Source organism: Streptomyces sp. NPDC059002, assembly GCF_042740435.1.
In the GTDB taxonomy this organism is placed as follows: Bacteria; Actinomycetota; Actinomycetes; order Streptomycetales; family Streptomycetaceae; genus Streptomyces.
In genome coordinates this window covers 1-57,122 of record NZ_JBHYJI010000035.1, presented here as the reverse complement: position 1 = coordinate 57,122, position 57,122 = coordinate 1, and the positions used below count along the sequence as shown (strand labels likewise).

Annotated in this window: 47 protein-coding genes and 2 pseudogenes (1 of these 49 running past the window's edge); 31 read left to right on the top strand and 18 right to left on the bottom strand. The window is 71.8% G+C overall.

All coding sequences use genetic code 11. The features are described from left to right. The 11 genes from ACFWZ2_RS27625 to ACFWZ2_RS27575 form a co-directional block, all read left to right on the top strand. On the top strand, nt 1-524 hold the 3' portion of the coding sequence (locus tag ACFWZ2_RS27625; protein ID WP_384550127.1) for a Rossmann-like and DUF2520 domain-containing protein. 415 nt of this gene lie to the left of the window's left edge; 524 of the gene's 939 nt are visible here — the last part of the coding sequence; its start codon lies beyond the left edge, outside the window; the stop codon is at nt 522-524. Continuing rightward, entirely contained in the window at nt 521-1,525 is a 1,005-nt protein-coding gene (gene panC, locus ACFWZ2_RS27620; protein WP_384550125.1) for a pantoate--beta-alanine ligase, read from the top strand. The genes ACFWZ2_RS27625 and panC overlap by 4 nt, the downstream gene beginning before the upstream one ends. A gap of 19 nt (nt 1,526-1,544) precedes the next feature. Then, on the top strand, nt 1,545-3,260 hold the full coding sequence (locus ACFWZ2_RS27615; protein ID WP_384550124.1) for an L-aspartate oxidase: 1,716 nt from the start codon (nt 1,545-1,547) through the stop codon (nt 3,258-3,260). A gap of 2 nt (nt 3,261-3,262) precedes the next feature. Then, on the top strand, nt 3,263-4,252 hold the full coding sequence (gene nadC, locus ACFWZ2_RS27610; RefSeq protein ID WP_384550122.1) for a carboxylating nicotinate-nucleotide diphosphorylase: 990 nt from the start codon (nt 3,263-3,265) through the stop codon (nt 4,250-4,252). Further along, entirely contained in the window at nt 4,252-5,058 is an 807-nt protein-coding gene (locus tag ACFWZ2_RS27605; RefSeq protein ID WP_384550121.1) for a type III pantothenate kinase, read from the top strand. Before nadC ends, ACFWZ2_RS27605 begins: the two co-directional genes overlap by 1 nt. A 453-nt stretch (nt 5,059-5,511) precedes the next feature. Beyond that, complete coding sequence (locus ACFWZ2_RS27600; protein WP_384550119.1) at nt 5,512-6,891, top strand: hypothetical protein; 1,380 nt, start codon at nt 5,512-5,514, stop codon at nt 6,889-6,891. A 93-nt stretch (nt 6,892-6,984) separates the two neighbouring features. After that, nucleotides 6,985-7,590 carry a hypothetical protein gene (locus ACFWZ2_RS27595; protein ID WP_384550197.1) on the top strand — a complete coding sequence of 202 codons (606 nt, stop codon included), beginning with the start codon at nt 6,985-6,987 and terminating at the stop codon, nt 7,588-7,590. Between the two features lie 13 nt (nt 7,591-7,603). Continuing rightward, entirely contained in the window at nt 7,604-7,783 is a 180-nt protein-coding gene (locus ACFWZ2_RS27590) for a hypothetical protein (RefSeq protein ID WP_384550117.1), read from the top strand. 205 nt (nt 7,784-7,988) lie between these two features. After that, nucleotides 7,989-8,375: a BlaI/MecI/CopY family transcriptional regulator gene (locus tag ACFWZ2_RS27585; protein WP_384550195.1), complete on the top strand. Its 387-nt coding sequence runs from the start codon at nt 7,989-7,991 to the stop codon at nt 8,373-8,375. Nucleotides 8,376-8,384: 9 nt separating this feature from the next. Then, on the top strand, nt 8,385-8,927 hold the full coding sequence (locus ACFWZ2_RS27580; RefSeq protein WP_384550115.1) for an amino-acid N-acetyltransferase: 543 nt from the start codon (nt 8,385-8,387) through the stop codon (nt 8,925-8,927). Between the two features lie 225 nt (nt 8,928-9,152). Further along, a complete protein-coding gene (locus ACFWZ2_RS27575) occupies nt 9,153-9,491 on the top strand; it encodes an Lsr2 family protein (RefSeq protein ID WP_098243998.1) in 339 nt (112 codons plus the stop codon). Here ACFWZ2_RS27575 and ACFWZ2_RS27570 read toward each other — a convergent pair. Next, complete coding sequence (locus tag ACFWZ2_RS27570; protein WP_384550114.1) at nt 9,470-10,060, bottom strand: SCO3374 family protein; 591 nt, start codon at nt 10,058-10,060, stop codon at nt 9,470-9,472. The two genes, ACFWZ2_RS27575 and ACFWZ2_RS27570, sit on opposite strands and share 22 nt — an antisense overlap. A 441-nt stretch (nt 10,061-10,501) precedes the next feature. On the opposite strand from ACFWZ2_RS27570, the gene ACFWZ2_RS27565 reads away from it, so the two are divergent. Continuing rightward, nucleotides 10,502-13,030 carry an ATP-dependent Clp protease ATP-binding subunit gene (locus tag ACFWZ2_RS27565; RefSeq protein WP_384550112.1) on the top strand — a complete coding sequence of 843 codons (2,529 nt, stop codon included), beginning with the start codon at nt 10,502-10,504 and terminating at the stop codon, nt 13,028-13,030. Nucleotides 13,031-13,145: 115 nt separating this feature from the next. Here the strand turns inward: ACFWZ2_RS27565 and ACFWZ2_RS27560 are convergent, their stop codons facing one another. The 3 genes from ACFWZ2_RS27560 to ACFWZ2_RS27550 all read right to left on the bottom strand — a co-directional run bounded on the left by ACFWZ2_RS27560 (nt 13,146) and on the right by ACFWZ2_RS27550 (nt 21,552). Further along, complete coding sequence (locus ACFWZ2_RS27560) at nt 13,146-15,704, bottom strand: NACHT domain-containing protein (RefSeq protein WP_384550193.1); 2,559 nt, start codon at nt 15,702-15,704, stop codon at nt 13,146-13,148. Between the two features lie 54 nt (nt 15,705-15,758). Next, nucleotides 15,759-18,317, bottom strand: a complete 2,559-nt coding sequence (locus ACFWZ2_RS27555) for an NACHT domain-containing protein (RefSeq protein ID WP_384550110.1) — start codon at nt 18,315-18,317, stop codon at nt 15,759-15,761. 151 nt (nt 18,318-18,468) lie between these two features. Then, complete coding sequence (locus ACFWZ2_RS27550) at nt 18,469-21,552, bottom strand: NACHT domain-containing protein (protein ID WP_384550108.1); 3,084 nt, start codon at nt 21,550-21,552, stop codon at nt 18,469-18,471. 433 nt (nt 21,553-21,985) lie between these two features. On the opposite strand from ACFWZ2_RS27550, the gene ACFWZ2_RS27545 reads away from it, so the two are divergent. Further along, nucleotides 21,986-22,675 (top strand): M23 family metallopeptidase, encoded by a 690-nt coding sequence (locus ACFWZ2_RS27545; protein WP_384550107.1) that lies wholly within the window; start codon nt 21,986-21,988, stop codon nt 22,673-22,675. Nucleotides 22,676-22,705: 30 nt separating this feature from the next. Here the strand turns inward: ACFWZ2_RS27545 and ACFWZ2_RS27540 are convergent, their stop codons facing one another. Then, the gene (locus ACFWZ2_RS27540) at nt 22,706-23,287 is read right to left on the bottom strand and encodes a TetR/AcrR family transcriptional regulator (protein ID WP_384550106.1); all 582 of its coding nucleotides are present in this window, start codon (nt 23,285-23,287) and stop codon (nt 22,706-22,708) included. 150 nt (nt 23,288-23,437) lie between these two features. On the opposite strand from ACFWZ2_RS27540, the gene ACFWZ2_RS27535 reads away from it, so the two are divergent. The 3 genes and pseudogenes from ACFWZ2_RS27535 (at nt 23,438) to ACFWZ2_RS27525 (ending at nt 26,114) form a co-directional block, all read left to right on the top strand. Beyond that, entirely contained in the window at nt 23,438-25,063 is a 1,626-nt protein-coding gene (locus ACFWZ2_RS27535; protein WP_384550105.1) for an MDR family MFS transporter, read from the top strand. Between the two features lie 111 nt (nt 25,064-25,174). Then, nucleotides 25,175-25,618, top strand: a pseudogene (locus ACFWZ2_RS27530) (helix-turn-helix transcriptional regulator); the annotation flags it as partial. A gap of 49 nt (nt 25,619-25,667) precedes the next feature. Continuing rightward, on the top strand, nt 25,668-26,114 hold the full coding sequence (locus ACFWZ2_RS27525; protein WP_384550103.1) for a VOC family protein: 447 nt from the start codon (nt 25,668-25,670) through the stop codon (nt 26,112-26,114). Between the two features lie 59 nt (nt 26,115-26,173). Here ACFWZ2_RS27525 and cseC read toward each other — a convergent pair whose 3' ends face one another. The 5 genes from cseC to ACFWZ2_RS27500 all read right to left on the bottom strand — a co-directional run bounded on the left by cseC (nt 26,174) and on the right by ACFWZ2_RS27500 (nt 30,763). Continuing rightward, nucleotides 26,174-27,538 carry a two-component system sensor histidine kinase CseC gene (gene cseC / locus ACFWZ2_RS27520; protein ID WP_384550101.1) on the bottom strand — a complete coding sequence of 455 codons (1,365 nt, stop codon included), beginning with the start codon at nt 27,536-27,538 and terminating at the stop codon, nt 26,174-26,176. A gap of 59 nt (nt 27,539-27,597) precedes the next feature. Next, nucleotides 27,598-28,311 carry a two-component system response regulator CseB gene (gene cseB, locus ACFWZ2_RS27515; RefSeq protein WP_384550099.1) on the bottom strand — a complete coding sequence of 238 codons (714 nt, stop codon included), beginning with the start codon at nt 28,309-28,311 and terminating at the stop codon, nt 27,598-27,600. Between the two features lie 76 nt (nt 28,312-28,387). Next, nucleotides 28,388-29,026, bottom strand: coding sequence for a hypothetical protein (locus tag ACFWZ2_RS27510; protein WP_384550097.1), 639 nt, complete (start codon nt 29,024-29,026; stop codon nt 28,388-28,390). Beyond that, nucleotides 29,014-29,571, bottom strand: a complete 558-nt coding sequence (locus ACFWZ2_RS27505; RefSeq protein WP_384550095.1) for a SigE family RNA polymerase sigma factor — start codon at nt 29,569-29,571, stop codon at nt 29,014-29,016. Before ACFWZ2_RS27505 ends, ACFWZ2_RS27510 begins: the two co-directional genes overlap by 13 nt. A gap of 232 nt (nt 29,572-29,803) precedes the next feature. Further along, on the bottom strand, nt 29,804-30,763 hold the full coding sequence (locus ACFWZ2_RS27500) for an A/G-specific adenine glycosylase (RefSeq protein WP_384550093.1): 960 nt from the start codon (nt 30,761-30,763) through the stop codon (nt 29,804-29,806). A 132-nt stretch (nt 30,764-30,895) separates the two neighbouring features. Here ACFWZ2_RS27500 and ACFWZ2_RS27495 point away from each other — a divergent pair, with 132 nt between their 5' ends. Together ACFWZ2_RS27495 and ACFWZ2_RS27490 are read left to right on the top strand one after the other, a co-directional pair. Beyond that, nucleotides 30,896-32,494, top strand: a complete 1,599-nt coding sequence (locus ACFWZ2_RS27495) for a sensor histidine kinase (RefSeq protein WP_384550091.1) — start codon at nt 30,896-30,898, stop codon at nt 32,492-32,494. A 5-nt stretch (nt 32,495-32,499) separates the two neighbouring features. Continuing rightward, entirely contained in the window at nt 32,500-33,159 is a 660-nt protein-coding gene (locus ACFWZ2_RS27490; RefSeq protein ID WP_384550191.1) for a response regulator, read from the top strand. A gap of 256 nt (nt 33,160-33,415) precedes the next feature. Here ACFWZ2_RS27490 and ACFWZ2_RS27485 read toward each other — a convergent pair. Continuing rightward, nucleotides 33,416-34,018: pseudogene (locus ACFWZ2_RS27485) on the bottom strand (phosphatase PAP2 family protein); the annotation flags it as partial. Between the two features lie 206 nt (nt 34,019-34,224). Here ACFWZ2_RS27485 and ACFWZ2_RS27480 point away from each other — a divergent pair. Further along, on the top strand, nt 34,225-35,028 hold the full coding sequence (locus ACFWZ2_RS27480) for a hypothetical protein (protein WP_384550089.1): 804 nt from the start codon (nt 34,225-34,227) through the stop codon (nt 35,026-35,028). A 48-nt stretch (nt 35,029-35,076) separates the two neighbouring features. On the opposite strand, the gene disA is transcribed toward ACFWZ2_RS27480, so the two are convergent. Both disA and radA read right to left on the bottom strand, forming a co-directional pair. Next, entirely contained in the window at nt 35,077-36,201 is a 1,125-nt protein-coding gene (gene disA, locus ACFWZ2_RS27475; protein ID WP_384550087.1) for a DNA integrity scanning diadenylate cyclase DisA, read from the bottom strand. 100 nt (nt 36,202-36,301) lie between these two features. Then, entirely contained in the window at nt 36,302-37,720 is a 1,419-nt protein-coding gene (gene radA / locus ACFWZ2_RS27470; RefSeq protein ID WP_384550086.1) for a DNA repair protein RadA, read from the bottom strand. Between the two features lie 187 nt (nt 37,721-37,907). On the opposite strand from radA, the gene ACFWZ2_RS27465 reads away from it, so the two are divergent. Continuing rightward, nucleotides 37,908-39,656, top strand: a complete 1,749-nt coding sequence (locus ACFWZ2_RS27465) for a hypothetical protein (protein ID WP_384550084.1) — start codon at nt 37,908-37,910, stop codon at nt 39,654-39,656. Between the two features lie 84 nt (nt 39,657-39,740). On the opposite strand, the gene ACFWZ2_RS27460 is transcribed toward ACFWZ2_RS27465, so the two are convergent. After that, on the bottom strand, nt 39,741-40,658 hold the full coding sequence (locus ACFWZ2_RS27460) for a hypothetical protein (RefSeq protein WP_384550083.1): 918 nt from the start codon (nt 40,656-40,658) through the stop codon (nt 39,741-39,743). Nucleotides 40,659-40,729: 71 nt separating this feature from the next. Here ACFWZ2_RS27460 and ACFWZ2_RS27455 point away from each other — a divergent pair, with 71 nt between their 5' ends. From ACFWZ2_RS27455 to ACFWZ2_RS27435, 5 genes are all read left to right on the top strand, one after another. Then, nucleotides 40,730-41,662 (top strand): Ppx/GppA family phosphatase, encoded by a 933-nt coding sequence (locus ACFWZ2_RS27455; RefSeq protein WP_384550082.1) that lies wholly within the window; start codon nt 40,730-40,732, stop codon nt 41,660-41,662. Nucleotides 41,663-41,720: 58 nt separating this feature from the next. Next, nucleotides 41,721-42,545, top strand: coding sequence for a sugar phosphate isomerase/epimerase family protein (locus tag ACFWZ2_RS27450; RefSeq protein ID WP_384550080.1), 825 nt, complete (start codon nt 41,721-41,723; stop codon nt 42,543-42,545). Continuing rightward, the gene (locus ACFWZ2_RS27445; RefSeq protein WP_384550079.1) at nt 42,542-43,174 is read left to right on the top strand and encodes a TetR family transcriptional regulator; all 633 of its coding nucleotides are present in this window, start codon (nt 42,542-42,544) and stop codon (nt 43,172-43,174) included. The genes ACFWZ2_RS27450 and ACFWZ2_RS27445 overlap by 4 nt, the downstream gene beginning before the upstream one ends. 160 nt (nt 43,175-43,334) lie before the next feature. Then, nucleotides 43,335-45,188, top strand: a complete 1,854-nt coding sequence (gene ilvD / locus ACFWZ2_RS27440) for a dihydroxy-acid dehydratase (protein WP_384550077.1) — start codon at nt 43,335-43,337, stop codon at nt 45,186-45,188. Between the two features lie 124 nt (nt 45,189-45,312). After that, nucleotides 45,313-45,612 carry an SH3 domain-containing protein gene (locus tag ACFWZ2_RS27435; protein WP_384550189.1) on the top strand — a complete coding sequence of 100 codons (300 nt, stop codon included), beginning with the start codon at nt 45,313-45,315 and terminating at the stop codon, nt 45,610-45,612. Between the two features lie 23 nt (nt 45,613-45,635). Here the strand turns inward: ACFWZ2_RS27435 and ACFWZ2_RS27430 are convergent, their stop codons facing one another. After that, nucleotides 45,636-47,888: a PQQ-binding-like beta-propeller repeat protein gene (locus ACFWZ2_RS27430; RefSeq protein ID WP_384550076.1), complete on the bottom strand. Its 2,253-nt coding sequence runs from the start codon at nt 47,886-47,888 to the stop codon at nt 45,636-45,638. Between the two features lie 156 nt (nt 47,889-48,044). On the opposite strand from ACFWZ2_RS27430, the gene ACFWZ2_RS27425 reads away from it, so the two are divergent. After that, a complete protein-coding gene (locus ACFWZ2_RS27425; RefSeq protein ID WP_384550074.1) occupies nt 48,045-48,566 on the top strand; it encodes an EamA/RhaT family transporter in 522 nt (173 codons plus the stop codon). Between the two features lie 93 nt (nt 48,567-48,659). Then, entirely contained in the window at nt 48,660-49,442 is a 783-nt protein-coding gene (locus tag ACFWZ2_RS27420) for a class I SAM-dependent methyltransferase (RefSeq protein ID WP_384550072.1), read from the top strand. Here the strand turns inward: ACFWZ2_RS27420 and ACFWZ2_RS27415 are convergent. After that, nucleotides 49,397-51,016, bottom strand: coding sequence for a SulP family inorganic anion transporter (locus tag ACFWZ2_RS27415; protein ID WP_384550070.1), 1,620 nt, complete (start codon nt 51,014-51,016; stop codon nt 49,397-49,399). The genes ACFWZ2_RS27420 and ACFWZ2_RS27415 overlap by 46 nt on opposite strands. Before the next feature lie 329 nt (nt 51,017-51,345). Between ACFWZ2_RS27415 and ACFWZ2_RS27410 the strand changes: the two genes are divergently transcribed. The 3 genes from ACFWZ2_RS27410 to proC all read left to right on the top strand — a co-directional run bounded on the left by ACFWZ2_RS27410 (nt 51,346) and on the right by proC (nt 53,755). After that, nucleotides 51,346-52,080 carry an ABC transporter ATP-binding protein gene (locus ACFWZ2_RS27410; protein ID WP_384550187.1) on the top strand — a complete coding sequence of 245 codons (735 nt, stop codon included), beginning with the start codon at nt 51,346-51,348 and terminating at the stop codon, nt 52,078-52,080. A 12-nt stretch (nt 52,081-52,092) separates the two neighbouring features. Then, nucleotides 52,093-52,830 carry an ABC transporter permease gene (locus tag ACFWZ2_RS27405; protein WP_384550068.1) on the top strand — a complete coding sequence of 246 codons (738 nt, stop codon included), beginning with the start codon at nt 52,093-52,095 and terminating at the stop codon, nt 52,828-52,830. 100 nt (nt 52,831-52,930) lie between these two features. Then, on the top strand, nt 52,931-53,755 hold the full coding sequence (proC, locus tag ACFWZ2_RS27400; RefSeq protein ID WP_384550066.1) for a pyrroline-5-carboxylate reductase: 825 nt from the start codon (nt 52,931-52,933) through the stop codon (nt 53,753-53,755). 13 nt (nt 53,756-53,768) lie between these two features. Here proC and ACFWZ2_RS27395 read toward each other — a convergent pair whose 3' ends face one another. After that, nucleotides 53,769-54,356, bottom strand: coding sequence for a cysteine hydrolase family protein (locus tag ACFWZ2_RS27395; protein ID WP_384550064.1), 588 nt, complete (start codon nt 54,354-54,356; stop codon nt 53,769-53,771). A 143-nt stretch (nt 54,357-54,499) separates the two neighbouring features. Between ACFWZ2_RS27395 and ACFWZ2_RS27390 the strand changes: the two genes are divergently transcribed. Beyond that, nucleotides 54,500-55,471 carry a GlxA family transcriptional regulator gene (locus tag ACFWZ2_RS27390; RefSeq protein WP_384550185.1) on the top strand — a complete coding sequence of 324 codons (972 nt, stop codon included), beginning with the start codon at nt 54,500-54,502 and terminating at the stop codon, nt 55,469-55,471. Here the strand turns inward: ACFWZ2_RS27390 and trpS are convergent. Beyond that, entirely contained in the window at nt 55,426-56,436 is a 1,011-nt protein-coding gene (gene trpS / locus ACFWZ2_RS27385) for a tryptophan--tRNA ligase (RefSeq protein ID WP_384550063.1), read from the bottom strand. The two genes, ACFWZ2_RS27390 and trpS, sit on opposite strands and share 46 nt — an antisense overlap. Nucleotides 56,437-57,122 lie beyond the last annotated feature (686 nt).

Sequence of the window (57,122 nt, the reverse complement as noted above, 5' to 3'; positions counted from 1 at the left end):
CCCCCGTGGACGTACAGCGCCTGGCCGGGTGTTCCTTCGGAGTGACCGCCCCCGAGGAGCTGCGGCTCGCCGCTGAGGCCCTGGTCATCGAGATGGGCGGCGAGCCCGAGTGGATCGCCGAGGAGAACCGCCCGCTCTACCACGCGGCCCTCGCGCTCGGCGCGAACCACCTGGTCACGCTGGTCGCCGAGTCCATGGAGCTGCTCCGTGACGCGGGCGTCGAGGCCCCCGACCGGATGCTCGGCCCGCTGCTCGGCGCCGCCCTCGACAACGCCCTGCGCTCCGGCGACGCGGCGCTCACCGGACCCGTCGCGCGCGGTGACGCGGGCACGGTCGCCGCCCATGTCGCCGAGCTGCGCAAGCACGCGCCGCAGACCGTCGCCGGGTATCTCGCGATGGCCAGGGCCACCGCCGACCGCGCCCTCGCGCACGGCCTGCTCAAGCCGGAGCTCGCCGAGGACCTCCTCGGAGTGCTCGCCAACGGAGCGGGCGGCATCACCGGCGCCGAAGGAGGAAGCCGATGACCACCACCCTCCTGAACACCGCCGAATCCCTGCGCACGCGCGCGCGTGCGGGCCGCCGGGCCGTCGTGATGACCATGGGCGCCCTGCACGACGGGCACGCCTCGCTGATCCGCGCCGCCCGCCGCATCGCGGGGGACGAGGGCGAGGTCGTCGTCACGGTCTTCGTGAACCCCCTCCAGTTCGGCGCGGGCGAGGACCTGGACCGCTATCCGCGCACCCTCGAAGCCGACATCAAGATCGCCGAACAGGCGGGCGCGGACGCCGTGTTCGCCCCCTCCGTGGACGAGGTCTACCCGGGCGGCGAGCCCCAGGTCCGCGTCGGCGCGGGCCCCATGGGCACGGTCCTCGAAGGGGCCACCCGCCCCGGCCACTTCGACGGCATGCTCACCGTCGTCGCCAAGCTGCTGCACCTCACCCGGCCCGACGTGGCGCTGTTCGGGCAGAAGGACGCCCAGCAGCTCGCCCTGATCCGCCGCATGGTGCGCGACCTGAACTTCGACGTGGAGATCGTCGGCGTGCCCACCGTCCGCGAGAGCGACGGCCTCGCGCTCTCCAGCCGCAACCGCTACCTCGCGCCGGACGAGCGCCGCACCGCCCTCGCCCTCTCCCAAGCCCTCTTCGCGGGCCGCGACCGGCATGCCGCGCAGGAGGCCCTGCGCGCGCGTGCCGCCACCGCCCCCGCCACACGCGCGCGTGCCGTCGCCCTGAGCGCCATCGGCGAGTCCCGCGCGGCCGCCGACGCCCACGCGGTCGCCCAGTCCGGTCCGCCCTCCGCGCCCGGCGGCCCCGCGGCCGTCCTCGCAGCTGCCCGGCAGGTCCTCGACGAGGCCGCCCGCCTGCGGCCCCCGCTGGAGCTGGACTATGTGGCGCTGGTCGACCCGGCCGACTTCACCGACGTACGCCCCGGCCACAGCGGCGAGGCCGTCCTCGCGGTGGCCGCCAAGGTCGGCGCCACACGCCTGATCGACAACATCCCGCTGACCTTCGGAGCCACCGTATGAGTGCGAACGGAGCCACCGCATGAGTGCCACCGGAATACGGCTGCACGCCCCCGCCCCCGGCTGGTCCCTGGACGCCGACATCGTGGTCGTCGGCTCCGGAGTGGCCGGGCTCACCGCGGCCCTGCGCAGTTCGGCCGCCGGTCTGAAGACGGTCGTGGTGACCAAGGCCCGCCTGGACGACGGCTCCACGCGCTGGGCCCAGGGCGGCGTCGCCGCGGCGCTCGGCGAGGGCGACACCCCTGAACAGCACCTGGACGACACGCTCGTGGCGGGCGCGGGCCTGTGCGACGAGGCGGCCGTGCGCACCCTCGTCACCGAGGGCCCCGACGCCGTGCGCCGCCTCATCGAGACCGGCGCCCTCTTCGACACCGACGCCGAAGGCGTCATCGAGCTGGGCCGCGAGGGCGGCCACCACCGCCGCCGCATCGTGCACGCGGGCGGCGACGCGACCGGCGCCGAGATCTCCCGCGCCCTGGTCGAGGCCGTCCGCTCGCGCGGCATACCGACCGTCGAGAACGCCCTGGTCCTTGACCTGCTGACCGACGCCGAAGGCCGCACCGCCGGAGTCTCCCTGCACGTCATGGGCGAGGGCCAGCACGACGGAGTGGGCGCCGTGCACGCCCCCGCGGTGGTCCTCGCCACCGGAGGCATGGGCCAGGTCTTCTCCGCGACCACCAACCCGTCCGTCTCCACGGGCGACGGCGTCGCGCTCGCCCTGCGCGCGGGCGCCGAGGTCTCCGACCTCGAATTCGTGCAGTTCCACCCCACGGTGCTCTTCCTCGGCGCGGACGCGGAGGGCCAGCAGCCGCTGGTCTCCGAGGCCGTCCGCGGCGAGGGCGCGCATCTCGTGGACGCCGACGGCGTGCGCTTCATGCTCGGCCAGCACGAGCTCGCCGAGCTCGCGCCCCGGGACATCGTCGCCAAGGGCATCACGCGCCGCATGCTGGAACAGGGCGCCGAGAACATGTACTTGGACGCCCGGCACTTCGGCGCCGACATCTGGGAGCACCGCTTCCCGACGATCCTCGCCGCCTGCCGCGCGCACGGCATCGACCCGCTCACCGAGCCCATCCCGATCGCCCCCGCCGCGCACTACGCCTCCGGAGGCGTCCGCACCGACCTGCACGGCCGCACCACGGTGCCGGGCCTGTACGCGTGCGGAGAGGTCGCCTGCACCGGCGTGCACGGCGCCAACCGCCTTGCCTCCAACTCCCTTCTGGAGGGCCTGGTCTACGCCGAGCGCATCGTCGCCGACATCGTGGCGCGGCACGCGGAGAACGCCCTCCACGCGCGCGTGCCGGCCCCCGTCGCGCAGCCGGAGACGCCCACGCACCCCCTGCTGCCGCCCGAGGCCCGCTTCGCCATCCAGCGCATCATGACCGAGGGTGCCGGAGTGCTGCGCTCCGCCGCCTCCCTCACCGAGGCGGCGGCCCGGCTCGCCCGCATCCACGCCGAGGCCGCGGGCGCGCTCGCCGAGGACGGCAAGACCGCGGAGCCCGGCGTCGACACCTGGGAGACCACCAACCTCCTCTGTGTCGCCCGCGTCCTGGTCGCCGCCGCACAGCGCCGCGAGGAGACCCGCGGCTGCCACTGGCGCGAGGACCACGCCGACCGCGACGACGCGGCCTGGCGGCGCCACATCGTCGTACGCCTGAATCCGGACAGGACGCTGGCGGCACACACGACAGCGACCCCCGACTTCCCTCCGACCCGTCCCAGTCCCCAGGAGCAGTGACCGTGAGCACCCCCGACGACCTCCCCCTCGCCCCGACCGGCGGCGGCTGCGGCGACGCCTGCGGCTGCGGCGGCGACGACGCGTTCGACCCCATGGAGTGCGGCCTCGACCCCACGCTCGCCCAGCTCCTCACCGAGGCGGGCCTCGACCCCGTGCAGGTCGAGGACATCGCGCACATGGCCATCGCGGAGGACCTGGACGGCGGCGTGGACGTCACCACGGTGGCCACCATCCCCGAGGACGCCGTCGCCACCGCCGACTTCGCCGCGCGCGAGGCGGGCACTGTCGCGGGCCTGCGCGTCGCCGAAGCCGTCCTCTCCGTGGTGTGCGAGGACGAGTTCGAGGTCGAGCGGCACGTCGAGGACGGCGACCGCGTCGAGGCGGGCACCGTGCTGCTCAGCGTCACCACCCGCACCCGCGACCTGCTCACCGCCGAGCGCAGCGCGCTCAACATCCTGTGCCGCCTCTCCGGCATCGCGACCGCCACGCGCGCGTGGGCGGACGTTCTGGACGGCACGAAGACGAAGGTCCGCGACACCCGCAAGACGACGCCCGGGTACCGCTCCCTGGAGAAGTACGCGGTGCGCATGGGCGGCGGCGTGAACCACCGCATGTCGCTCTCCGACGCGGCCCTGGTCAAGGACAACCACGTGGTCGCGGCGGGCGGCGTGGAGCAGGCCTTCAAGGCCGTACGCGAGCGGTTCCCCGGTCTGGCCGTCGAGGTCGAGGTCGACACCCTGCACCAGCTGCGCGAAGTCGTGGACGCGGGCGCCGACTTGATCCTCCTGGACAACTTCACGCCGGGCGAGACCGAGGAGGCCGTCGCCATCGTGGCCGGCCGCGCCTTCCTGGAGTCCTCGGGCCGCCTCACGCGGGAGAACGCGCGCGCGTACGCCGAGACGGGCGTCGACTACCTCGCGGTGGGCGCGCTCACCCACTCGTCGCCGATCCTGGACATCGGCCTCGACCTGCGGGAAGCGGTGCGGGACTGATGCTGCTCACCATCGACGTAGGCAATACGCACACGGTCCTCGGCCTCTTCGACGGCGAGGACATCGTCGAGCACTGGCGCATCTCCACCGACGCCCGGCGCACCGCCGACGAACTCGCCGTGCTCCTCAACGGGTTGATGGGCATGCACCCGCTGCTCGGCGAGGAGCTGGGCGACGGCATCGACGGCATCGCGATCTGCTCCACGGTCCCCTCGGTCCTGCACGAGCTGCGCGAGGTCACCAGGCGCTACTACGGAGACGTGCCCGCCGTACTCGTCGAGCCGGGCATCAAGACCGGCGTCCCGATCCTCATGGACAACCCCAAGGAGGTCGGCGCCGACCGCATCATCAACGCGGTCGCGGCGGTCGAGCTCTACGGAGGCCCGGCGATCGTCGTCGACTTCGGCACGGCGACGACCTTCGACGCGGTCTCCGCGCGCGGGGAGTACGCCGGTGGCGTCATCGCCCCCGGCATCGAGATCTCCGTCGAGGCCCTCGGCGTGCGCGGCGCCCAGCTCCGCAAGATCGAGCTGGCCCGGCCGCGCAGCGTCATCGGCAAGAACACCGTGGAGGCCATGCAGGCGGGCATCCTGTACGGCTTCGCGGGCCAGGTCGACGGCGTCGTGAACCGCATGGCGCGCGAACTGGTGGGCGCGGGCGGCGACCCCGACGACGTGACGGTGATCGCCACGGGCGGCCTCGCCCCCATGGTGCTCGGCGAGGCCTCGGTCATCGACGAGCACGAGCCGTGGCTGACGCTGATCGGGCTCCGCCTCGTCTACGAGCGGAACGTGTCCCGCAGCTGACGGGACCGCCCTCCGAAGGTTCACCACCCCGAAGGGCCACCACCCCGAAGGCCGCACCGAAGGGCAAACCCGCCCCGAAGGGCACGCGGCCCGGCGGCGTGAACCAGTCGCCGCGGTGTGCGCGCAAGTCGAACGGCCTTGCGCGCACAACCCTCGGCCCTCTACAAGAGTCTGCGCAGGGACGGGACTTGAGTGGGTTCGGACGGGCTGGGGCGAATGACGCGTAAGGGACGACTGTGGGCTGCCGTGGCGGTCATGGCGCTGGCGATACCGGCGACCGCCCCGACAGCGACCGCCCGGGCCACCACCCAACCCGCCGCCCAGGCACCCGCTCAGGCACCCGCCCAAGCCGCCGCACACACTCCCGCCCAGTCGCCCTCCCAGGCCCCGGAAGACCCCTCAGATCCCCCTGAGAACCCCACCCAGGTCTGGTCCAGGATCATGGTCGCCCCCATGTCCCTGCCGCGCTCGGGCAGTGCCGTCCCCGTCGACCCCATGATCGAGTTCTACGACGGCGCCAAGTCCCTTCCCGGCCCCCGGAATGTGCGGCTCGTCATCGACACGAGCGGTCTGAAGGGCGTCGCCACCGTCAAGGTCACGGATGACCGCTGCACGGCCGAAGGCCCGGTCGTCACCTGCACATTCGCGAAGTACCTGAGGGCCCCCGACAAGCCGCTCTCGATCACCGCCGTCGACGGCGCGGCGCCGGGGACGGCCGGAACCATCCGCTTCGAAGTGACCGGCGACCGCCTCACCGGCGCCACGACCACGACCCGTGTCGCCGTCGGCGCACCCCAGCTCGAAGTCGCCCAACTCCCGGACAAGGAGGGCCTGAAGACCGGCCAGGACATCGAGATCCCGGTCGTCCTGCGCAACACCGGCGACCGCGCGACCGAGCGGATATCCGTCCGGGTCACGGGCGACGCGGGCGTGCGGCTCGCGGGCCGGTACAGCAACTGCCGTTACCAGCCCGGCGATTACGGTGCGTACGACTCGGTGGCCAACTGCTCCTTCGACCGTCCCGTCGCCCCCGGCGAGACCGTGGCCTTCGCGTCGCCGCTGCCGGGATCGCTCGCCGACGACGCGTTCCACGCCTGGGTCACCTACTCCGTGGAGGCCGTCCCCGAGAACCAGGACACGGCCGTCGGAGGCCCGGCGGGCAGCGGCCCCGAGCTGGCCCTCGTCCCGGCGCCCGGACGGGGCGGCGACTTCGCGGCCCAGCACCAGGTGCGGTTCGTGGCGCAGAACTCGGCGGACATCCGCGCGGTCGGCGCCACCCTGAAGCCCGGCAAGAAGGGCACGGTCCGAGAACTCGCCTTCGGCCTGCGCAACGAGGGCCCCGCCCTGGTGGCCCGCCCCCTGCGTGAACCTGCCGTCTACGTAGAGGTGACTCTCCCCAAGGGCGTCGTGGCGAGCTCCGTACGGACCGACGAGGAGCCGGACGAGAAGGCGGGCGGCGACTGCTTCACCTACGAGGACGGGCAGCGCAAACCCTTCGAGTCGGGCCACCGGCGCTATCTGTGCCCCGACGCGGGATGGGAGTCCCCCAAGGACGGCGGCCAGTCCTTCCTCTTCGAGGTCCGGTACGCGAAGGACGTCTCCGGAGTCAGCGGTTCGGTCCGCGTGCGCTCCGGAGACGGCGGTTTCGACCTCAACGACCCGGATCCGTCCAATGACGAGGCATCGATCGTCATCGGCAAGGGAGCCACCGACCGCGAGGGCCGCATGGCGGAGGCGGGCGCGGGCGTCCTGCCGTGGATCGCGGCCGCGGCCGCCGCGCTGCTCGGCGTCGGAGCGGTCGTCTTCGCCCTGGTCCGCCGCCGCGCGGAGTGACCGCCGCCGCGCCATGAATTGGCGTTAAACGGATTTTGTCCGTTTCGTGCGTATCGTCGACCCATGCCCACGCCCTATGGATCCCGCGGCGGCATGGCCTTCAGTGCGGAGGAACTGCGTGTGCTCCGCCGCGCTCTGGCCCTCGCCCTGCACCCCAGCCCCGTCAGCGACGAGGACGTCCAGGACTGTCTTCGCCTCGCCGAATCGGTCGACGAGGCCGTACGCGAGGGAGCCAGGCTCCGCGCGTTCCTGGTGGCCGACCTCGCCCGCTACCGGACCGCCCTGCCCGGCACCGCGTCCGGCTATCTCGCACTCCTCGACGACGCGCTCGGCGCCGGGTACCAGCCGGGCGCCGACGATCTTGCGGCGCTCCGCGCGCTGCGCGGCAACACCACGGCGGCCGCCCTGCTCGACCGCTGCCGGATCCTCGCCGAAGAGGCAGTGCGGGCCAGACTCGCGGGCCGCGCCGTCCCGGTCCACGGCCGCGCCCAGGTGCCCGCCTCGCGCACCCGGCTGCTCGCCCTGCCCGGCGGCCTCGACGCGGCGGGCGATCCGGCCGAGCCCGAGCCCGCGGCGCCGCCCGAGCGCCCGGCCGCCCCGGAACAGCCCCGCCCGGTCCCCACTCCGGCCGAGGTCTTCCCGCCCAAGCGCCGCCCCGAGACACCCGCGGACCCGCCGCATCAGCTCGTCGCGGGCTAGCTACCCTGGGGGCATGGACTACGTTTCCGCGCTCGTGCCCCCCGTAGTGATGGCCGTGTTCTTCGTCGGTCTCATCGTGACGATCGTGAAGACCCAGGGCGGCGCCAACAAGGCCAAGGAGGACGCGGCCGTGGACGCCGCCGTCGCCCGCGCCGAATCCGTCCGGCAGTCCCCCGAGGCCGGCGGCGCCTGACCCGCATCCCGCACTTCCGGCGCCCGTTCCACCCGGTGTGACCTGCGGAGGTCACCCGGCGTGCGCGGGCGCTCACCATGGCGTACGACTCAAGCGTTTTCGAGTCGTACGCCCTTTTTGGTGCAGAAATTAGGGGTACGCCACGTCCCTCACGCATCACGCCAATAGTGACGTCTCCCACTATTGTTCAGCTGTGCCTCGTCCATTGGGAGAACTCGAAGACTCAGTCATGACGCGGGTGTGGAAGTGGAACCGCCCCGTGACCGTTCGAGAAGTCCTGGAAGACCTTCAGCAGGAACGGTCCATCGCGTACACGACCGTGATGACCGTTTTGGACAATCTCCATCAGAAGGGTTGGGTGCGTCGCGAAGCGGAAGGTCGCGCCTATCGATATGAGGCGGTGTCCACTCGTGCCGCCTACGCTGCCGCACTGATGAACGAAGCGTGGTCGCAGAGTGACAACCCGGCAGCGGCACTCGTCGCCTTCTTCGGCATGATGTCGCCGGAACAGCGGGAAGCCCTGAGTGATGCCATGCGTATCGTCCAAGGCCCGGAGAACCCCGGCTCCGCGGAGCGCGGCGCAGAGCGATAGCGTCCGGTCATGGCAGCAGACGTACCCGAACTCAGCGAACTCAGCGCAAAAGCGGTCTCCGTCCGCAGGGCGCGAACCGCCGATGTCCCGGCCGTCCGCCGGCTCCTCGACTCGTACGTCGGCGAGCGCATCCTCCTGGACAAAGCGACGGTGACGCTTTACGAGGACATCCAGGAGTTCTGGGTGGCGGAACGCGACGACAACGCCGAGCTGGTCGGCTGCGGTGCTCTGCACGTGATGTGGGAAGACCTCGCGGAAGTGCGCACGCTTGCGGTGAACCCGGAGGTCAAGGGGGCCGGGGTGGGGCATCAGTTGCTCGAGAAGTTGCTGCAGACCGCCCGCTGGCTCGGTGTCAGGAAGGTTTTCTGTCTCACCTTCGAAGTCCACTTCTTCGCGAAGCACGGCTTCGTGGAGATCGGCGAGACTCCGGTCGACGGAGATGTCTACAGCGAGCTCCTGCGTTCCTATGACGAGGGCGTCGCGGAGTTCCTCGGCCTCGAACGAGTGAAACCGAACACCTTGGGCAACAGTCGGATGCTTCTGCATCTGTGATCGCCACTGTGGTATTCCGGACGGCCTCCTGCCCCGGTGGCCTATGTCCGAAACGCGTATGTTTCCAGGGTTCTCGGGGGACCGGTCTCTCCCAGGGGTTTGTGTTTTTCCAGCAAAAGCGGTTTGCTTTCCGACGTACTGCAGTACTGCATATAACAGGGGCCGGTGAATCGGCGGCAGACGTCGTGCGGGACGGCCTCGTAGTTATCGATGAAAGGAAATCCGGTGGCACAGAAGGTTCAGGTCCTTCTTGTCGATGACCTCGACGGTGGCGAGGCGGACGAGACCGTGACGTTTGCGTTGGACGGCAAGTCCTACGAGATCGACCTCACCACCGCCAACGCGGACAAGCTCCGTGGCGCCCTTGAGGACTTCGTCAAGGCCGGCCGGCGTACTGGTGGCCGTGGTTCCGGCGGTCGTGGCAAGGCTCGTGCCGCTGCCGCGAGCGGCGGTCAGGACACCGCCGCAATCCGCGCCTGGGCAAAGGAGAACGGTTTCGAGGTCAATGACCGCGGCCGCGTTCCCGCGTCCATTCGTGAGGCCTACGAGAAGGCCAACGGCTGACGGCTGCGACGCCGCAACCGGACCCGGTGGCACTGCGTTGCCGCCGTGTCCACAAGTCGTACGAGATCGGAGCCCACGGCGGGGTCGCTGTGGGGCACAGTCCCGCCTCCCCCCACCCTTGGCAGGGACGGCAGCGCCGGCAGCGTCGGCTCCACCTCGCACCCGGGCTCCGGGGGTCGCAGCCATACGGCGGCCCCCCGCGAGCCGGACCACCCCGGGGGTGTGGGCGCGTCGATCCGCCCACCGGCCCCGACCGCGGTGAGACCCAGGGGGATGTCTCCCCACTCGAGCCAGTCGAGCAGCCCCGGCAGCTCGTCCGCGCCTCCCGCGGTGACCAGGAGACGCATCGTTTCCCCGCGCAGGGCCACCGGAGCCTTCGGTCCGAGGTGGCGCAGCGCCGCGAAGCCGGCCTCCGCGGGAAGTTCCAGGACGTCGAAGCGCAGCCCCGTCAGGAGACGCGCCGGACCCGGCTCCGGCGCGGTCGCCCAGCCGAGCTCGTTCTCGTACCACTGCCGCACCGGGTCGCTCTGTTCGACCGGCACTCGGGGCTGGGGAACCGTGGGGGCCATGTCCGAGCAACAGCCGGAAGGCCGCGAGGGTTACGCAGGGTCGCGAGGCGATTGCGCTCGGTGTCCGGAAAGAGGGCGTAAGGGCGTGTTCGGCAGCGCAAGGGTGTTCGCCCGTAGCGGAGGGAACCGGTGCGCGCCGCATGGAGTGTCAGTCCTTACGGGTAAGACATCCCTAGTGGGGAGGGGCGACACGCGGGCTTTGGCGTCTCACGTTCGCCATCGGCGTACTGATGGTGGGGGTAACTGTCTGGCCTGCGGGAACATCGTCTCGCACCATCGGGTTGGAGCAGTTGTCGGCGTTCGGGGTCAGGAGATCCTCCGAGATGGGGTCCGGGTGTCGGCAGTTGGAATGAGCGGTCCCCGCTTGCGGGACTAAGCTGCGGAAGGACAGGGAGGGGACCGACCCCTTTACTGCCTGACCGCTCTGAGGAGCGATTAACGATGTTCGAGAGGTTCACCGACCGCGCGCGGCGGGTTGTCGTCCTGGCTCAGGAAGAAGCCCGGATGCTCAACCACAACTACATCGGCACCGAGCACATCCTCCTGGGCTTGATCCACGAGGGCGAGGGTGTCGCCGCTAAGGCCCTGGAGAGCCTCGGGATTTCGCTCGAGGCGGTCCGCCAGCAGGTGGAGGAGATCATCGGGCAGGGCCAGCAGGCTCCGTCCGGGCACATTCCCTTCACCCCCCGTGCCAAGAAGGTCCTGGAGCTTTCGCTCCGCGAGGCCCTTCAGCTGGGCCACAACTACATCGGCACGGAGCACATCCTGCTCGGCCTGATCCGCGAGGGCGAGGGCGTCGCCGCCCAGGTCCTGGTCAAGCTGGGCGCCGACCTCAACCGGGTGCGGCAGCAGGTCATCCAGCTGCTCTCCGGTTACCAGGGCAAGGAGACCGCCACCGCCGGTGGTCCTGCGGAGGGCACGCCTTCCACGTCCCTGGTCCTCGACCAGTTCGGCCGGAACCTCACCCAGGCCGCTCGTGAGTCCAAGCTCGACCCGGTCATCGGGCGCGAGAAGGAGATCGAGCGGGTCATGCAGGTGCTGTCCCGCCGTACGAAGAACAACCCGGTCCTGATCGGTGAGCCCGGCGTCGGCAAGACCGCCGTCGTCGAAGGTCTCGCCCAGGCCATCGTCAAGGGCGAGGTGCCCGAGACCCTCAAGGACAAGCACCTCTACACCCTCGACCTGGGTGCCCTGGTGGCCGGCTCGCGCTACCGCGGTGACTTCGAGGAGCGCCTGAAGAAGGTCCTCAAGGAGATCCGCACCCGCGGCGACATCATCCTGTTCATCGACGAGCTGCACACGCTCGTGGGTGCGGGTGCCGCCGAGGGCGCCATCGACGCGGCCTCCATCCTGAAGCCGATGCTGGCCCGCGGTGAGCTCCAGACCATCGGTGCCACGACGCTCGACGAGTACCGCAAGCACCTGGAGAAGGACGCCGCTCTCGAGCGCCGCTTCCAGCCCATCCAGGTCGCGGAGCCGTCGCTGCCGCACACCATCGAGATCCTCAAGGGTCTGCGCGACCGCTACGAGGCCCACCACCGTGTCTCGATCACGGACGAGGCCCTCGTGCAGGCGGCCACGCTGGCCGACCGGTACATCTCGGACCGCTTCCTGCCGGACAAGGCGATCGACCTGATCGACGAGGCCGGTTCCCGGATGCGCATCCGCCGGATGACCGCGCCGCCGGACCTCCGCGAGTTCGACGAGAAGATCGCGGGCGTGCGTCGCGACAAGGAGTCGGCCATCGACTCCCAGGACTTCGAGAAGGCGGCCTCTCTCCGCGACAAGGAGAAGCAGCTGCTCGCCGCGAAGGCCAAGCGCGAGAAGGAGTGGAAGGCCGGCGACATGGACGTCGTCGCCGAGGTCGACGGCGAGCTGATCGCCGAGGTCCTGGCGACCGCCACCGGCATCCCGGTCTTCAAGCTGACGGAGGAGGAGTCCTCCCGTCTGCTGCGCATGGAGGACGAGCTCCACAAGCGCGTCATCGGCCAGAAGGACGCCGTCAAGGCGCTCTCGAAGGCGATCCGGCGTACGCGTGCGGGTCTGAAGGACCCGAAGCGCCCCGGCGGTTCGTTCATCTTCGCGGGCCCGTCCGGTGTCGGTAAGACCGAGCTGTCCAAGGCGCTCGCCGAATTCCTTTTCGGTGACGAGGACGCGCTGATCTCCCTCGACATGTCGGAGTTCAGCGAGAAGCACACGGTCTCGCGTCTCTTCGGTTCGCCCCCCGGATACGTGGGCTACGAAGAGGGCGGTCAGCTGACCGAGAAGGTCCGTCGCAAGCCGTTCTCCGTCGTCCTCTTCGACGAGGTCGAAAAGGCCCACCCGGACATCTTCAACTCGCTCCTGCAGATCCTGGAGGACGGTCGCCTGACCGACTCCCAGGGCCGCGTCGTGGACTTCAAGAACACGGTCATCATCATGACGACCAACCTTGGAACCCGTGACATCTCGAAGGGCTTCAACCTCGGCTTCGCGGCCCAGGGCGACACGAAGTCCAACTACGAGCGGATGAAGAACAAGGTCAGCGACGAGCTGAAGCAGCACTTCCGCCCGGAGTTCCTGAACCGTGTGGACGACGTCGTCGTCTTCCCGCAGCTCAGCCAGGACGACATCCTCCAGATCGTCGACCTGATGATCACCAAGGTGGACGAGCGCCTCAAGGACAGGGACATGGGCATCGAGCTCTCCCAGTCCGCGAAGGAGCTGCTCGCGAAGCGGGGTTACGACCCGGTGCTCGGCGCGCGTCCGCTGCGGCGCACGATCCAGCGCGAGGTCGAGGACACCCTCTCCGAGAAGATCCTCTTCGGTGAGCTCCGCCCCGGCCACATCGTGGTCGTCGACACGGAGGGCGAGGGCGACACCGCCACGTTCACCTTCCGTGGCGAGGAGAAGGCGGCGCTGCCGGACGTCCCGCCGATCGAGTCGGCCGCCGGTGGCGGTGCGGGCCCGAACCTGAGCAAGGAGGCGTGACGCTCGCACCGAGCTGATCGCTTGAAGGGGCCGCCCCGGACCGTTTCGTACGGTTCCGGGGCGGCCCCTTTTCCGTACGTACGGGGGCTGTTTTTTCGTACGGGGGCCGCCGGGCTCAGGCCGTGATGGTGACGCCCTCCGGTACGTTCCGTACGCGCGGCAGGCGCGGGTTGACGCGCAGGACGTGCAGGGCGGGGAAGCGGGCCAGCCACGACATGTCCGGGTCGGGCAGCTCGGCGTTGATCCACAGGTGGGTGAGCCGGTCGGGGACGAGGCCCGCCAGGAGCTCGTCGGTGCGCATCACGCCGGCCACCTGGATGCGGGGCCGCCCGCCGAGGCCGCGCAGGGCCGCCAGCTCGGCCGCGTCCGAGACGGGGAAGTACAGGCCCTCGGGGTCGAGATGGGCGATGATCTCGCGCGCGTACCGCTCGGTGTCGAAGTGGCGCCAGGGGCGGGCCAGTTCGGTGCGGATGGCGAGCGAGGAGCGGGTGCGAAGGCGGGCGAGGTAGTCGATGGCCGCGTCGTCCTGGACCCGGGTCGCGGTGATGGCGAGGAGGAGGGCCTGCTGGTCGCCGGGCACCTGCTCGGGGTCGGGCAGCTGCTCCAGGACGATGGGGCCGACCCAGCCGAGGCTGCGGGCGCCCTGCTCGGTGGTGGGCCGCAGGAGGTTCTTGGTGCGCCGGTGGACGAGTTCCTGCACGGCCGGGTCCAGCTCGCTGACGTGTTCCAGGCAGGCCGCGGCCATCAGGCGCCGGTGGTTGACGTACGGGCGGCGCAGGCCGGGGGCGGCGGACAGGAGGGCCTCCAGGAAGTGGGCGCACTCCTCGGGGCGGGCGTGGGCGGCGGACATCCGGATGACCTCCTCCCACTCCGGCTGGTGGGCGTGGTCGACGAGGGTGTGCAGATGCCCGCGGGCCACGATCTCCTTGGCGGCCAGGTAGTCCTGGAAGGTGCGGTGGATGAAGTCGACCGAGACGCCCGCCTGTTCGCGCAGGAGGCCGGTGCGGTGCAGCAGATGGCGGAATATCTTCTCGCCGTCGCCCGCGGCACGGGCCGAGGGGATCGCGGGCAGCGCGCCGTCCAGGACCTCGACGACCCGCCGGCGCGGCAGCTCCGAAAGGCCCTCCGCCAGCATGGCGTGGGCGAGCTTGCGCAGCAGCAGCTCGCGGGCGCCCTGCTGCAGGCGTACGTCGTCCGCGTACAGCACGTCGCGTTCGGGGTCGCGGCGCTGGAGCAGCATCTCCAGGGCGGCGTCGTAGAGCTCCTTGCGGCCCTTGGGCAGGGAGCCCGAGCGGTCCCGGTTGAGGGCGCAGATCAGTCCGCACATCAGGGGGTTGGTGGCGAGCTGGCGCAGCTCGCGGTAGATGCGTACGGAGTGCAGCAGGCGCTGTTCGTACTCCTTGAGGGCGTCGGCGTCCTTGCCCGCGTCGCCGCGTGCCGCGGTGTGCCAGTCGCGGATGAAGCGGGTGACCTGGTCGCGGGACATCGGCGCGAGCGAGAGGTCCGTGAAGCCTTCCTCGGCCAGGCCGCCCCGGGCGAGCCAGCCCTCCTCCACGGCGGAGGGGCGGGAGGTGACCAGGCAGGCGGTGCCCGAGAAGATGCGAAGGAGTCGTCTGAGCTGGTCGCGCAGGGCGTGGCGGGTCTCCTCCGGGGCCTCGTCGATGCCGTCGACCAGGAGCAGGGCACGGCCCGCGAGGAGGGTCCGCACCACCCATCCCTCGGGCTCACGGCCTGCCAGCGGGTGCCGTACGGCGTGCAGGAAGTCGTCGGGGGCGGGGAAGCCCTCGCGGGCGAAGCGGCGTACGGGCAGGACGAAGGGCACCCGGGCGCCCTCGTGGGCGGCGGCCACGGCGAGCCACTGCACGAGGGTCGTCTTGCCCGACCCCGCTACGCCGCGCAGCAGGACCCGCTCGTGGCCGTCGAGGGCCCGGTCGGCGAGGAGCACCGTGCGCTGCTGTCCGCCCGCTGCAGGGCCGCCGCTGCTCTCCTCGGCCTGCAGGCTGAGATAGGTGTCCTCCAGGGGCCAGTGGTCGGGCGCGTTCGCGAAGTCGACGCCGACGATGGTCAGCCAGCCGTGCTGGCGCACGACTTCCCGGGCGTACGCGGACTCGAACTCGGCGTCTTCCAGGGAGGGTTCGGGCTTGCGGGCCGCGGCCGCCGCCTCGGCGTCGTTCAGGTCGACGAGCTGCCGTATGCGGCTGGCGCGCTCGGGCATATGGCGCTGGATGTACGGGGAGCGGCGCACGAGGTGGTGCAGGACGTGCAGGCAGACGGCGACGAGCAGTTCGTCGTGGAACCAGGCGGCGTCGGGGGACAGGGCCCGGTCGGCGCCCTGGACCGCGCCGCGGAGGCGGCGGGCGTAGTCCTGGGGGCCGAGGCGGACGGCGTCGGTGTCGGTGAGGTCGAGTTCGCCGATGGCGAGCAGGGTGCGGGTCAAAACGTCGGCGACCGCGGGGAGTTCGGCGGTCGGCGTGGTGTGCGTCTCGGCGGCGAGCTGGATGAACTCGGCGGCGGTGCGGTGGACCTCGTCCGGGTCGGCCGACGCGTCGGGGCCGCGCCAGGTGGTGAGGGCGGCGATCAGGCCGGGGGCGGTGGGGGGACGGGGTGGGATGCGGAAGAAGCGTTGCACGAGGGGCGCTGCGAGGGTCGAGGGAATGCGTACGACGGGCTCCATGGGCATCCGGGGTCCCTGGGGTGGCGGGTGCTTCCGTGAGCAGTCAACGGTAGGTCAATTGCCTTGTTCGAGGCGTACGTTGAGGCGAACATGCGCCGGAACCTGCTGGGCCACGGCCTCGCTCACGTCCGCGTACACGAAGACGTCGTCCAGCCGCGGGAAGGCCGAGAGCCAGGCCAGCCCCTCGACGGGGTGGGGTGCGTCCAGAGAGAGGCGGATCAGGCGCTCGGGCACGATGAGCTCCGTCAGGTCCTCGACACGGTAGGGGCCGCGGACCACGATCTCCCGCCAGCCGCCGATGGAGCGCAGGGCACGGAGGTCGTCGGGGCCGCGCACGACGACGGAGGGCTGCTGGGACAGATGGGCCAGGATCTCGCGCGTGTAGAGCTCCCGGTCGAAGTGCGACCAGGCCGATGCCAGTGCCCACTGCACGTCCATGCGGTCGTGGTGGCGCAGGCGGGTCAGGAAGTTCAGCGCGGCCTCGCTGCCGAGCCCGGCCGCCGTCAGGACCACCGGGCGCGCGTTCGCCACATCGAGTTCGTCGGGTCCCGGCAGCAGGTCGAGTACCAGATCGCTCCCGATCTGGGCCAGATCGCGGCCGTCGGCCTCGGTGCGTGGCGGGATCAGCGACCGGACCCCCGCCCCCACCAGGGCGCGCACCTCCGGGGCGACCTCCGCCGCGTACGGCAGGGCCGCCGCCGCCAGGAGCTTGCCGCGCGGGGACCCGAGACCCGCGAGCCGTCGCAGCATCGACTCGGCCTCCTTCGGGCGCGCGTGGGCGACGGCGAGCAGGATGACGTCCTCCCACTCGGTACGCCCCGCGTGGTTCACGAGCAGGTCGAAGTCCAGCTCCTGCACGGCGAGCCGGGCGCCGAGAAAGTCCTGAAAGGTGCGGTGGAGGAATTCGACGCGCCCTTCGGAGGGTTCGCGCAGCAGGCCGGAGCGGAGCAGGAGCACGGTGTAGACGTCGGGGGCGTACGTGGCGTCCAGGCCCATCGAGGGTGCCGCCCGGCCGATGATGTGCACCGCGTCCGAACGGTCCATCTCGGAGCGGCTGTTGCGGATCAGCCACCACGCCAGCTTCTGGAGGAGCTGGATCTGGGTCGCGTACGGGACGAGTGCGTCGTCGGGGCCGTGGATGGACCGCTCCCGGTCCCTGCGTTCGAGGAGCATCGACAGGGCGGCCTCGTACAGCGACTTGCGGTTCTGCGGCAGGAACCCGCGCCGCTCGCGGTGCAGGGCGCAGAGCATGCCGCACATCAGCGGATTGGTGGCGAGCCGGTTCAGCTCGGAGCCGCCGCGTACGGCCCGCAGCAGGGCGGCGCCGACGGCCTCGTCCTCACCGGCGGCGCGATGCCACCTGCGGACGAACGTGGCGACGTCGTCGCGGGCCATCGGCAAGAGCGTCAGCTCGGCGAAGCCGGTGGAGTCCAGCCACCTGTCAGGGACGGCCGAGGGGCGGGACGTGACGAGCCACAGATTGCCCGGGAAGGTGCGCGTCAGGTCGCGCAGCCACCGCTTGGCGGCCTCGCGGCGGTCCTCGGAGATCTCGTCCACCCCGTCGACGAGCAGCACGCCGCGCCCGGCCCGCAGCACGCGCTCCACCCAGCCCGCCGGCTGCTCCCCGGCGACGAGACAGCCGACGGCCGTCAAGAAGTCCTTGGGGATGGGGAGTTCGGCACCGGCCCGGGCGATCCGCCGCATCGGCAGGACGAACGGCACGCGCCCGATGAGGTGGGTGAGGCCGTGCTCGTACGTCCGGTCGGCCGCCGTGACCGCGAGCCACTGCACCAGGGTGGTCTTGCCGGATCCGGCGACGCCGCGCAGCAGCACGTGATCGTGCTGGGCGAGGACCCGCTCGGCCGCCACCTGGGTGCCGCCCTCCGCGGGGTGCTCCTGGGCCGCCTCCAGGCTGAGGTAGGCGGTGTCCAGCGGCCACTCGCTGGTGCCCGCGTAGACGTCGAGTCCGTAGATGGTGAGCGTGCCGTGCCGCTCGGCGATGTACGCCGCGTACCGCGCCTCGAAGGCGGCGTCGCCGCTCGACTGCGACGGCAGCCGTTCCAGGAGTACGTCGATGGCTCCGACGAGCCGCGCCAACTGCTGGCTCTGCGCGGTCTGTTGCCGGGCGATGTACGTGGAGCGCTGGGTGAAGAAGTTCAGGATGTGGAGGGAGGCGGTGAGGAGCAGTTGGTCGTAGAAGGCCTCGCCGTCGGCGCTGAGCCCGAAGGCGGAGACCGTGGTGCGCTCCCGGAGTCTGCGCGCGAACTCCTCGGGGCCGAGGGCGACGGCTTCGTAGTCCTCGATGGTGAGGGTGCCGAGGGCGGCGAACGACTGCGTGAGCGCGCCCCTGACCGCCTCGGCTTCGGCGGCCTCCACCGGCCGCTCGCCGGGCCCCGCGGACTTCAGCGCCCGCCGCACGAGCTCGTCCGCGATCTTCTCGACGTCCTTCAGGGTGACGCTGTGCTTCTCGCCCCCGAAGGAGAAGAGGGCGGAGATCCGCACCGGCTTGGTGACAAGGCCCGCGCCCGGCTGGTCCTTCACGAAGAGCTTCTTCACGAGGGGCGCGACCGCGCTGGACGCCAGACGGGCTCCTAGGGCTGCGGGGTCGACCATGTGTCGAGGGTAGGTCAACTGGGCGGTGTGGGCGGCTAGTTGTCGGTACGACAGGTGCTGTCGATGGCTTCCTGGACGACCAGGCTCACAGGCTGCCTTCAGGTCTGCGGGGTGACGCCCGCCGAGGTCGGCAAGGGGGTGTGGTTTCGGTTCAATCGGTGACGGGGTCGTACGTCTCCACCTCGACGCGGTCCGGAAGGGCGGCCAGGCCGGAGGTGCGGGAAGTCGGGGTCTCCAGGTAGGTGAGTGCGGGAAGGTCCGCCAGTGGTGTCACGTCGAGCCTTCCTTGGTGGCCGGACGGCAGCACGGTGAGGTGGGTGAGGCCCGGCAGGAGGGTCGGGATACGGCCTGTCGTGGCGTCGCACGCGTCCGTGGGGAACAACTGCAGCCGCATGATGCCGGGCAGGACCGTCCCGGGAGGCGCGCAGGCGAGGCTGTCGGAGGATACGGACAGCTCCGAGAGGTGCGGGAGGCGTGCCAGGGTCTCCCATTGCGTGGCGGTGCTCAGGTGGTCGAGCGCACCGAAGGTGACCCAGTTCAACCGTGGCCAGGTGGTCATGTGGGGGAAGTCGGCCAGTTGGCCGAGGGAGTCGAGGACTCCCAGGGTCGCCAGGGGCGCTCCGGGCGGGATCAGGGAGAGGTTCCAGGGCTCGGCTGCGTGGAAGACGCGCAGCGCGATGAGGTCCCGCAAGGCGGCCAGGGCCTCGGTGGTGAGGCGGGGCAGCGAGACCGTGAGCATCAGGAAGGTGGGCTCGCAGGCCACGAGCAGCCGGGAGGCGGCCTCGGGGGAGACGCCCTGGCGAATGTCCAGTCGCTTCGGGCGCAGCCCCAGCCGCTCCAGCTCGGCGACCTGTTCGTCGCCCCGGATGGAGAAGTACGTCTCGCCGTCGTCGAGTTGGGCGATGACCTGCTCTGCGTACGCCCGGCAGTCGTACCGCTGCCACCCCCACATCAGCTGGTTGCGTACGACACGGATCGGGGACCGCGCGAACCGGGCGAGGTAGGGGATCGCCGTGTCCGAACGGATGTGGGTCGCGGCGATCGTCACGAGCCGGGCCTCCTCGTCGGTCAGGCCGTCCGGCTCCGGGAGCAGGTCGAGCACCACGGGCCCCGCCTCCGCGAGCGCGCGGGCGTCCGACGCGCTCCGCGGCGGAATCAGCTCGGCCGTCCGCCGCTCCACCTCCTCCCGCACCGCCGGCGCCAGCTCCGCCGCATGCTCCAGGCAGGCCGCCGCCAGGAGGTGGATCCGCTTCCTGGCCCGCTCCTCCGGATGGGTGTCCCCGTACGCGAGCAAGTCCCGCAGGATCTCGGCCCGTTCGCGCGGCCGCGCCTGTGCCACCGCCATGCGGATGACGTCCTCCCACATGTCGTCCGCGGCGTACCGTGCGAGCACCCCGAAGTCGCCCTCGTCGACCGCGGCCCGCGCGCCCAGGAAGTCCTGGAAGGTGCGGTGGATGAAGTCGACGGTGTCCGGGCCCGGTTCGCGCAGCAGGCCGCTGCGGTGCAGGAAGTGCGTGTAGACCGCCGCGGCGTCACCCAGTGATGCCAGCTCCGGCACCGCGGGCAGCGCGTCCGCGATGATGGATTCCGCCCGCGAACGGTCCATCACCGTACGGCCGTTGCGGATCAGCCAGTACGCGAGCCGTTGGAGGAGCTGGAGCTGCGGTTCCTCCCGCAGCTCCGTCGCGGAGATGTGGCGTTCGCGGTCCCTGCGGAGCAGCAGCATGGAGAGGGCCGCCGTGTACAAGTCCTTGCGGCCCAGGGGCAGGAAACCCCTCCTGTCCCTGTGCAGGGCGCAAATCAGGCCGCACATGAGGGGGTTGGTGGCCAGTCGGCCGAGGTCAGGCTTGGACCCGACCGCCTCCTGGAGCTGTTGCTCGTACGCGGCGAGCGCGGCATCCTCCTCGGCCTCGCCCGTGCGTGCGGCGGCGTGCCAGCGCTCGATGAAGGCGGCGGCCTCCGCCTTGCTCATCGCGGAGAGCGTCAGCTCCGTGAACCCCTCCTCGGTGAGCCAGTCCTCGCGTACGGCCGAAGGGCGCGACGTCACCAGCCAGCGGTTGCCGGGATACGCGTCGATGAGGTCGCTCAGCCAGGCGCGGGTCCTTGCGCGCTCCACGTCCGGGATCTCGTCGATGCCGTCGATCAGGACCAGGCCGCGGCCCGCCGTCAGGACGCGCGACTCCCAGCCGGTGGGCTGGGTGCCGGCGAGCGGCGAACCCACGGATGCCAGGAAGTCCGCGGGTGCGGGCAGCCGTTCGCCGTGCCGGGTGAGGGTGCGCAGGGGGAGTACGTAGGGGATGCGGTCGTAGAGGTACGTCATGGGATCGCCGGCGTCCGCCACGTCCCGGCGCGCCGCGCTCACGGCCAGCCACTGCACGAGCGTCGTCTTGCCGGAGCCCGCCTCGCCCCGCAGCAGGACCCGGTCGTGGGTGGCGAGGGCCTGGTCGGCCGGGTGCGGCGGCGCGTGCCCGACCGGCTCCACCTCCTCCGCGCCCGCCGGCGTGCGGACCGTCGCCACCCGCTCGGGGGCCGACGCCTCGAGCGACATGTACGCCGCGTCCAGCGGCCACTTCCCCGGCGTGTCCGCCAGATCGATCCCGAAGATCGTCAGCTTCCCGTGCTTCTTCGCGACGTACGCGAGATAGCGTCGCTCGAAGGCCAGGTCCTGTGCCCCGGTGAGCGGATTCCGGGCGATCAACTCATCGACCTTCGCGATGAGTTCGTCCTGTCCGCGGCTCTGCGCGACCAGCGTCGCCGCCACGAACGTGGAGCGCTGCGTGAAGAACTGCAGGATGTGCAGGCAGGCCCACTCGGTGACCGAGTCGAGGAAGGAGGCGGCGTCCGTGGACAGCCCGGAGGCGGGCGAGTCCGAGTGGTGGATGAGTGTGCGGGCCAGCTTCTGGTGGCCGAGGCGGACCGCCTGGACGTCGTCCATGTCCAGCTCGCCGAGCGAGAGGAGTACGCGGGAGAGCGCGTCCGTGACCGCGGTCGCCTCGTCCGGCGGGAAGGGGTGCTCGCAGGGGGAGGCCAGGGCCTCGCCCACCAGCCTGCCTGCGAGGTGGAGCACGTCCCGTTCGGTCAGGGTCCGCTTCTCGCCCCTGAAGGACACCAGCGAGGACAGCCGCACGGGCTTGTCCGCCAGGCCCGCGCCGGGACCCTCCCGTACGAACAACTTCTTGATCAGCGGGGCCATGGCGCTCGATGCCAGGCGGGTGCCTATGACCGCGGGATCCATGGGCATGAGCGTAGTGGGGGTCACATTCGCGGAGGGGTGGATCTTATGCGCCGGTGACATGACGCACAGGCGATTCGTCCGGTACTAGGCGGAATAGTGGAAGCGGTCCGGTGCGCGTGCGGGACCTTCGGCTCGCGGGCCCGGGACCTTTGCCGCGTCGGGAGCGCGGGGGCCAGGGGCCCCGCCCCGCCCGGAGTGCTGTTACCGGGCCGTGGGGCAAATGTCCGGATTTTGTGGTGTCAAGCGAGCGAAAAGGCGGCCGTCGGCTACGGCTTTGGGTAGTAGACGGGCGTTTTGGGGGTGACCGGGGGTGGGGGTTACCAAGGGATGGCCGACCCGGTGCATCACGTGGCCCACGGCTCACGTGAAGGCGCCGGGTCCCTCTGTGCCCAGCAGTTCATGCCCCCCAGTCGAAACCCCGGAGGACATCCCCATGTCGAAGCGCACCAAGTCCCACCATCCCCGCCCGTCGATGTTCCGTACGCGGGCGGCAGTCGTCGCCGCGGGCATCGGGGCGTCGGCGGTTCTCGGGGCCGGGGTCTCGGTCGCTGCGGACGGCGCCGAGAGCGGCGGCGCGCTGCCCGGTGTCGCGGTGAACTCCCTCGAGGCGCAGGCCGCCGCCCAGGCCAAGGCCGCCGACAAGGCGCAGAAGGACGCGGCGCGGAAGGCCGCGGACGCCAAGAAGGCCGCCGAGGCGAAGGCCGCTTCCTGGGTCGACCCGGTGAACAACTACACGCTCTCCGCGAGCTTCGGCCTCGGCGGCAGCATGTGGTCCCACAAGCACTCCGGCCAGGACTTCGCCGTGCCGATCGGCACCCCGGTCGAGTCCGTGCACGGCGGCACCGTCGTGAAGGCGGGCCCCAACGGTGCCGGTGACGGCCCCGCGTACGGCAATGCCGTCGTGATCAAGCACGCCGACGGCACGTACTCGCAGTACGCGCACCTCTCGCAGGTGGACGTCCGCGTCGGCCAGGCCGTCGGCACCGGCCAGCGCATCGCCCTCTCCGGCAACACGGGCAACTCCAGCGGGCCGCACCTGCACTTCGAGATCCGTACGACCCCCAACTACGGTTCGGCCGTCGACCCGGTCGCCTTCCTCCGCTCGGAGGGCGTGCGGGTCTGACCCTCCCCCTCCGCGCGGGGCGCCCCGGGCTCAGCTGCCCGCGTGCGCCCGCGTCACCAGCTCGATGGCGACCTCGAGGATGGCCTTGCGCTTCTCCTCGGGGTCGCCTTCTGCTGCCTTGAGCACGAACATTCCGGCGTGCATGGTGAACAGCGCGCTGAAGCACCGCACCTGGTCGGCCATCGGGGCGTCCGGGTCCTTGAGGATCTCGTGGAGCCCGAGCATGCGGTCCTTGAAGCTCTCGCCCGACTTCAGGTCGCGCATCGCGGCCTGGTTCTCCTGCATGAAGCGGAAGAGCGGTGCCGCGTCGACGAGGATGTCGCTGTAGCGGGTCAGGACTTCCTTCTTGGTCTCCAGGGTGACCGGCTGCGGCTGCTCGTGACCCCACTCGATCAGCTCGTCGATCGGCCCGGTGAGGTCGTCGAAGATGCTGGTGAGGATGTCTTCCTTGGTCTTGAAGTGGTAGTACAGCGCCGCCTTTGTGACCTCGAGCTTCTCCGAGATCTCGCGCAGTGACGTCTTCTCGTAACCCTGCTCGGCGAAGAGTGCGAGGGCCACTTCCTGGATGCGCTGGCGGGTGTCGCCGCGCCGCTGCTGCTTGCCTGTGCCCATCGGGGTGCTCCTCGACTCCACTCATGCACTCACGTCGTCGTGCGTGAACTTACTTGACGCCCGGCTAGTTACGGGTCTACCTTCCCTCAGTGTAGTTACTTGCCGGGCGGCAAGTAAGTAGCAGCACGGCGACACCGGGGAGTGGTGAGCATGACGGGGACGGCTAAAGCGACACTGGAGAAAGCGGGAGCGGCGGGCGCCGCGGACGAGAGCGGGCCGCAGCCGCGCAGCGTGCGCGTCGTCCTGATGGCCCTGATGATCACGATGCTGCTCGCGATGCTCGACAACATGATCGTGAGCCCCGCGATGCCGACGATCGTCGGTGACCTCGGGGGCATGGCGCACCTGTCGTGGGTGGTCACCGCGTACACCCTGGCGACCGCCGCCTCGACTCCCATCTGGGGGAAGCTCGGCGACATGTACGGGCGCAAGGGCGCCTTCCTCACCTCCATCGTGATCTTCCTGGCCGGCTCCGCGCTCAGCGGCATGGCGCAGGACATGGGACAGCTCATCGGCTTCCGCGCGATCCAGGGACTCGGCGCGGGCGGCCTGATGGTCGGCGTCATGGCGATCATCGGTGACCTGGTGCCGCCGCGGGACCGCGGCAAGTACATGGGCATGATGACCGGCGTCATGGCGGTCGCGATGATCGGCGGCCCGCTGGTCGGCGGCACCATCACCGACCACCTCGGCTGGCGCTGGGCCTTCTACATCAACCTGCCGCTCGGCGCCGTCGCACTCGCCATGGTGACCGCCGTGCTGCACCTGCCGAAGAAGAAGGCGCAGGGGCGCATCGACTATCTGGGCGCCGCCCTGCTGACCGTCGGCATCAGCGCGCTCGTGCTCGTCACCACCTGGGGCGGCTCCGAGTACGCCTGGGGCTCGGCCGTGATCATGGAGCTCATCGGCATCGGTGTCGCCTCGCTCATCGGCTTCCTCTTCGTACAGAAGAAGGCCGCCGAGCCGATCATGCCGCTGCACATCTTCCGCAGCCGCAACTTCTCGCTGATGTCCGTGATCGGCTTCATCACCGGCTTCGTGATGTTCGGCGCGATGCTCTTCCTGCCGCTCTACCAGCAGTCGGTGCAGGGCGCGTCGGCCACCAACTCCGGGCTGCTGCTGCTTCCGCTGCTGCTCGCGATGATGGCCGTCTCGATGATCGCGGGCCGGGTCACCACGGCCACCGGCAAGTACAAGGTCTTCCCGGTCGTCGGCACCGTGCTCATGATCGTCGGGTTCTTCCTGCTCGCCCAGATGGACACGGAGACCTCGCGGTTCACCTCGGGCGTCTACATGGCCGTGCTCGGCGCAGGCATGGGCTTCCTGATGCAGATCACCATGCTGGTCGCGCAGAACAGCGTCGAGATGAAGGACATGGGCGTCGCCTCGTCCTCGGCCACGCTCTTCCGTACGCTCGGTTCCTCCTTCGGCGTCGCGATCATGGGCGCGCTCTTCAACAACCGCGTCCAGGACGTGATGTCCGAGCGGGCCGGGTCGCTCGGCAGCAAGGCCACCGAGGCGACCGCGCAGCCGAGCGCGGAGAGCCTGGCGAAGCTGCCCGAGGTGGTCAGGGACGCCTACCAGCACGCGGTGTCGGCCGGTACGCACTCGGCCTTCCTGCTGGGCGCCGCCCTCGGCGTCGCCGCGCTGATCGCCTCCTTCTTCGTGAAGGAGACGCCGCTGCGGGGCTCGGGCCCCGCCGACAAGAAGCCCGCCGGGGACGCGGACGGGGACTCCGCGCAGGCGGTCAGGGAGCCGGTTGCAGAGGCCGTCTGATCCCGACGTACCGCCCTTCCCCGGCTGACCGCGGCCCCCGGTGCTCCTGCGCACCGGGGGCCGTTGTCAGTGCCGCGTGTCAGCATCGGACGTGTGGAGAAACTGCGGCAGATGCGCCGCGCCAAGGACGCCATGGACCGCGACTGGGCCGACCCGCACCTCGACCTGGACGCGGTCGCGGCGCATGCCGGTTACTCCCGCTTCCACTTCATCCGCGCGTTCAAGGAGGTGTACGCGGAGACGCCGGGGCAGTATCTGTCGCGCCGCAGGATCGAGCGCGCACAGGACATGCTGCGTTCGGCCGATCTGTCCGTGACCGAGATCTGCATGCTCGTGGGCTTCAGCAGCGTCGGCACGTTCTCGTCGACGTTCAAGCGCCAGACGGGGCTGACCCCGAGCGAGTACCGCAGCAGGCACGTCGGCCGCGGGGCCGCGCTCATACCGGGGTGTTACGCCATGCTGTGGGCCGGCGGCTTCCCGCGAGGGACACGGGCTCCGGCGAGGGCCGCAATTCTGGAGAAGCGGACTGAGGGACCCGCTGCCTACGGTGGCAGGCAGGGCGGGTCACCGTCCCGCACCACCCCAGCGAAGCTTGGAGCACGCCATGATCAAGGGACTCGCCATCTCCACCGTCTGGGTCCTCGACCAGGACCGGGCCAAGGAGTTCTACACGGAGAAGCTGGGCCTCGAGGTCCGCACGGACATGACGATGGGCGACGGCGGCATGCGCTGGCTCACGGTCGGCGCCAAGGACCAGCCCGACGTCGAGCTCACGCTGATGGTGCCGGGCCAGCCCTCCATGGATCCGGAGTCGGCCGAGGCCATCAAGAAGCTGGTCGCCAAGGGCATCCTCGGCGCGGGCGTCCTGGTCACCGACGACATCCACGGGGACTACGAGAAGCTGTCGGCGCGCGGCGTCGAGTTCCTCCAGGAGCCGCAGGAGCGTCCGTACGGCATCGAGGCGCTCTTCCGCGACGACTCGGGGAACTGGTTCTCGTTCACGCAGCGCCGCGAGGGCGGGCTCGACCTGGACAAGGACTGGGCCTGCTGACGTCCGCGACGGGACCGGTCAGGGCCTGTTCCTGACCGGGGACCCAGGGATCCCGGCGCTCACAGGTTGTCCGGCAGCTGCAGCATCGGGAAGCTGCCCGTGTTCGTCGGCGCGTGCTCCGGCAGCCACAGGACGGCGACCGCGCCCTCCGCGGGCTGCTCGGGGGCGGTGCCCGCGGGGCGTACGTTGCGGAAGGTCAGCCGGGCGCCGAGCACCCGCGCCTGCCCCGCCGCGATCGTCAGGCCCAGGCCGTGGCCGTGGCCCGCCCGGTCCGTGCTGCCGGTGCGGAAGCGGCTCGGTCCCTCGTCGAGGAGCGCCTCGGGGAAGCCGGGCCCGTGGTCGCGCACCCGGATCACCCGGCCCTCGACGCTGACCTCGATGGGCGGCTTGCCGTGCTTGGCGGCGTTGGCGACGAGGTTGCCGAGGATGCGCTCCAGGCGGCGCGGGTCGGTGGTGACCTCCGACTCGTGCACCACCGTCACGGACACCTCCGTGTTGAGGGCCGCCATCCGCCGGGAGACGAACTCGCCGAGCGTGATGTCCTGCAGTTCGGCCCGCTCGGCCGCCGAGTCGAGGCGGGCCACTTCCAGGACGTCCTCGACGAGGGTGCGCATGGCCTGCGCGCGGTCCTTGACCAGCTCGCTCGGCCGTCCCGGCGGCAGCAGCTCGGCCGCCGTGAGCAGCCCCGTCACCGGCGTACGCAGCTCGTGCGCGATGTCCGCGGTGACCCGCCGCTCGGCTTCCAGGCGCTGCTTCAGGGCGTCGGCCATGGCGTCCACGGCGCTCGCCAGGTCGTCGGTCTCGTCCTTGACCACGCCGCCGATGGCGTCGCGGACACTCACGTCCGTCTGGCCCTGGGCGACCTCGCTCGCGGCCGCCGCGGCCTTGCGCAGCCGCCGCGACAGCTGACCGCCGATCAGCACGCCGACCGCGCAGCCGCCGAAGACGACCGCGATCGAGCCGATGACCAGGGCCTGGTCGAGGTCCTTCATGACGGTGGCGCTGCGGTCGGTGAAGCGGGAGTGCAGCGAGAGGACGTGCCCGTCGGCCAGCGGTACGGCGGCCCAGATGTCGGGCACGCCGTCGGGCTTCTCCTCGACGAAGGTGGCGCGGCGGCCCTTGAGGACCTTCTGCCGCAGTTCCTGGGGCAGCTCGGGGTCGTCGACCTTCGTGCCGAACTGGAGGGTCTGCCGCTGGGACGCGGAGTACAGGCGCAGCGCGAACTGGATGCGCTCGTCCTGCACGTCGCGCGCGTTGTCGAGCATCGAGACCCGCGCCGCGTTGTGCACGACCAGGCTCAGGGCCACCGCGACGAGCGCGCCGACCAGTGCGATCGCCGCGGTGATCTTCCAGCGCACGCCGGTGCGCAGGCTGGACCGGAACACCGTGCGGACGCGCTCGGCCGCTCTGCGTCCCGTGTTCATATGTGCCGTCCCCCGAGTCCCCTGAAGTGCCGCGGCAGGTCCTTCGTCACGTGTGCCGCTCACGCCTTGAGCTTGTAGCCGAAGCCGCGGACCGTCTCGATGCGGTCCTGCCCGACCTTCGTACGCAGCCGCTGGACGTGGACGTCGACGACGCGGGTGTCGCCGCCCCAGCCGTAGTCCCACACGCGCTCCAGGAGCTTGTCGCGGGACAGGACCGTGCCGGGCGCGGACGAGAACTCCAGGAGCAGGCGCATCTCGGTCGGCGTCAGCGCCACCGGCGCGCCGTCCCTGCGCACCTCCATGCCGATCGTGTCGATCTCCAGGTCGCCGAAGTGCAGCACGCCGCCGTCGGCACCGGAGTCGTCGTCGGCGCCGGACGCCGCCGCGCCCTGACCGCCCGCGTGCCCGAAGCGGCGCAGGACGGCGCGGATGCGGGCGACCAGGACGGCGCCGTCGAAGGGCTTGGTCACGTAGTCGTCGGCGCCGGCCTCCAGGCCGAGCACGACGTCGATGGAGTCGGCGCGCGCCGACAGCATGATCACCGGGACGGTGGATTCCTCGCGGATGCGGCGGCACAGCGAGACGCCGTCCATGCCCGGGACCATCACGTCGAGCAGCGCGATGTCCGGCTGGTTCGCGCGGAACGCCTCGAGGCCCGCGAGGCCGTCGGGCATGGCGGTCACCGCGAAGCCGTCGCGCTCCAGGGCGAGCTGGGTGGCCTCGCGGATGACGTCGTCGTCCTCGACGAACAGGACGTGGGTCTGCTCTGCCATCGGATGCTCTCAGTCCTTCTCGGTGCGTTTCTCGTGCTTGCGGGGCCGGCCGGTCCGCCGGCCTTCCTGGGGCCGGTCAGTCCACGTACGGTGCGGTCGGCCCGGCGCCCACCGAGTTGTTGAAGTCGCTTCGGGTGCGTTGCGTCTCGGTGAAGCGGTTCGACGACCAGTGGTACGTGATCACTTCCTCGCCCGAGGGGTAGGCCACGTCGTCGCCCTTCTCGTACAGCTGCTTCGTCACGACGAGGTCGCCCCTGTCGATCTCCGCGTAGACGGAGGCGGGCTCCTCGGCACTGAAGACATTCTCGTACTTATCGCCCTGGGCGCGATACACGTAGCTGCCGATGCCGACGGAGTCGGCGCAGGTCTGGACGTTCACCACGACGTCGGAGGAGGGCCCTCCGGTCAGGTTCCCGTACGTCACGGTGATCGGGTAGGAGTTCCCGGTGCACGGCTTCAGGTCCCGCTTGATGGACTGGCTGACCTTCGGGTCGTTCTTGACCAGGCGCACCGCGTCGATCTTCTTCGTCGGCACCGATGCCGACGGGGACGGCGACGCCGAGACCACCGGCTCGCTGCGCGCGGGACCCTCGTCCCGTGCGCCCGCGCCGCCCGTGGAGCAGGCGGTCAGGGAAAGGCCGACGGCGGCGAGCACGGTCACCACCGTGCTCGCCGCCTTCAGGCTTCGTCTGGCCTCAGGGCCTAGGCCGCGCAACGCTCCCGCTCCTCACGTTCGAACGCGCGGGCAGCGGGCCCTGCCGACTCATCGGCGGCCCGGCTCTCCAGTTCCTGGCGGAGCCGGGCGAGTGCCCGGTGCAGCGTGCTCTTGACCGTTCCGGCCGACATGCCGAGCGCGGCGGCCGTCTCCTCTGTGGACATCTGCTCCCAGTGTCGCAGCACGACCACGCTGCGCTGCTTGGGTGCGAGGACCTTCATGATGTCCATCAGCAGGGCGCGGTCGGCGTGCTGCTCGGTGGAGTCTTCCACGCTCGCGTCCGGGAGCTGCTCGGTGGGCACCTCTTCGAGCTTGCGGGCCCGCCACCACTCCGTACGCGTGTTGATCATGACGCGGCGCAGATAGGCGTCCGCGAGGCGCTTGTCGGCTATGCCGTCCCAGCGGCCGTACGTCCGCACGAGCGCGGTCTGCAGCAGGTCCTGCGCGTCCACGGGGTCGGGAACCAGGCGCCGGGCACTGCGCAGCAGGGCGTCCTGCCGAGTGCGGACGTACTCTTCGAACTCGAGCACCTCGCCGTGCGCCATATCCAACCGCCTCCGTTCCGTCCCCAATGCGTGACCGCGGTCCTTGCTCTTGCGGTACGCCAATGAAGCTACGGAGGCGTTGTCACGAGGTTGTGCGGAGCAGCCAGCGGCGGGCGCACGGCTGTACGTCGGTTGTGTAACAGAAGTAGGTCCGGCGTAAAGGCGACCGTTAAACCGCAGGTAGGGCGGGGTGTGACGGGATCTTTGGGGCGTTACACGGGTCTTTTGGCCGTTATGTGAGCGGCAGCCGGTAGTGGCCGTCGGCCAGCGGCTCCACCAGGCCGTCGGCGACCAGACCGTCCAGCGCGCGGGCCCGCTGCACCGGCTCGTCCCACACCCGGTCGAGCGCGGCCTGCGGCACCGGCGCGACGGCCTCGCGCAGCACGGCGAGCAGCTTGCCGCGCACCTGGCGGTCCGTCCCCGCGTACGTCTGGCCGCGCCGGGCGGGACCCTCGTGCGCGGGCTTGCCCGCAGCGCGCCAGGCGCACTGGGCGGCGATCGGGCACTTCGCGCAGTTCTCGTTCTTGGCGGTGCAGACGAGCGCGCCGAGCTCCATGGAGGCGGCGGCCCAGCGGGACGCGGTCCGCTCGTCCTCGGGCAGCAGGGCGCGGGCCAGCTTGCGCTCGGCGGCCGTGGTGGCGTTCGGCGGGTACTGCACACCGGTCACGGCGCGCGCGAAGACCCGCCGCACGTTCGTGTCGAGCACGGCATGCCGCTGGCCGTACGCGAAGGAGGCCACGGCGGCCGCCGTGTACTCCCCGATGCCGGGCAGCGCGAGCAGCTGGGCGTGCAGCGTGGGGACGTCGCCGCCGTGCCGCTCCGTTATGGCGGTGGCCGCGCCGTGCAGCCGCAGGGCGCGGCGCGGATAGCCGAGCCGGCCCCAGGCGCGGACGGCCTCGCCGGGCGCCTCCTTGGCCAGGTCGGCGGGGCGGGGCCAGCGGGCGAGCCACTGCTCGTACACGGGCAGGACCCGGCTGACGGGCGTCTGCTGGAGCATGAACTCGCTGACCATCACGCCCCACGGCCCGGCGTCGGGACGCCGCCACGGCAGATCGCGCGCGTGGGCGTCGAACCAGGCGATGACGGGGCTGTGCAGGGTCTCGCCACCGGCGTCGGGGGCGGCCCCCGAGGCGGGCTCCGGAGCGGATTCCGGGGCGGGGGCGTTCGGCATGGGCTTCGTGGGCGCAGTCATGGCAGGTCCGATCCTGCCACGGGGGTGGCGCGGGACGACACAACCGCGCGGCTCACCGGAGGGTTTCGCGGCGGCGGGTACCTGACGATCGGCAGGGGCGCGCGGGCGGCGGGGGACAGTAGCGTCGACGAGGTGAACAGACGTACCGGGGACGCGCTCCTCGCGGTGGCACTCGCCGTGCCGGTCGTGTCCGTGGACCGGCTCGGCGTGAACGAGCCGCGATCCCCGCTCCAGCAGCTGGCCGGGCTCGCCGTCGTCGTCTGCGCCGTCGCCGTCTGCAGGACCAGGCCGCTGCTCGCGTTCCTGCTCGCCGCGGCGCTCGGCCTCGCCACCGCCTCCTCCCTCTTCACGCTCTCCTACGGCCCCGCCTTCGCCGTCCTCGCGCTCCTCCTCGGCCGCCGCGCGGACCGCGCACGGCCCGCCCTGCTCGCCTTCGCGGCCATCGCGGTGGCCGGCACGGCCAAGATCGCCGTACGGGACGTGGACCCCGTCGTCGAATGGCTCGTCCTGATGGGGACGCTGGTGTTCGGCGCGGTCTTCCCCTGGCTCGCGGGCCGCTACTGGCGCCAGGGGCGCGAGCTGGCCGCCGCGGGCTGGGCCAGGGCCGACCAGCTGGAGCGCGAGCAGCGCATCGTCGCCGACCGGGCGCGGCTGCGGGAACGGGCCAGGATCGCCCAGGACATGCACGACTCCCTGGGCCACGAACTGAGCCTGATCGCCGTCCGCGCGGGCGCGCTCCAGGTCGCCCCCGGCCTGGAACGGCAGCACCGCGACGCCGTCGCCGAGCTCCGCGCGGCCGCGTCGGACGCCACCGACCGGCTGCACGGGATCATCGGCGTACTCCGCGACGACGGCGACGAACAAGCCCCGCTGGCGCCCGCGGGCGAAAGCGTCGCGGCCCTTGTCGCCCGCGCGGCGGAGTCAGGCCTGAAGATCACGTACGACGACGGAAGGGCGGCCGACGACCACGCCGACGAGCAGGGTGAGGCGCGCGGCGGCGAGTTGACCGGGCGCACCGTGCACCGCGTCGTCCAGGAGGCCCTGACCAACGCGGCCAAGCACGCGCCGGGCGCCCATGTCACCGTCCGGGTCACGCACGACGCCGACACGACGACGGTCACCGTCACCAACGGCCGCCCCCTCGAAGCGGGTTCGGCGCACGGCGGCACCCCCCTGTCCGGCGGCGGCTCGGGCCTGCGCGGGCTGCGCGCCCGCGTCACCGACCTCGGCGGCACCCTGGAAGCGGGCCCGCACGGCCCCGGCTTCCGGATCTCCGCCCGCCTCCCCGCCCAGGGCATCGACCCCGCGGCCCCGCACTCCGGCGCCCTCCTCGCGCACGCGCGCCGCCGCACCCTGCTGGCGTTCGGCGCCGCCGTCGTGACGGGTGTGCTGCTCGTCGGGGGGACCTTCGGCTGGTACGCGTACTCCCGTACGCACTCGGTCCTCGACCCCGCCGACTACGCCGGGCTGCGCATCGGCGAGAGCCGCGCCGACGCCGCCCGGGTGCTGCCGGACCGGACCGTCTCCGACCCGCCCCTGGAGCGCGCGCCGAGCCCGCCGCCCGCGGGGGCCGACTGCTCCTACTACCGCGCGGACGGCGAACTCTTCACCGCCGTGCCGCACTTCAGGCTCTGCTTCGGCAAGGACGACCGTCTCGTGGACAAGGCCGTGATCCCCACGGCGAGCGAGACCGACGAGATCCGTGAGGAAGAGAAGGAGTGGGTGCGGTGAACCAGGTGATCCGGGTCCTGCTGGCCGACGACGAGGCCATGATCCGGGCGGGCGTGCGCGCCATCCTCGCCGCGGGCCACGACATCGAGGTCGTCGCGGAGGCCGCCGACGGCCGCGAGGCCGTGACCCTCGTGCAGGCCCACCGGCCGGACGTGGCGCTGCTCGACATCCGCATGCCGCGCCTCGACGGGCTCGCCGCGGGCGAGGAGATCGTCCGTACGGTGCCGGGGACCGCGGTCGCCATGCTGACGACGTTCTCCGAGGACGCCTACATCGCACGGGCGTTGAGCGGCGGGGCCACCGGCTTCCTGCTGAAGTCCGGCGACCCGCACGAACTCATCGCGGGCGTACGGGCGGTGGCGGGCGGCGCCGCGTTCCTCTCGCCCAAGGTCGCGCGGCACGTCATCGACGGCTTCGGCGCGCGGCGGATGGGCCGCGGCGCCACCGCGCGGGCCCGCGTCGCGGTCCTCGCCCCGCGCGAACGCGAGGTGCTCGGCCTGGTCGGCGCGGGCCTCTCCAACCCGGAGATCGCGGCCAGGCTGTGCCTCGTGGAGGGCACCGTCAAGGCGTATGTGAGCGCGGTCCTCGACCGGTTGGAGGTCAAGAACCGCGTCCAGGCCGCGATCGTCGCGTACGAAGCGGGGCTCGTGCCCGAAGCGGACTGAGCCCCGCCGCGTCGCCCGTGACTCAGTGGCCGTGCCGGCGCGGATCGTGGCGCGGCAGGGCCATGGTGGGGTTGTCGTGCGGCGGCTCGTGGGGGGCGGGGGCGTCGGCCGGGGGCGTCCAGGCGGTGGGCTGCTGGTGGGGGTGCGGGGCGTACGGCTGCTGGTGGTGCGGGGCGTGCGGGGGCGTGCCGTGCGGGGGCGTGCCCTGCGCCGTCGCGCTGTGCCGCCCGCGCTGGCCCGTCGTGTCGTACGCGGCCGGGCCCGGGCCCGCGAACCACCGCACGATTCCCGCGGACGAGCCGCGCATGGCGTCGACGATCCGGGCCGTGGGGCGGGTGGCGATCCGTACGAGCAGGAACGCGAGGACCGCGCCGAGCACCAGACCGACCGCCACGTCGTGCGGGTAGTGCACGCCGACGAAGACCCGCGAGAACGCCATGAGCACGGCCATCGGGACCGTCAGCGCGGCGATCCGCGGCCAGGCGAGCGCGAGACCGATGGCCGCGGCGCCCGCGATCGTGGAGTGGTTGCTGGGGAAGGACCAGTCGCCGTGCGGCGGGCACTCGACGAGCGGCGTCAGCGCGCCCGACACCGCCCGGCAGGGGCGCTCCTCGTCGATCACGGACTTGAGCAACTCGCTGCACACATAGGCCACCGCGGTGACCAGGGGAGCGAGCACCGCGATCGCCACGGCGCGGGAGTCCCCGCTCCTGGCCCGCCACCAGGCGACGATGAAGAGCACGCCGAAGAGCAGCAGCCCGAGTTCCGTCCACACCTCCGCCAGGTGCTGGAACCACGACGGGGTGTCGTGGGCGAACTCGGTGATATCGCGGTAGAGATCGTCGGTCATGGTGTCCATGATTACGGACGGTACGGAGTGCGGCCGAATCGTCACATCTGGCGATCGACCCGTCACGACCCCTGCCGATGGACAGGGGTCGGGGCGGCGCGGAGGCCGGTGCGCGAGGGTGTAAGGGGCGACTCCGGGATGATGATCCGCAAACTTTGTGGTTCAGGGCGGCGGGTGGGGCAGGACAAGTGCCGGATCTCTCGTAAGGTTTGGGCGTGGGATCTCTGCGCAATCCGGTCGGGCCGCTTCCCTCCACCATCTACTGGCGTCGGAGGGCCGTTCTGCTGTCCGTACTCGGACTGCTCGTGCTGCTCGTCGTCTGGGTGGTCACCTCAGGGGGCGGAGGCAAGAAGACCGGGGCCGACGGCCCGGGCGGCAACGGCCCCGCCACGTCCATCACGCCAGGCCCCTCCGGTTCCGGGCCCGCGATCAGTGAACACCCGGGCGGGCGGGACGAGTCGGACGACGGTTCCGACGAGGGGTCAGGTTCCGGGTCCGGCGGTTCCGGCTCCGGGTCGGACTCGGGTTCCGGTGGCTCGGGCGGCGCGGGCGGCTCCGACGACGGCGCCAAGGGCGGCGGCGGGTCCGGCGACCGGCTGCCCGCCGGTTCGCGGCTGCCGAACTGCACCGGTGGTGACGTGAAGTTGAAGGTGCGCAGCGTCCAGAACACGTACGAGATCGGCGAGAAGCCGAAGTTCGAGCTGATCGCCGAGAACAGCGGGAGCGAGGCCTGCAAGCTCGATCTCGGCGGCAAGGGCACTGTGCTGACGATCACTCAGGCCAGCGGCGACAAGGAGTTCTGGTCCTCCGACGACTGCCCGCCCGGCGGCGGCAGCCTGCTGCTGCGGGTGCCCGCGGACGGCCGGGTCACGCACGCCGTCGAGTGGGACCGCCGGGCCAGCGCCCCGCAGTGCGCCACGCCTTCGGCGGGAGAGGCGGGCCCCGGCACCTACCTCGTCGAGGCGAAGGCGGCGGGGCTTGGAGCGGCGCGGGCGTCGTTCGTCCTCGAGAAGGACTAGGGCCTGAAGGTCTAGGGCCTGAAGGGCCAGGCCCTAAAGGGCTGGGCCCTAGACGTAGCGCTCCAGGATGGACGATTCCGCGAGGCGGGACAGGCCCTCGCGGACGCTGCGGGCGCGGGCCTCGCCGACGCCGTCGACCGTCTGGAGGTCGTCGACGCTCGCGGCGAGCAGCTTCTGCAGGCCGCCGAAGTGTTCGACGAGGCGGTCGATGATGGCCCCGGGCAGCCGGGGGACCTTGGCGAGGAGGCGGAAGCCCCGCGGGGAGACCGCGGAGTCCAGCGCCTCGGGGGAGCCGGTGTACCCCAATGCCCGTGCCACCGTGGGCAGTTCGAGCAGCTCCGCGTGGGTGAGCGAGTCGAGTTCGGCGAGGGCCTCGTCGACCGTGCGGGAGCGCTTGGCGGTCGGCTCGGGCACATAGTCCCTGACGACCAGCTCGCGCTCGGGCTCCACGCCCGCGATGAGCTCGTCGAGCTGGAGGGCGAGAAGGCGGCCGTCGGTGCCGAGCTCGACCACGTACTCGGCGATCTCCGTCGCGATGCGCCGGACCATTTCGAGGCGCTGGGCGACGGCCGTGACGTCCCGGACCGTCACCAAGTCCTCGATCTCCAGGGCGGAGAGCGTGCCCGCGACCTCGTCGAGGCGGAGCTTGTACCGCTCCAGGGTGGCGAGCGCCTGGTTCGCGCGGGACAGGATCGCCGCCGAGTCCTCGAGGACGCGGCGCTGCCCGTCCACGTAGAGAGCGATCAGCCGCATCGACTGGGACACCGAGACGACGGGGAAGCCGACCTGCTTGCTGACCCGGTCCGCCGTGCGGTGCCGCGTGCCCGTCTCCTCCGTGGGGATCGTCGGGTCCGGCACCAACTGCACGCCGGCGCGCAGGATCTTGGTGATGTCCTTGTCGAGGACGATGCCCCCGTCGAGCTTGCACAGTTCGCGCAGGCGCGTCGCCGTGAACTCGACGTCCAGGATGAAGCCGCCCGTGCACATCGACTCGACGGTCTTGTCCCAGCCGAGGACGATCAAGCCGCCGGTGTTGCCGCGGAGGATGCGCTCGAGGCCGTCGCGCAGTGCCTGGCCGGGCGCGACAGCGCTCAGGGAGGCGCGCATCAGCCCATCGGCACCGGAGCTTCCGCCGGGCTTGCCGGGGTTCGCTGCCCGGTCGTTGGCTGCCACTGCACTCCCTCGGTCGCAGGTTGTCCAAGCCTCTGCCGCACGCTTGCCTCGTACGGAACGACGCCTTGCTTCGTACGGATGGGCGAGACCAGGGCAAAGTCTACCGGCGCTCTTCCTCCTCCCGTGGGGCGTCTCGGCGACGGGACCTCGGAAGGACACGCAGGGCGTCCCCCATGTCGGCGACTTCGATGACCTTCATACCAGCGGGGATCTTCCCGGGATCGGACGGTACGAGGGCGTGGGTGAAGCCGAGCCGGTGTGCCTCGGCCAGTCTGCGCTGGACGCCCGTGACCCGTCTGACCTCGCCCGCCAGGCCCACTTCTCCGATCGCGACGAGATTCTTGGGCAGCGGGGTGTCGCTCGCGGCGCTGGCGAGCGCGAGCGCCACGGCGAGGTCCGCGGCGGGTTCGGAGAGCTTCACGCCGCCGACCGTCGCGCTGTAGATGTCCCGCTTGCCGAGGGCGGTGATCCGGCCGCGCTGCTCCAGGACGGCCAGCATCATCGATACGCGGGAGGTCTCCAGGCCGGACGTGGTGCGGCGGGGGCTGGGGATCTGCGAGTCGACGGTGAGCGCCTGGACCTCGGCGACCAGGGGGCGGCGGCCTTCCAGGGTGACGGTCAGACAGGTGCCGGGGACGGGCTCGGCGCGGCGGGTGAGGAAGAGGCCGCTGGGGTCGGCGAGGCCGGTGATGCCCTCGTCGTGCAGCTCGAAGCAGCCGACCTCGTCCGTCGTCCCGTACCGGTTCTTGACGCCGCGGACGAGGCGCAGGCGCGCGTGCCGGTCGCCCTCGAACTGCAGGACCACGTCGACGAGATGCTCCAGGAGGCGGGGGCCCGCGATCGCGCCGTCCTTGGTGACGTGGCCGACCAGGAGCGTGGACATGCCGCGCTCCTTGGAGGCGCGGATCAGGGCGCCCGCGACCTCGCGGACCTGGGCCATGCCGCCCGGCGCCCCGTCGATCTCCGGGGACGCCACCGTCTGCACCGAGTCGAGGATCAGGAGCGAGGGCTTGACCGCGTCCAAGTGGCCGAGGACGGCGGCCAGATCGGTCTCCGCCGCCAGATACAGATGGTCGTCGATGGCGCCGATGCGGTCGGCGCGCAGCCGGACCTGGCTCGCGGACTCCTCGCCGGTCACATAGAGCGTGCGGTGGTCGTCGCTCGCCGCCTTGGCCGCGACGTCCAGGAGCAGCGTGGACTTGCCGACGCCCGGCTCGCCCGCGAGCAGCACCACGGCGCCGGGGACCAGGCCGCCGCCGAGCACGCGGTCCAGCTCGGGCACGCCGGTGGAGCGGGCGGTGGCCTGACGGCCGTCGACCTCGCCGATCGGGACGGCGGACGAGGTGACCCGGCCGGGGGCGGTGGTACGGACCGCGGGCGCGCCGTACTCCTCGACCGTGCCCCATGCCTGGCATTCGGGGCAGCGGCCGAGCCACTTGGCCGTCTGCCAGCCGCACTCGGTGCAGCGGTAGGACGGGCGTTGCTTCCCGGTGTTCCCGGATTTCGTACGGGCAGCCATGGTCGAAACCGTAGCCGAGCCCACTGACAACGCGGCCCGTCCTCCGTACCGATCGCCCCGCGTACGAGCCAAGGCCACGGAATGAAGGGTTCCTGTCCCCTTTTGAGGGATCTGTTCACCCGTAAGGATTAAATGTGCTCAAGAGGGAGGAAGGGGCCTGCATCATCCGCCTAACTTCGCACGGGTGATGAGCAGCAGGCCGGAAACCCCCACGAACACAACCGGCGCACACCGGGCGCACCGTGACGCGCGCAAGCGCGTCGTGCCCCGTCCCGCGCCCCGGACGACTCCGCCCGCGCGCTACGAGCCGTGTCTGGACGGCCTGTTCACGTACTGCCTTTCGGTCCTGTGCGATCACGACGCGGCGACCGCCGCCCTGGGGGACGTGCTGCACCTCGCCGAGCGCAGAGGCTCGCGCGGCCCCGACTCCGACGGCGAGCTGCGGGCCTGGCTCTACGCCCTGGCGCGCTGGGTCTGTCTGCGCAGGCTCGCCGAGGCCAAGCGGAAGCGACAGGGCACACACGCCGCCGGAGCGGGCACATCGCGCTCCGGCGCGTCCCGTTCCGCGAAGACCGATCCGCGCGCCCCCAAGGCCACCGACCCCGCCCCCCTCTCGGAGGACGCGGAGCGGCACCGCCGCCGCGAACTCGCCCAGCTGGCCTGGCCGGAGGCCGCGGGCACCACCCCCGAGCAGCGCGAGGCGCTCGAACTGGCCGTGCGCCACCAGCTCACGCCCGCCGAGGTCGCCGCCGTCCTCGGCCTCGACCTCGCCGCGGCCCGCGGCCTGCTCGCCTCCGCCGCCTGCGAGGTGGAGCGCACCCGCGCCGCCCTCGCCGTCGTGGAGACCGGCAGCTGCCCCATCGTGGCCCGCCTCACCGGCGACAATCAGCTGCTGCTCGGCACGGCCCTGCGCCGGGAGCTCGTCCGGCACGTCGACGACTGCCCGCGCTGTCGCCGCACCGCCGAGCGCGCCGGAGCGGGCACCTGGCCCGGCACGGCCGTCACACCCGCCGCGCTGCCCGTCGTCGAGGCCCCGCGACCGGCCCTCCACGTGGCGATGGCGCACGTCCCACGCGCGCGTGGCGGCGGCCCGCGCTACGACCGGCGCGGATTCCCGATGGACCCCAAGGACCACGCCGCGCGCCGCGACCGGCTGCGCGCGCGTGCCGTCACCACGACCGTCGTCGCCACCGTCGTGGCCGCCCCGGTGCTCGCCCTCTGGGCCGCCTACCGCGGGGCGCCGCTGACCGGCGAGGGCCACGACGGACGCTCGGTCACCGCGAGCGAGGCGGACGGAGCGGGCGGCCTCGGCGGCGACCGGGCGCGCGGCTACGAGAACGCGGGCAACGCCCGTACGGGACCGGACTCCCGCTTCACCGCGGGCAGCCGCTCACCCGATGTCTCCGTAGAGGTCATCAGCGGCGGAGGCGCTCCCTCCCGGTCGTCCACGGGCCCGGGGCGGCTCACCGTGGAGGCCCAGCCCAGTGGTGACACGACCCTCATCACGCTGACGGCGTCCGGTGGTTCACCGGTCCACTGGTCGGCGAGCGAGGGCGCGTCCTGGCTCTATCTGAGCCGCTCGTCGGGAACGCTCGCACCGGGGGAGTCGTTCACGATCCAGGTGTACGTCGACCATGCGCGTGAGCCCGCGGGGCACTGGCGGGCGCGGGTGTCCGTCGCCCCCTCGGGGGCGGTGATCTCCATCGACGGGTTCGGGGACGGGGGGCTGCCGCCCGGGCGTCCGGAGCCTCGGCCTACGCCTACGTCCAGTGATCCGGGGCCGTCTGACCCCGGGCCCGATCCGACGCCGACGCCCACGCCGTCCGACCCGACGCCGACTTCCTCCGCACCGGACCCGACGCCCACTCCGTCGGACCCTGCCCCGTCCGACTCGTCTCCGCCGCCGGGGGATGGCGGGGAGCCGAGTCCGAGCTGAGCACCGTGTTGGTTGAGCGGGTCTGTAGCTGCTGCGCCGCTGGGGCTGGTCGCGCAGTTCCCCGCGCCCCTGACGGGGCTCGCCCTACCGCGCCGGATCCGCCGGGTGCGGGGCCAGCAGCGGGAGTTGGGACGCCAGACGTTCCTCGCAGAGTTCGACCAGGCGGTCGTAGCCCTTCTTGCCCATCAGTTCGATCAGCTCGGGGCGGTAGGAGACGTACACGGGGTCGCCCGCGCCGTGCGCCGACGTCGCCGAGGTGCACCACCAGTGCAGGTCGTGGCCCCCGGGACCCCAGCCCCTTCGGTCGTACTCGCCGATCGACACCTGGAGCACACGCGTGTCGTCGGGCCTGTCGATCCAGTCGTACGTCCGTCGCACCGGCAGCTGCCAGCAGACGTCCGGCTTCGTCTCCAGCGGCTCGCGGCCCTCCCGCAGCGCCAGGATGTGCAGCGAGCAGCCCGCGCCACCGGCGAACCCGGGGCGGTTCTGGAAGATGCACGAGCCCTTGTACGGACGGGTCTGGCGGTCGCCGTCCTCGTCCGTGGAGACCCAGCCCGACTCCCTGCCGACGTCGTGGTGCTGCCAGATGTCGGGCGTGAGCCGCTCGACGTACCCGGCGACGCGCTTCTCGTCGTCCTCGTCGGAGAAGTGCGCGCCCAGCGTGCAGCAGCCGTCGTCGGCGCGGCCCGCCTGGATGCCCTGGCAGCCGCTTCCGAAGATGCAGGTCCAGCGAGAGGTCAGCCATGTCAGATCGCACCGGAAGACCTGTTCGTCGTCCGCGGGATCAGGGAACTCCACCCAGGCCCGGGCGAAGTCCAGACCCTTCTCGTCAGGCTCGGGCCCGCCCGCCTTCGCCTGCTGCTTCCCCTGCTTTCCCTGCTGCACGGGCGACTCCGGCTTCCCCTGCTTCTTCTGCTTCTTCGGCTTCTCCGACCCGGACGGCTTCGTCGACGGCTTCCCCGACTTCGATTTGTCGGTCTTCGCCTTTTTCGTCTTTGGCACGACTCCAGGGTATGCGGGTGGTGGACCGCCCGAAGACCGCCGACGGCCCCACGCGGCGTAGCGTTCCGTATATGAGACTCGGTGTCCTCGACGTGGGGTCGAACACGGTGCATCTGCTCGTGGTCGACGCCCACCCCGGCGCGCGCCCCCTGCCCGCGCACTCCCACAAGGCCGATCTGCGCCTGGCACAACTCCTCGACCCGGCAGGGGCGATCGGCACGGACGGCGTCGACCGGCTGGTCGCCACCGTGCGCGAGGCGATGGAGGCCGCCGAGGACAAGGGCGTGGAGGAGGTCCTTCCGTTCGCCACCTCCGCGGTGCGCGAGGCCAGCAACGCCGACGAGGTGCTCGCCCGCGTCAGGGACGAGACGGGCGTCGACCTGAAGGTCCTCTCCGGCGAGGAGGAGGCCAAGCTGACCTTCCTCGCCGTACGGCGCTGGTTCGGCTGGTCCGCGGGCAAGCTGCTCGTCCTCGACATCGGCGGCGGCTCCCTGGAGATCGCGTACGGCATCGACGAGGAGCCCGACGCCGCGGTCAGCCTGCCGCTCGGCGCGGGCCGGCTCACCGCCGCCTGGTTCCGGCAGGACCCGCCGGACCCCTCCGACGTGAAGGCGCTGCGGCGGCACGCGCGGGCCCAGATCGCCCGCACCGTGGGGGAGTTCAGCCGTTTCGGCAGCCCTGACCACGTGGTGGCGACGTCGAAGACGTTCAAGCAGCTCGCCCGGCTTGCGGGGGCGGCCCGCTCGGCGGAGGGCCTCTACGTACAGCGGGAGCTGAAGCGGAAGTCCCTGGAGGACTGGGTGCCGCAGCTCGCCGCGATGAGCGAGCAGGAGCGCGCGGAGCTGCCCGGCGTCTCGGACGGGCGGGCCGGACAGCTGCTCGCCGGGGCGCTCGTCGCGGAGGGCGCGATGGACCTCTTCGGCGTCGAGACGCTGGAGATCTGCCCGTGGGCGCTGCGCGAGGGCGTGATCCTGCGCAGGCTCGACCACCTTCCGGCCTCGTGAGAGGACCCGTGTGAGGCCACCTCCCCGGCGCCGATGCGGGGCCCGTACGCTGTCCCTCGTGGCAGAACCAGTGGTGCGCATCCCGGATGCGAAGGTCGCCCTGTCGACGGCCTCGGTCTATCCGGAGTCGACGGCGACGGCCTTCGAGATAGCGGCACGCCTGGGCTACGACGGCGTCGAGGTCATGGTGTGGACCGATCCGGTCAGCCAGGACATCGAGGCCCTGCGCCGCCTGAGCGACTACCACCAGATCCCGATCCTGGCCGTCCACGCGCCATGTCTGCTGATCACGCAGCGCGTGTGGTCCACGGACCCCTGGGTGAAGCTGCAGCGCGCGAAGGCCGCCGCCGAGAAGCTCGACGCGTCGACGGTGGTCGTGCACCCGCCCTTCCGCTGGCAGCGGCAGTACGCGCGCGACTTCGTCGACGGAATCTGGCGGATGGCGGACGAGACCGACGTGCGCTTCGCCGTCGAGAACATGTATCCGTGGCGCTACCGCGACCGCGAGATGCTCGCGTACGCCCCCGACTGGGACGTCACCAAGGACGACTACCGCCACTTCACCGTCGACCTCTCGCACACCGCGACCGCCCGTACGGACGCGATGGACATGATCGACCGCATGGGCGACCGGCTCGGCCACATCCACCTCGCCGACGGCAAGGGCTCCGCCAAGGACGAGCACCTGGTCCCGGGGCGCGGCAACCAGCCGTGCGCCGAGCTCCTGGAACGCCTCGCCACGACCGGCTTCGACGGGCACGTCGTCATCGAGGTCAACACCCGGCGCGCGATGTCCAGCGCCGAACGTGAGGCCGACCTCGCGGAGGCGCTCGCCTTCACCCGGCTGCATCTGGCGTCGGCGGTGCAGGTGCCCCGCTCATGACCTCCGGCGCGCCGTCGGGGGACGCCGCACCGCGCCGCCGGGGGCGCCCTTCCCGTACGCAGTCGGGGTCGGGCCCCGCGACGCGCGACCGGATCCTCGACGCGGCCCGCGACGAATTCTCCGAGCGGGGGTACGAGAAGACCTCCGTGCGCGGCATCGCCAAGGCCGCCGGGGTGGACTCGGCGCTCGTGCACCACTACTTCGGCACGAAGGAACAGGTCTTCGAGGCGGCCATCACCGTCGCCTTCGCGCCCGCCCTCGAAGCGCCCGCCGCGATCGAGGAAGGACCGCTCGACGAGGTCGGCGAGCGGCTGACCCGCTTCATCTTCGGCGTCTGGGAGAACCCCGCGACGCGCGCCCCGCTGCTCGCCATCGTGCGCTCGGCCGTGACCAACGAGACCGCCGCCGCGGTCTTCCGGCGCCTGATCTCCGCCCAGCTCCTCGGCCGTATCGCGGGCCGCATCGACCTGCCGGACGCGGAGCTGCGGGCCGAGCTGGCGGCCGCGCAGCTGGTGGGTGTCGCCCTGCTGCGGTACGTGATCAAGGTCGAGCCGCTGGCGTCGGCGGGCGTGGAGCAGATCGTGGCGCGGGTGGCTCCCGTGGTGCAGGGGCATCTGACGGGGGCCTGAAAACGGGGGTCCGCGGCGCCGGGCCCCGCGGTCGCTCATCGAGACGGCCGTCCCGGCATCCGGACGGCCTGTCCAGATCGTGGAGTGGCGGCGTACGCTCGGCACCAAGTCATACCTGCCTCGAAGGCCCCGCCAGGGGCCCCTGAAGGAGCGAGCGACGATGCCCGAGCTGAGGTCCCGTACCGTCACCCACGGCCGCAACATGGCGGGCGCCCGCGCCCTTATGCGCGCCTCCGGTGTACCCGGGGCCGACATCGGGCGGAAGCCGATCATCGCCGTGGCCAACTCCTTCACGGAGTTCGTGCCCGGCCACACCCATCTGCAGCCCGTCGGCCGCATCGTCTCCGACGCGATCCGCGAGGCCGGCGGCATCCCCCGCGAGTTCAACACCATCGCGGTGGACGACGGCATCGCGATGGGCCACGGCGGCATGCTGTACTCCCTGCCGTCCCGCGACCTGATCGCGGACTCGGTCGAGTACATGGTCGAGGCGCACTGCGCCGACGCCCTGATCTGCATCTCCAACTGCGACAAGATCACCCCCGGCATGCTGATGGCGGCCCTGCGCCTCAACATCCCGACGGTCTTCGTCTCCGGCGGCCCCATGGAGGCGGGCAAGGCCACGCTCGTCGACGGCACCGTCCGCAAGCTCGACCTGGTCAACGCGATCAGCGACGCCGTCAACGAGAACATCTCGGACGAGGACATCCTCCGTATCGAGGAGAACGCCTGTCCGACCTGCGGCTCCTGTTCCGGCATGTTCACCGCCAACTCGATGAACTGCCTGACCGAGGCCATCGGCCTCTCCCTGCCCGGCAACGGCTCGGTGCTCGCCACGCACACCGCCCGCAAGGAGCTGTACGAGCGGGCGGGCCGGACGGTCGTCGACATCACCAAGCGGTACTACGACGGCGACGACGCCTCCGTCCTGCCGCGCAGCATCGCCACCCACGCCGCGTTCGAGAACGCCATGGCCCTCGACATCGCCATGGGCGGCTCCACGAACACGATCCTGCACCTGCTCGCCGCGGCCCGCGAGGCCGAGGTGGACTACGACCTGTCCGACATCGACGCCGTCTCGCGCCGCGTCCCGTGCCTGGCCAAGGTCGCCCCGAACGCCGCGCCCACCACGACGTACTACATGGAGGACGTGCACCGCGCGGGCGGCATCCCCGCGCTCCTCGGCGAGCTGTACCGCGGCGGGCTGCTCAACGAGGACGTGCACACCGTCCACTCGCCCTCCATCAAGGAGTGGCTGGACACCTGGGACATCCGCTCCGGCTCCGCGTCGGACGAGGCCCTCGACCTGTGGCACGCGGCGCCCGGCTGCCGGCGCTCCGCCGAGGCCTTCTCGCAGTCCGAGCGCTGGGACACCCTCGACACGGACGCCGCGAACGGCTGCATCCGCGACGTCGCGCACGCCTACTCCAAGGACGGCGGCCTCGGCGTCCTCAAGGGCAACATCGCCGTCGACGGCTGCGTCGTGAAGACCGCGGGCGTCGACGAGTCGATCTGGACGTTCGAGGGCCCCGCGGTCGTCTGCGACTCGCAGGAAGAGGCCGTCGAGAAGATCCTCAACAAGGGTGTGCAGGACGGCGACGTGGTCGTCATCCGCTACGAAGGCCCCAAGGGCGGCCCCGGCATGCAGGAGATGCTCTACCCGACCTCCTTCCTCAAGGGCCGCGGCCTCGGCAAGTCCTGCGCCCTGGTCACCGACGGCCGCTTCTCCGGCGGTACGTCGGGTCTGTCGATCGGCCACGCATCGCCCGAGGCGGCGTCCGGCGGCACGATCGCCCTCGTCGAGGACGGCGACCGGATCCGCATCGACATCCCGAACCGCTCGATCGAACTCCTCGTGCCGGAGGCGGAGCTGGCCGCGCGCCGCGAGGCCCTCGGCGGCGTGTACGAGCCCAAGGCACGCGAGCGCAAGGTCTCCGCCGCCCTGCGCGCGTACGCGGCGATGGCGACGAGCGCCGACAAGGGCGCGGTCCGGGACGTCTCGAAGCTCGGCTGAACCCCGGTTCCGGGCCGGGCCCGGGAACCTTTGTGCGGCGCGGGTGCGTCCTTGGTGTGAGGAACATGCCAAGGGCGGCCCGCGTCGCCCGTTACGGGGGGAGAGCACTGTGAGCGAGAACGTCATGGCGCCGGACGCGATCGACGAGTCGGGCGAGACCGGTGTGACCGTCGAGGCGATGGCCGCAAGGACCTACCCGATCGTCGCGGACGTCAACGTCCGCTCGGGCCCCGGCACGTCGTACGCCAAGGTGGGCCGCCTCCGCGCGGGCTCCCGCGTCTCCATCTCCTGCCAGAAGTCCGGCGAGACGGTCACCGGCCCGACCGGCACATCAAAAATATGGGACCGCATCGGCAGCGGCCGCTACGTCTCGGACACCTACGTCCGCACGGGCAGCAACGGCTACGTGGCGCCGCGCTGCTGAGGGGCCGGTGGGGCCCGTCAGCCTCAGCCGGACTTCCGCGGCTTCGTCGCGTCGAAGGTGAACACCGTGTTCTTGGCGGCCGTCACGACCACCATCCGCCCCGCGACGGTCACCCGGGCGCTGGCGTTCGTCTCGCCCGACAGGCCGTCCGCCCGCGGGTCCGTCGTCCACAGCGGCTCGCCCCTGCGCGAGGAGAGCGCGACGACCCGGCCGCTGGCCGAGCTGAAGTACAGCGCCCCGTCCCCGGCCACCGGCCCGGAAGCGCCCTCGACGCCGGTCTGCCGGGACCACTTCTTCCGGCCGGTCGCCGGGTCGAGGGCCGTGACGAGTCCGGTCTGCCCGCTCACGAAGACGGTGCCGTCCGCCATCCCCGGCGTCCCCGCGTACGTCTTCGGCAGCCGGGAGTACGCGACCTTGCGCGCGTCCCCGTCCACCCGCATCACCCCGTCGTAGCCGATGGACTCCAGCCGCCGCTCGTTCCGGTGCAGGAGTACGAGGCTGTCGCCGGCGGTGCCGACCGGCTGGGCCGGGCCCTTGAGGGCGATGGCCCTGCCGAGCGAGCCGGACGCGAGGTCGACGACGTGCAGGGTGGGGTGGCGCACCTCGCCGGCCGACACCTCGGTGTCCGGCGCGCACATCGCGTAGAGGCGGGTGCCGGAGGGGACGGGGGCGCACTGCGTGCCCGCGGGGAACGGCTGCTTCCAGGCGACCGTGCCGCTGTGCGCGCGCCGCGCCTCGAAGCGGGTGTTGGACGCGTCGACCGTCACGACTGTCGAGCCGACGACCACGGCGTCCTGCGTACGTCCGGTCACGGCCGTCGACTGGGCGCCCGACGGCACCGACCACAGCTCCTTGCCCTTGTCCGCGTCGATGGCGACCACCTCGGTGTCCGGGTCGCCCGGCGCGTCCTCGGCCGCGAAGCGGTAGCCGAGCACCGTGTCGTCGGTGGCACCCACCAGGTGCATGCCCTGGACCGGCACGCCCGGGCTCTTCTCCGTCCAGACGCGGGAGCCGTCGGACGCGCGCAGCCTGGCCGCCACGACCCCGCCGCCCCCGCAGAACACCGCGTCGCCGTCGGCCACACAGCGCAGCTCGTCCGGGATGTCGGCGCGGCCGCCGAGGACCGTCTTCTTCCACGGCGCGAACCCGTGGGGCAGAGGCGCGCCGGTCGCCGCGACGTTGCCGCCCTTGCCGCCCGTGTCGTCCGGCCCTTCGGAGGAGTCGGTGCCGACCAGCGTGACCCCGCCCGCGATCGCGACCACGGCGACCGCGGCCGCGAGCACCGGGCGCCAACGGCGGCGCAGCCGACGGCCCATGAGGGTGCCGGTGCGGGGCTCCCCGGACTCCTCGTCGGCCCCGGGCAGGGCCGGGGCGCTCGGCGGAGGGGTGGTGTCGTCCGCCGACAGATGGTGCTGCGTGTCCGTCTCGCGGGTGGGGCAGCCGGCGCCGTTCCCCGCGGGCCCGCCGAGGTCGGACGGCAAGTCCCGCAGCCGTACGAGGAGTTCGTCCGCGGAGGGACGGTCCGCCGGGTCCTTGGCGAGGCACGGCTCGACCGCCGCGCGCAGGGCCGTCGGGACGGCGCCCAACGAGGGTGCCTCGTGCACCACTTGATACGCCGTCATATAGGGGCTGTCCGCGTCGAAGGGGCCCTGCCCCGTCGCCGCGTACACGAGCAGCGTGCCCAGTGAGAAGACGTCGGAGCGCGGTCCGACGCCGCGCGGCGCCTGCAGCTGCTCCGGCGACATGAAGGGCGGCGTGCCGATCACCCGCCCCGTCATCGTCAGGGTCTGCTGGTCCGCCGCGCGCGAGATGCCGAAGTCGATGACGCGCGGGCCCTCGGGGGAGAGCACGACGTTCGACGGCTTGAGGTCACGGTGCACCACCCCGGCGCGGTGGATGTCCCGCAGCGCCTCGGTCAGGCCGATGGCCAGCGTGCGCAGCTCGGCGCCGCCGATGGGGCCCTGCTTCGCGATGCGCTGGGCGAGCGTGTGGCCCTCGATGAACGTGGTGGCCATCCACGGGTGCTCGGCCTCCGGATCGGCGTCGATCACCGCGGCGGTGAACGCGCCGCTGACCCGGCGGGCCGCGGCCACCTCCTGCCGGAAGCGGATCCGGAACTCCTCGTCGTCCGCGAACTGCTGGTGGATCAGCTTGATCGCGACGGGGCGCCCCGAAGCCGTACGCGCGAGAAAGACCGTGCCCATTCCGCCCGACCCGAGCCGGGCCTCGAGCGGATAGCCACCGATCTCCTCCGGGTCCCCTCCACGAAGCGACACCCGCACCGACCTCCCCCCGCTGTTCCCGGCCACGCCTTTGCGCCACCCAAACTAGCGGCCGTCCCGTACGCACTGGCAAGGCGGGGGACGAATAGGGCGCGCCGTGCCTCGCGCCGCCCTCGGCCGGACCCGCGCCCACCGGGCGATAATCAAACGGTGAGCGAAGAACCCGGCACCCCAGGCCCCACTGGTACCTCTGGCGCCACCGGCACCACCCCCGGTCCGCAGCCCGAGCCCATCCGCTTCTTCGGGACGACCTGGGTCGCCCACGACAGCGGGTACGGCGCCCGCCGCGTCGGCGCGGCCGTCGGCTCCCTGGCCCTCGCGGCCGCGGGCTGCTTCGTCCTGCGCTTCGCGTACGAGGGCCTTGCCATCGCGGACGTGGGCACGTTCGTGAACCTCCTGGTCGTCGTGATGTTCGCGATCTGCAGCGCCATCGCCTTCCGCCGCACCTGGGAGGGCTTCACCCGACGCCACGACCCCGCATCCGTGGCCTCCATGCGCGGCCTGATGACCATCGGCTTCATCGGCACCCTCCTCGCCTACTTCTTCCGCTCCCTGACGGAGGCCCCCGGCGAGGGGCTGCACCGCCAGGAGTACGACACGGCACGCGAGCAGTACGAGAAGCGCACGTCCCGCCGGACGGGCAATCCGTCGCGGAAGAAGCGGAAGGGCTGAGGGGCGCGGGGCTGATGGATCGAGGCGCCGGCGGGCCCTCGCGTGCTCGCGGAGGGCTGGATCAGGTGGTCGGTCCGGCGTGAGGATGGGGGCATGACGTCCGCCCCCTCGTCCGCCCTCCGCGCCCACTCCTTCAACGCGGCGGCCGCCCAGTACGCGGCGAACCGCCCCTCCTATCCGCCCGCCCTCCTCGACTCCGTCGAGCGCCTGGCGGGCCGGCCCCTCGCGGGTGCGCGCGTGGTGGACGTCGGCGCGGGCACCGGCATCGCCACCGCCCTGCTCGCCGAGCGGGGCGCGCACGTCGTCGCGGTCGAGCCGGGCGCGGGCATGGCGGAACAGTTCCGCCGCACGCTGCCCCGCGTCCCCGTCGTACGCGGCGACGGCAACGCGCTGCCGCTCGCGGACGGTTACGCCGACCTCATCACGTACGCCCAGGCCTGGCACTGGACGGACCAGGAACGTTCCGTCCCCGAGGTCCTGCGCGTACTGCGCCCCGGCGGCGCCCTCGCCCTGTGGTGGAACATCACGGACCCCGAGACCCCGTGGCTCGACGAGCAGAGCGAGCGGATCGCCCGCTGCCTCGGCGCGGTCGACGACGCACGGCACACCGCCGACCGCACCAGAACCAGCACCAGCGAGCTCACGACGGCGCTGGACTTCCACCGCGACCGGCTGCGCTGGAGCCGCCGCGTCCCCCTCGACACCCACCTCGCCAACCTCGGCACGCACTCGGCGTTCCTGGTCATCGAAGCGGAGCGCACGGCGGCCTTCCTCGCCGACGAGCGGGCCGAACTGCTCAAGGTCTTCCCGGACGCGACGGTCGAGGAGCGCTACGTGGTGGACCTGCTGGTCGCGATCCGGCCCTCGTCGGACTGAACCGTCTCCTGGGCAGGCCGCCCCCGGCGCGCCGACCAGCTCTCCAGCGCGGTGGCGCAGGCGAGGTCGACATGCCGTAGCCCTTCGAGATCGAGCCGTACGGGCCGGTCGGCCGGCAGTGCCTCCAGCGCGTCGAGCAGCTTCGGCAGCCGCAGGAACGTGGCATGGCCGATCACCCGGACCGTCAGCCCCGCCGCGCCCCGGTCCTCGGTCTCCACATGCACATGGCTGATGTCCCACGCCGTCTTGCCGACCGCGATCGCGAGCCCGACCAGCACCCCCTGGAACAGGTCCGTCGCCACGATCGACACGGCCGTCACCCCGAGCACCACCGCCTCACCGCGATGCTCCCGCCACAGCGGCCCCAACTCCCGTACGGGAATGAGCTTGCACCCCGCGTGCACGAGCAGCCCGGCGAGCGCCGCCACCGGAATGAGCCCGAGCGCGGCGGGCAGCGCGGCCGCGAACAGCAGCAGCCACACACCGTGCAGGACGCGGGACGCCTTGGTCCGCGCCCCGGCCCGCACGTTCGCGGCGCTGCGTACGATCACGGCGGTCATCGGCAGCGCGCCGAGCATCCCGCAGACGGCGTTGCCCGCGCCTTGCGCGATCAGCTCCTTGTCGTAGTGCGTACGCGGCCCCTGATGCAGCCGGTCCACCGCCGCCGCGCTGAACAGCGACTCGGCGGACGCGATCAGCGCGAACGCGAGCACGGTCCCGAGCACACCCACTTCCGTGAGCCGCGCCAACTCGCCACCGCCCGGCGGCCGTACGGCATCGAGCAGCCCCCGCACCTCGATCCTGTGCACGGGCAGCCGCAGCAGCGCCGTGACGGCGGCGGCGAGCGCGACCGCGACCAGCGGCGCGGGCAGGATCCGGGCGGCCCTGTGCCAGCGCGGCCACAGGACGAGCACCAGGACCGTGCCCGCGCCCAGGGCGAGCGCGGCGGGCTCCGCGGCGCCCGCGAGCCCCCCGAACCCGGCGATCTTCCCGCCCGCACCGGCCGGCGCGGCGAGATCCCCCAGCACGTACAGCTGTCCGGTGATCAGTACGAGCCCGATCCCCGCGAGCATGCCCTGCACCACGGCGGCGGAGACGGCCCGGAACCACCGCCCGAGCCGCAGCGCCCCCACCCCGATCTGCAGCAGCCCGGCGGCGAGCACGAGCACACCGAGCGTGCGGAGCCCATAGGCGTGCACGGCCTCGTAGACGAGCACCGTCAGACCGGCGGCGGGCCCGCTGACCTGGAGGCTGCTGCCCGGCAGCGCACCGGCGACGAGCCCGCCGACGATGCCGGTCACGACGCCGAGCCCGGCGGGCACACCGGACGCGACGGCGACCCCCACGCAGAGGGGGAGGGCGACGAGGAAGACGACGAGCGAGGCGGTGAGGTCGGCGCGGGAGAGACGGACCCGGCGGTTTCGAGGGCCGGGGAGGGGCGGGGGGAACAGGAATGAGGGGGACAAGGAGGCACCTCCGGTGCGGGGCGCGCGGCCGGTGAGTGGCCGAGCGCGTACGGGAGATGCGTGGGGCGGGGTGCCGGGGCGGGGGAGGCCCGTGACACTGAAACCCATTGTCACGTAAGGGAGTTGCCCGCCGCGGCGCTCCGGAGTTACGCCTGCGTGAACCCGGAAGCGTTGGGGGTGCGCCCCGACGTCCCCGCCGCCCGCACGCCCCCTGAGTGCGCGGCGCCTTGACGGGGTCCGGCTCCCGGAGGATTATTCATCACATGATGAATAATCAGAGTCCGGAGGCTTCGGGGGCGGGGCCGGGGACTGCCGCGCCTGAGGCGGCGGGGCCTGAGGCGGCGGGGCCTGAGGCTGCCGCGCCTGAGGCGGCAGGGCCTGAGGCGGCGGGGCCTGAGGCTGCCGCGCCTGAGGCGGCAGGGCCTGACGCCCCCGCCATCCTGGCCAGGGGACTGACCGTCGTCCGAGGCCCCCGCACCGTCCTGCGGGGTCTCGACTTCGCCGTCCCCCGAGGACAGATCACCGGGCTCCTCGGCCCGTCCGGCTGCGGCAAGTCCACGCTCATGCGGTCGGTCGTCGGGACCCAGGCCAAGGTCACGGGCGAGCTGGAGGTCCTCGGCCGCCCGGCAGGCGCCCCCGCCCTGCGCTCCCGCATCGGCTACGTCACCCAGGACCCGTCCGTCTACGACGACCTGACCGTCCGCCAGAACCTGGACTACTTCGCGGCCGTACTCGCCCCGGGCCGGGGCCCCGCCGCCGAACGCCGCCGCACCGTCGACCGCGTCCTCGACGACGTCGACCTCGCCTCGCACGCCGACTCGCTCGCCGGCAACCTCTCCGGCGGCCAGCGCAGCCGCGTCTCCCTCGCCGTGGCCCTCATCGGAGCCCCCGAACTCCTCGTGCTCGACGAACCGACCGTCGGCCTCGACCCCGTGCTCCGCCGCGACCTGTGGAACCTCTTCCACGCCATCGCCGCCGACCGGGGCGCCGCGATCCTCGTCTCCTCCCACGTCATGGACGAAGCGGAACGCTGCCACCGCCTCCTCCTGATGCGCGAGGGCGAGATCCTCGCCGACGACACCCCCGACGCGCTCCGCGCCCGTACGCACTCCGACACGGTCGAAGCGGCCTTCCTCCACCTGGTGGACGCGGCGAACCAGCAACCCCGCTGAACGGGAGCCCCCATGAACACCTACCGCACCTTCGCCACCGCCGCCCGCGTCCTGCGCCAGCTCCGCCACGACCCGCGCTCCATCGCGCTGATGATCCTGGTCCCCTGCGTGATGCTGCTGCTCCTGCGCTACGTCTTCGACGGCAGCCCGCAGACCTTCGACTCGATCGGCGCCTCGCTGCTCGGCATCTTCCCGCTCATCACGATGTTCCTGGTGACCTCGATCGCCACCCTCCGCGAACGCACCTCGGGCACCCTCGAACGCCTCCTCGCCATGCCCCTCGCCAAGGGCGACCTCATCGCCGGCTACGCCCTCGCCTTCGGCGCCCTCGCCGTCGTCCAGTCCGCCCTCGCCACCGGCCTCGCCCTGTGGGTCCTCGGCCTCGACGTCACGGGCTCCGCCTGGCTGCTGCTCCTGGTCGCCCTGCTCGACGCCCTCCTCGGCACCGCGCTCGGCCTGTTCGTGTCGGCCTTCGCCGCCTCCGAGTTCCAGGCCGTCCAGTTCATGCCGGCGGTGATCTTCCCCCAGCTCCTGCTCTGCGGCCTGTTCGCCCCGCGCTCCAGCATGCAGCCGGTCCTGGAGTGGATCTCCGACGTCCTTCCCATGTCGTACGCCGTCGACGGCATGAACGAGGTCCTCCACCACCCCGACGTCACCGGCGACTTCGTGCGCGACGCCGTCATCGTCGCCGCCTGCGCCGTCCTGGTCCTCGGCCTCGGCGCGGCCACCCTGCGCCGCCGCACGGCCTGACCCGGCCGCCGCCCGTCCGTCAGCCGGACGCCCGCCGCCCCTCCGCCCACGCCAATGCGAGGATGGCCGCCGGACGACGCAACCCCGGAGGCCACCGCTCATGAGCCGCACCACGAGCCAGAAAGTCGCCGTACTCGGCACCGGCAAGATCGGCGAAGCCCTGCTCAGCGGCATGATCCGCGGCGGCTGGGCGCCCGGCGACCTCCTGGTCACCACCCGCCGCCAGGAACGCGCCGACGAGCTCCGCAACCGCTACGGCGTCACCCCCGTGAGCAACGCCGAGGCCGCCAAGCAGGCCGACACCCTGATCCTCGCCTGCAAGCCGCAGGACATGGCCAGGCTCCTCGACGAGCTCGCCCCGCACGTCACCGCCGACCGCCTCGTCATCAGCGCCGCCGCGGGCATCACCACGTCCTTCATCGAGGAGCGCCTGGCCGAGAACACCCCGGTCGTCCGCGTCATGCCGAACACTCCCGTCCTCGTCGACGAGGGCATGTCCGTCATCTCCGCGGGCAGCCACGCGACCGCCGAGGCGCTGACCCACGCGGAGGACATCTTCGGCGCCGTCGGAAAGACGCTCCGCGTTCCCGAGACCCAGCAGGACGCCTGCACGGCGCTGTCCGGCTCGGGCCCCGCCTACTTCTACTTCCTGGTCGAGGCCATGACCGACGCGGGCATCCTCCTCGGCCTCCCGCGCGACAAGGCCCACGACCTGATCGTCCAGGCGGCGATCGGCGCCTCCGTCATGCTCCGTGACAGCGGCGAACACCCGGTGAAGCTCCGCGAGAACGTCACCTCCCCCGCGGGTACGACGATCAACGCCATCCGCGAACTCGAGAACCACGGAGTACGCGCGGCCCTCATCGCGGCCCTGGAAGCCGCCCGCGACCGAAGCAAGGAACTGGCCTCGGGCAACAACGCGTGACCCCCGAGAGGCTCTAGCGGCCGACCCCGGCCAGCACGTCCGCCGTGGACAGCACCTTCGCGAACCCGCCCCCGTGCAGGGACACCGCGGAGGCCCGCGCCAGCTCCTCCGCGGCGAGGCGCCAGCCGAACGGCCCCACCAGGTCGAACGTGTGCGTGGCATCGAGCGCGAACACCACCTCGTACCCCAGGTTCCCGCCCATCCGAGCCGTCGTCTCCGCGCACATGTTCGTCTGGATCCCGGCCACCACGAACTGCGAGATCCCCGAGGCCTTCAGCCACGCGTCCAGGTCCGGCGTCCCGTAGAACGCCGAGTTCACGGTCTTGGTGAGGAGCAGCTCGGGCCCCGCCCCCTTCCCGCGCCGCCGCTCGACGTACTCCTTGAAGTCGTTGCCCTCGTACCCGGGCCGCAGCGGCGACCCCGGCTTCGGCGAGTCGTGCCGCACGAACACGACCGGCCGCCCCGTCGCCTGCCACGCGTCGATCAGTGAGGCGATGTTGTCGTCGGCCTCCGGGTTGTTCCGCGGCCCCCAGAACTCCTCCTCGTCGAACCCTTTCTGTACGTCCACCACGACCAGTGCTGCGTTCTCTGCGATCTCCATGCCCACGATGCTGCCGCCCCGACGGCCCCCGCCCCAGGGGTCCGAAAGCCAGCGATCGATGGTTTACTGCCACGGTGCCCAGCAGCCCCGCGCCCGCATCCACCGCGCCCGCATCCACCGCACCCGTCGACACCCCCCAACGCATCGCGCTCCTCGCCTTCCCCGGCATCCGCGCCTTCGACGTCTCCGTCATCACGGAGGTCTGGGGCACCGACCGCACCGACCGGGGTGCACCCTCCTTCGACCTCCGCCGCGTCGCCGCCGACACCGCACCCGTACCGATCAGGGGCGGCCTCACCCTCACCCCCGACCGCGGCCTGGCCTGGCTGAACCGGCTGTCCGGCACCGACCTGATCGTCGTCCCCGGCCTGGACGACCATCTGACGCCCGCCCCCGCACCCGTACTCGAAGCCCTGCGCAGGGCCCACGCCCGCGGCACCACCATCGCGGCACTCTGCGGCGGCGCCTTCGCCCTGGCCCAGGCGGGTCTCCTCGACGGCCGCCGCGCGATCACCCACTGGAACCTCGTCGACCTGCTCCGCACCCACCACCCCCGCGTCACCGTCGAACCCGACGCCCTCTTCATCGAGGACGACAACATCTGGACCGCGGCGGGCACCGCAGCCGGCATCGACCTGTGCCTGCACCTGGTCCGCACCGCCCACGGCTCGGAGGCCGCCGCGACCATCGCCCGCTCGATGGTCACCGCGCCCTTCCGCACCGGCACGCAGGCCCAGTTCATCGAGCACCCCACCCCGCGCGCCGACCGCGACGCCGACGCCCTCGCCTCCGTACGCGAATACGCCCTCCGTCACCTCCACGAACCACTCACCGTCACCGGCCTGGCCACCCGCGCGGGCATGTCCGCCCGCTCCTTCGCCCGCCACTTCACGGCCGCCACCGGCACGACCCCGCTCCGCTGGCTCCTCGACCAGCGCATCGCCGCCGCGCAGAAACTCCTCGAACGCACCGACCTGCCCATGCCGGAGGTGGCCCGCCGCGCGGGCTTCGGCAGCGAGGTCACGATGCGCCAGCACTTCGCATCACGCCTCGCCACCAGCCCACGCGCCTACCGCGCCTCGTTCACCGGCGGCAGCAGCCCGACCGCCCGATAGGCACGGTCCACCGTCGGCCGGGCCATCCCTCTGGCCCGCTCGGCCCCCCGACGCAGCACCCCTTCCACATACGAGGGATCAGCGACCAGCTCCTTGTGCCGCTCCTGCACGGGCCTGAGCAACTCCACCACGGCCTCCGCAGTGTCCTTCTTCAGTGCGCCGTACGACGCGTACGCACCGCTCAAGGCCTCGGGATCCCCGCCTTCGCAAGCGGCGAGGATCTCCAGCAGATTCGTGACGCCCGGCTTGGCCCCGCGGTCGTACGCCACCTCGGTGCCGCTGTCCGTGACGGCCCGCAGGATCTTCTTCCGCACCACGTCCGGCTCGTCCAGCAGATAGACGATCCCCGCGACGGAGTCGTGGGATTTGCCCATCTTCGACGTCGGGTCCTGCAGATCCATGACCCGCGCCGCGACCTCGGGCGGCGTGGCCCGCGGCACGACGAACGTCTGTCCGTAGCGCTGGTTGAACCGCACCGCCAGGTCCCGCGTCAGCTCGACATGCTGCGTCTGGTCCTCACCGACCGGCACCTCGTCGGCGCCGTACGCCAGGATGTCCGCCGCCATCAGCACGGGATAGGTCAGCAGGGACAGCCGCACACTCCCGCCGCGCTCACGCTCCTGCGCCGACTTCTCCTTGTACTGGATCATCCGGCGCATCTCGCCGTCCGTGGCGACGCACTCCAGCAGATACGACAGCCGGGCGTGCTCGTCCACATGACTCTGTACGAAGACGGTGGCCAGGTCGGGATCGAGCCCCGACGCGAGCATCAGCGTCGCGGCCTGCCGACTGAGCCTGCGCACCCGCCCCGGATCGTGCTCCACGGTCAGCGCGTGCAGGTCGACCACGCTGAACAGCGCGTCGGCCCGGTGCTGGTCGATCTCCACCCACCGCCGGACGGCTCCCAGGTAGTTCCCCAGGGTCAGGTGCCCCGTCGGCTTGATCCCGCTGAAGATCCTCTTCATCTCTCCGCCTCCTGGTCGGGACCGCCGGTCCGACGGCCGGGATCCAGGTCCTCCAGGGGGAGAAACGCGAACGGCCGCCGAAGCGGCGGCCGTTGAGTGCATGCGTAGGTCCGGCCGCCGTCAGGCGGCCCACCACAGCTGGGTGCACGCATGCGTTGTCATGCGGCCCAGGGTAGTCCTCCGGTGGCCACTCCGTCCTGGAGTTGACACTCCTGGGGCAGGTACGTAGTGTTCTCCGAGTTGCCCGACGTGAGCGTCGACCACTTGGTCGGTCCCCGGGCAGCCATTCCGCAAGAACCATTTCAGCGATCGACGTCGTGTTCCCTTCTCGGGTGCGCCTTCGGCTCGTTTTCATGCGTATTTGCGAAATGAGGAATCGGCGTTCGAGAGAACGCCCCCGATTAGGTCGGGAGCCAGGATTCCGCTAAAGTCTCACTCGTCGGAACGGCCCAACAGCCGGGAAGACAACCCCACTTCGACTGGGAATCGGGCCCGAAAGGATCTGATAGAGTCGGAACCGCCGGAAAGGGAAACGCGAAAGCCGAGAGGCTGGCGCGGGAACCGGAAAGGCACCGAGGAAATCGGACACGAAAGAGTCTGATAGAGTCGGAAACGCAAGAACAAAAGAAACACCGAAGGGAAGCGCCCGGAGGAAAGCCCGAGAGGGTGAGTACAAAGGAAGCGTC

What these genes read in the sequence shown, in the direction of transcription:
- panC (WP_384550125.1), top strand. Translation starts at nt 521, where the DNA reads ATGACCACCACCCTCCTGAACACCGCCGAATCCCTGCGCACGCGCGCG.
- ACFWZ2_RS27615 (WP_384550124.1), top strand. Translation starts at nt 1,545, where the DNA reads ATGAGTGCCACCGGAATACGGCTGCACGCCCCCGCCCCCGGCTGGTCC.
- ACFWZ2_RS27605 (WP_384550121.1), top strand. Translation starts at nt 4,252, where the DNA reads ATGCTGCTCACCATCGACGTAGGCAATACGCACACGGTCCTCGGCCTC.
- ACFWZ2_RS27600 (WP_384550119.1), top strand. Translation starts at nt 5,512, where the DNA reads ATGTCCCTGCCGCGCTCGGGCAGTGCCGTCCCCGTCGACCCCATGATC.
- ACFWZ2_RS27595 (WP_384550197.1), top strand. Translation starts at nt 6,985, where the DNA reads ATGGCCTTCAGTGCGGAGGAACTGCGTGTGCTCCGCCGCGCTCTGGCC.
- ACFWZ2_RS27590 (WP_384550117.1), top strand. Translation starts at nt 7,604, where the DNA reads ATGGACTACGTTTCCGCGCTCGTGCCCCCCGTAGTGATGGCCGTGTTC.
- ACFWZ2_RS27580 (WP_384550115.1), top strand. Translation starts at nt 8,385, where the DNA reads ATGGCAGCAGACGTACCCGAACTCAGCGAACTCAGCGCAAAAGCGGTC.
- ACFWZ2_RS27570 (WP_384550114.1), bottom strand. Translation starts at nt 10,060, where the DNA reads ATGGCCCCCACGGTTCCCCAGCCCCGAGTGCCGGTCGAACAGAGCGAC.
- ACFWZ2_RS27565 (WP_384550112.1), top strand. Translation starts at nt 10,502, where the DNA reads ATGTTCGAGAGGTTCACCGACCGCGCGCGGCGGGTTGTCGTCCTGGCT.
- ACFWZ2_RS27560 (WP_384550193.1), bottom strand. Translation starts at nt 15,704, where the DNA reads ATGGAGCCCGTCGTACGCATTCCCTCGACCCTCGCAGCGCCCCTCGTG.
- ACFWZ2_RS27555 (WP_384550110.1), bottom strand. Translation starts at nt 18,317, where the DNA reads ATGGTCGACCCCGCAGCCCTAGGAGCCCGTCTGGCGTCCAGCGCGGTC.
- ACFWZ2_RS27550 (WP_384550108.1), bottom strand. Translation starts at nt 21,552, where the DNA reads ATGGATCCCGCGGTCATAGGCACCCGCCTGGCATCGAGCGCCATGGCC.
- ACFWZ2_RS27545 (WP_384550107.1), top strand. Translation starts at nt 21,986, where the DNA reads ATGTCGAAGCGCACCAAGTCCCACCATCCCCGCCCGTCGATGTTCCGT.
- ACFWZ2_RS27540 (WP_384550106.1), bottom strand. Translation starts at nt 23,287, where the DNA reads ATGGGCACAGGCAAGCAGCAGCGGCGCGGCGACACCCGCCAGCGCATC.
- ACFWZ2_RS27535 (WP_384550105.1), top strand. Translation starts at nt 23,438, where the DNA reads ATGACGGGGACGGCTAAAGCGACACTGGAGAAAGCGGGAGCGGCGGGC.
- ACFWZ2_RS27525 (WP_384550103.1), top strand. Translation starts at nt 25,668, where the DNA reads ATGATCAAGGGACTCGCCATCTCCACCGTCTGGGTCCTCGACCAGGAC.
- cseC (WP_384550101.1), bottom strand. Translation starts at nt 27,538, where the DNA reads ATGAACACGGGACGCAGAGCGGCCGAGCGCGTCCGCACGGTGTTCCGG.
- cseB (WP_384550099.1), bottom strand. Translation starts at nt 28,311, where the DNA reads ATGGCAGAGCAGACCCACGTCCTGTTCGTCGAGGACGACGACGTCATC.
- ACFWZ2_RS27505 (WP_384550095.1), bottom strand. Translation starts at nt 29,571, where the DNA reads ATGGCGCACGGCGAGGTGCTCGAGTTCGAAGAGTACGTCCGCACTCGG.
- ACFWZ2_RS27500 (WP_384550093.1), bottom strand. Translation starts at nt 30,763, where the DNA reads ATGACTGCGCCCACGAAGCCCATGCCGAACGCCCCCGCCCCGGAATCC.
- radA (WP_384550086.1), bottom strand. Translation starts at nt 37,720, where the DNA reads ATGGCTGCCCGTACGAAATCCGGGAACACCGGGAAGCAACGCCCGTCC.
- ACFWZ2_RS27465 (WP_384550084.1), top strand. Translation starts at nt 37,908, where the DNA reads ATGAGCAGCAGGCCGGAAACCCCCACGAACACAACCGGCGCACACCGG.
- ACFWZ2_RS27455 (WP_384550082.1), top strand. Translation starts at nt 40,730, where the DNA reads ATGAGACTCGGTGTCCTCGACGTGGGGTCGAACACGGTGCATCTGCTC.
- ACFWZ2_RS27445 (WP_384550079.1), top strand. Translation starts at nt 42,542, where the DNA reads ATGACCTCCGGCGCGCCGTCGGGGGACGCCGCACCGCGCCGCCGGGGG.
- ilvD (WP_384550077.1), top strand. Translation starts at nt 43,335, where the DNA reads ATGCCCGAGCTGAGGTCCCGTACCGTCACCCACGGCCGCAACATGGCG.
- ACFWZ2_RS27435 (WP_384550189.1), top strand. Translation starts at nt 45,313, where the DNA reads ATGGCGCCGGACGCGATCGACGAGTCGGGCGAGACCGGTGTGACCGTC.
- ACFWZ2_RS27420 (WP_384550072.1), top strand. Translation starts at nt 48,660, where the DNA reads ATGACGTCCGCCCCCTCGTCCGCCCTCCGCGCCCACTCCTTCAACGCG.
- ACFWZ2_RS27415 (WP_384550070.1), bottom strand. Translation starts at nt 51,016, where the DNA reads ATGGGTTTCAGTGTCACGGGCCTCCCCCGCCCCGGCACCCCGCCCCAC.
- ACFWZ2_RS27405 (WP_384550068.1), top strand. Translation starts at nt 52,093, where the DNA reads ATGAACACCTACCGCACCTTCGCCACCGCCGCCCGCGTCCTGCGCCAG.
- proC (WP_384550066.1), top strand. Translation starts at nt 52,931, where the DNA reads ATGAGCCGCACCACGAGCCAGAAAGTCGCCGTACTCGGCACCGGCAAG.
- ACFWZ2_RS27395 (WP_384550064.1), bottom strand. Translation starts at nt 54,356, where the DNA reads ATGGAGATCGCAGAGAACGCAGCACTGGTCGTGGTGGACGTACAGAAA.
- trpS (WP_384550063.1), bottom strand. Translation starts at nt 56,436, where the DNA reads ATGAAGAGGATCTTCAGCGGGATCAAGCCGACGGGGCACCTGACCCTG.